Origin of the sequence: Streptomyces sp. NPDC002057, assembly GCF_040296665.1 — a bacterium.
Lineage (GTDB): Bacteria > Actinomycetota > Actinomycetes > Streptomycetales > Streptomycetaceae > Streptomyces.
Genome location: NZ_JBEOXR010000017.1, coordinates 1 through 54,645, shown reverse-complemented (window position 1 = coordinate 54,645; position 54,645 = coordinate 1). Strand labels below are relative to the sequence as shown.

The following is a 54,645-nucleotide window of genomic DNA, read 5'->3' as shown; positions in this document are numbered from 1 at the left end:
AGCCGACTTCGGCCAGCGCGTCGCGCAGGGAGCCGGTCCGGCAGATGGACTCGAACTTCTCGGTGGTCGCCACCCAGATGTCGGCGGTCCGGATCAGCTCGGCGTCGGTGGCGAACTCTCCGGTGAGACGGACCACGACCAGCCCGTTGTCGCGCCACCGGGCCAGGTCGCGGTCGAGTTCGTCGGTCAGGGAGCGTTGTGGGACGAGCCAGGCGGCCTTGCGTCCGGAGGCGTGGGCCTTGAGCGCGGCGACCATGCCGATGGGGGTCTTGCCCGCTCCGGTGGGCGCGACGACGACCAGCGGGGTGTCGTCGGCGAGGACGGCGGGCACCGCGTCGGCCTGTGCGGGGTTGAACCGGGGGTGGGGGAGCAGCCGGGCCCAGTCGGCGGGGACGAGGTCGGTGACGGGGATGTACCCGGCGTCGTCGTGCGTGTCCGGTGGCAGGGGCTCCAGGGTGTCCCACTGGCCCGCGAAGGAGTCCCGGGCGGCGTGGGAGCCGGGGCCGGTGACCGGTGTGGAGACGGTGCCGGTCGTGCGGACGGGGTGGGCGACCAGCTCGGTGGGGCCGCCGAGGTCGTTGAGCGTGCCGAGGTGCTCCGACTCGATCCAGTACCGCGCGGTGCGGAAGGGGACGGCCGCCTCGGTGAGGTGGGTGCGCAGGGCGCTGAAGCGCGGTCCCTCCGGGAGGATCACCCGTACGTCGTCGGCGGCCTCGACCGCGGTGGCGGACGGGCGCCACGCGGGGTCCGTCACCTTGTGCCACAGCAGGGCCCGTCGCTCGGGGGCGTCCGGCACGGGAAGGTCGTCCGGCCATCCGCCGTGGGGTGTGACCGCCGCTGTCGGCGGGGTCGCCCGCGGTGGCCTGGGGGCGGGCACGGTGTGGGTTGGTTTTCCCCGGTGGGGGCGGGGCACGGTGACGGCGCCGCCGGTGGCGGCCGGTGCGGCCCCGAGCTGGTCGTACGTCTTCAGCCCCAGGTCGGCGAGGGTGAGGGCCCGGGGGCAGGTGGGGCAGACGAGGGCGACGTAGCGGTAGATCCGGCCGCCCGACTCGTACGGTCTGCGGAGGGCGTGCAGCGGTCCGGCGCAGTCGGGGCACGGGTGCGGGACCTGTTCCTCGTAGCTCCAGCCGGGTTCGTCGAAGCGGGGCGGAAGCGGGCCGGCCGGTGTCGAGCCCCAGCGCTGCCGCATCAGCGCGGCGACGGACACGTCCTCGGTCTTCTCCTCAGCCATGCGCCGACTCTGGCAGGGCGCATGCGCCCGTGCCAGCGGTTTCGGGCAAGATCACTCGGCGCGCTTCCGCGCCACCACCAGCCTGCACCGGGGGCTTCCGTCCTCCCTGCGGCCGAGGGGTTCGACGGGGGTGAGGGAGACGTCGAAGCCCGTGTTCTCCAGGAGGGTGCGGACGTCCGTGAGGCGGAAGGTGCGGTAGTACATGACGAACGGGGGGCGCCAGAGTGCGTTGCGGGCGCGCATCGTCGCGTCGAAGGCCCAGAGGGTCCAGTAGAGGCGGGAGCCGACCGGGGGCGGGGCCGGGAGGGGGAAGGCGAAGGTGCCGCCGGGGCGCAGGGAGGCGTGGACCTGGGCGAACAGGGTGCGCTGCTGGTCCGGGAGGAAGTGGCCGAAGGCGCCGAAGCTGACCGCCAGGTCGAAGGCCGGGGCGAAGGGCAGGGCGAGGGCGTCGGCGCGGACCAGGTCGGCGGTGGGGTGGGCGGCGCGGGCCCGGGCCAGCATGCCCGTACTGAAGTCGACGCCCGTGACCCGGCCCGCGCAGACCGCGCGCAGGACGCCGAGCCCCGCGCCGGTGCCGCAGCAGACGTCGAGCCCGGTGTCGAAGGGGCCGAGGGGTTCCAGGGTGCGGGTGACCGCGGTCAGGAGGCGGTCGGAGGTGCGGAAGGGGGTCGCGTCGAAGGAGTCCGCGAGCAGGTCGTAGCCGTGCTCGACCGAGGAGAGGGCCTGGACGGTCAGCTCGCGGAGGCTGGGGCCCTGCGGGGTGAACATGCTCCTGACCCTATGCCGTCCCGGCCCGTGCGGTCAGAGCGCGCTGCGTACCGGGGGCGACGCCCAGGACGGTGCGATCCCCGTCAGCTGGCAGACGAGCAGGTACAGCGGGATCGGCGGCGTGTAGGGCGAGGTGCCGTCGGGGTGGTGGATGAGGCGTGGCCGGCGGTCCGGGATCTCGGCGCCCCGCGCGTAGCAGGCGGGCAGCGGCCAGGTCACGTCGTGGTCGGAGCCGGCCGGGACCAGCCACCACCACCAGTCGGAGTCGGCGTAGACGCAGCCCTTGGCGGGGAGGCGGGAGAGGATCTTGAATCCGAAGCGGGCGGGGACGCCGACGGCGTCGCAGCCGAGGCCGGTGTGGAGTCCGACGGGAACGGCGAGGCGGGTGGCGCCGAGCTCGCGGGGGCGGGCCGGGCCGGGGGTGCCCCGGTCGGCGGTGCGGAGGCCCGGTGCGTGCAGGTCGGCGGCGGGGATGCCGGTCGTGCGGAGGTCGGGGGTGTGGCCGGCGTCGGAGGCGCGGCGGGGTTCCGGCACGCGGCCGGCGGTGGGGGACCGGAGGGCCCCGGGAAGCAGGGGGATCATGCGGGTGGCCATCGACCTCAGCACGGTTCCCCCATGCCGTGGGCCAGTTCCGCCCAGACGATCTGTGCCGTGCCGTGTCCGGTGCGGTCGGCGCCCCAGGCGGTACAGAGCGCGTCGACGATGAGGAGGCCGCGGCCGCGTTCGTCCTCGCCGCAGTCGCGTATCCGGGGTCCCGCCGGTCCGCCCTCGTCCCGTACGGCGATCCGCAGCGTCTCCTCGTCCTCGCGCAGCTCGCATATGAACCGGTCGCTGGCGGTGTGCACCACGGCGTTGGTGACGAGCTCGGAGACGACGAGGGCCACCGTGTCGCGGATGTCGGGGCCGCAGCCCCAGAGAATGAGCCGTTCCTCGGCGAGCCGGCGGGCCCGGGCGACGGACTCGGTGCGGGCCGGGAGCTCGAAGGCGAAGCGGCGGACGGTATCGGGGTGCGGCTGTGGGCGCTGGGCCATGACCCGAGGGGCTCGGGGACTCAAGAGAGCTGAGGGCTGCGCGTTACCAGAAGCCACGACCGGTTCCTCACAACAGTGGGCAGGACTGCCGTACGGCGCTGTCGCCGTGGCGCGGTGGCGCACGGCGGCAGCGTGTACTGGTTCACCGGAACACTGTCCTCCTGACTCGGACACTTGGCAAGTGGCACTCTGAAAATTGCAGAGTGCTGTGTTCTCTCTGGCCCGGCTTCGTGTCACACTCGTCAAAACAGTGCGTCGGGGAGGTCTGAGAGTGAGCGAGCCGCGGTCCGCCCCCACGGTGGGACAGGTCGTTCTCGGCAGGCGCCTGCAGGATCTGCGGGAGCGGGCCGGCCTGAAGAGGGAAGAGGCCGCGAAGATCCTCCGGGTGGCCCCGGCCACCGTCCGGCGGATGGAGACCGCCGAGGTCGCACTGAAGATTCCGTACGTGCAGCTCCTGTTGAAGGAGTACGGGATCACGGATTCCGAGGCGGAGGGCTTCATCGCCCTCACCGAGGAGGCCAACCTTCCCGGCTGGTGGCAGCGGTTCCACGACGTGCTGCCCGGCTGGTTCTCCATGTACGTCAGCCTGGAGGGGGCCGCCAGCCTCATCCGGGCCTACGAGCCCCAGTTCGTCCCCGGTCTGCTCCAGACCGAGGACTACGCCCGCGCCATTCTGCGCAGCGGGGCGGTCGGCGGCGGCAGCGATGCCGCCAAGGACGAGGACGCCGAACGGCATGTAGCCCTACGGATGGAGCGTCAGTCCCTGCTGACCAGGGAGGACGCCCCGAAGTTCTGGGTGATCATGGATGAGACGGTGTTCCGCCGACCGGTCGGTGCCGGGCCCGAAGTGATGCGCGACCAGCTCGACCGGCTGCTCGAAGCGTCCGAGCTGCCGAACGTCACCCTGCAGATCGCGGAGTTCGCGTCCGGCCACCACCCCGGCACCTACGGACCGTTCGTCCTCTTCCGCTTCGCCATGCCCGAACTCCCGGACATGGTCTACAGCGAGTACCTGACCGGCGCCGTCTACCTCGACGCGCGCCCCGAGGTGGCATCCCACCTGGAGGTCATGGACCGCATGGCGGCTCAGGCCGCGACTGCACAACGCACGAAGGAGATCCTCAGGGATCTCCGCAAGGAGCTGTGAATGGATCGCATATACAACGGCATGCCCGCCGCGGAGCTCGGTGCCGAGGGCTGGCACAAGCCCTGGAGCGGTGGGAACGGGGGCAACTGCGTGGAGGCCATGAAGCTGGCCGACGGCAGAGTCGCCGTGCGACAGTCCGCAGACCCTGAAGGACCAGCGCTCATCTACACCCACGGGGAGATCGCCGCTTTCATCCAGGGCGCCAAATCCGGTCAGGCTGATTTTCTGCTCACCTGACCCCTTCCGTACCACCGGTACCGTCGCGTAACTCTTGTTGTAGCGCCACTCGTTCATCCCGACCAGGAGAGCCGATGACCCAGGACCCCGCATCCGTTCGGATCGACACCAGCACACCGCATCCGGCACGTATGTACGACTGGTTCCTGGGCGGCAAGGACAACTACCCGGTCGACGAGGCGATGGCTCGCCAGCTGCTCACCGTCGACGCCCGGGGCCGGGACATGGCCCGCGTCAACCGGGCCTTCATGCACCGCGCCATCCGTTGGCTCAGCGCCCACGGCGTCCGCCAGTACCTGGACGTCGGTACGGGCATCCCGACCGAGCCCAACCTGCACCAGATCGCGCAGCGGGCCGCGCCGGAGTCCCGCATCGTCTACTGCGACAACGACCCGATCGTGCTCGCGCACGCGGCCGCCCTGCTGCGCTCGACCCCGGAAGGGGCCACCGAGTACATCCAGGCGGACGCGCGTGACCCCGAGATCATCCTCGAAAGGGCCGGAAAGGTCCTTGACTTCGACCAGCCCATCGCGCTGTCGATGCTCGCCCTGCTGCACTTCGTCGGGGACGAGGACGGCGCCTACGACCTGGTCGGCAAGCTCGTCGACCAGCTGGCACCGGGGAGCTACCTGGTCCTCTCGCACGTCACCGGGGACTTCAACCCCGAGGGCGCGGCGGAGGCGGTCGCGATGTACAAGGCCCGCGGCCTGACCCTGCGGCCCCGCTCGCGCGACGAGCTGGCCGCGTTCTTCGACGGCATGGAGTTCGTCGAGCCCGGGGTCTCGCTCACCGCCGAATGGCACCCGGAGCTGGGCGAGCCGGTCCCGGTCCCGGGCGACGAGCCCATCCCGGGGTGGGCCGCGGTGGCCCGCAAGCTCTGACGGACCGCCGGCACGACAGACGAACAGCGCGCGGAGAGAAGGCCCGCGGACTCCGGTCCGCGGGCCTTCTCTCCTTCGCTCTGGGGCGAGTACCCCCGCTCTCTGGGGCGAGCTCCCTGCCCCGGGGCGAGTCCCCTGCCCCGGGGCGAGTCCCCCGCCCCGGGGCGAGTCCCGTGCTCTCAGCGGCGGGCCGGTGGTACCAGCGTCACCCGGAAGCTCCGTGACGGACCCACGTTGCCGGCCGCGTCGATCGTGCGGTACTCGATCGTGTGCGTGCCGTAGTCGGGGGTCGCGTCGTCCCACGGCACCGCCCGGCTCCGGCCCAGCTTCCCGTACACGAGGTCGTCGATCACCGTGCCGCCCGGCGAGAAGCGGAACGGCGCCTCCGCGTCCGTCGGCCAGCCGTAGTACGTGTACCAGCCGTCGCCGTCCACCCGGAACTGGCTCACCACCGCGCCCTCCTGGTCGTCCCGGGCGGTCAGCCGCATGGTGAACGGGCCGTCGTGGACGTACTCCACGGGACGCCCGGGGCGCCGCACCGTGCGCAGCGGCTCGGAGAGTTCGTACGAGGCCGTGGCCGGGCGGGCGTCCACCGTCCAGCTCAGCCTCGCGTCCGTTCCCGCGAGGTGAGCCGTGAGGGTGTGGGTTCCCGGGGTCAGCCGGAGCGGACGCAGGTCGAGGTCACGGTCGTTGGGGCCGGTCGGGACGGGGCGGCCGTCGAGGCGCCAGCGCACGGCCGGGGTGCGGTCGACCGGGTGCGTGGTGTCCGCGTGGACGACGGACCGCGCGCCGACGGGCGAAGCGGTGGGGGTGTGGCCGGTGAAAGCGGCCCGGGTGTCGTCGCGCGCGGTGGTGAGGGAGGGGTCCACCGTCCAGCTGACGGTCCGGGTCAGCGCGGCGGAGGCGCGGACCGCCGGGTCGCGGACGAAGGGCGTCGGGTCGGTGACGGTCGCCGTGAGGGTGTGCGGGCCGGGGGAGAGCCGCAGCTTCCGCAAGTCGACCGTGCGGGCCCCGCGCGTGGGCAGGGTCCGGCCGTCGAGGCGCCAGGCCACGCCGAGCGCGCCGCCCACCGGGTGCAGGGTGTCCACCCACACCGTCCGGTCCGCACCGACGGGCGCGGTGTTCGGCGTGTGCCCCTGGACCAGGTTCACCTTCGCGGAGATCGCCTCGACCATCACCTCGCGCTCCACCTGGTCGAAGGCGTAGCCGAGGGTCTTCATGAGGGAGTGGCGGCTCGGGCGCCAGACGCCCCCGGTGCTGTACAGGCCGCCCTCGTGGCGGCCGATGACACCGCCCGACTCGCTCTCCTCGCCGAGCCATCGCCACCACTTGGCCCGCCGCTCCCGTATCTGGGACTCCGTCAGGAGCGTGTGGTGGGCGGAGGAGGGCTCGGGGCCCGAGTACGCCCCGCCGGGCACGCCGCGCGCGTAATAGTCGTACTCGTCCTGGAGGCCGCCGAGCGAATGCCCGATCTCGTGCGGGGTGATGAGGGAGGAGAGCGCGTTGCCGCCGGAGGCGGTGGCGTAACTGCCGCCCGCGCCGCCGTAGGTGGAGCTGTGGGCGAGGGCCACGATCTGCCGGTTGGCGTGGCTGGTGCCGGGGACGAGATCGGCGAGCGCGGCGGCCTTCCCGCTGTCGACGGTCAGCAGCCGCTGCACGCTGCCCGCGTTGCAGCCGCCCCAGAACCCCATGTCGAGCACGGTGTCACGGGCGGGGGAGGCCAGGCCCGGATCGCAGTCCACGCCCGACTCGGCCGAAGGGGACTCCACCGCCCACACGTTGATGTACGAGCGGTAGGAGGCGAAGGGCTCGATGCTCCACAGGGTGTTCAGATGCCGTTCGAGGTCCGCGCGGAACACCGGCATCTCCGCCGCCGTGTAGCCGTCGCCCATGAACACCAGGTTGAACCGCCGGTCCGCGGGCCCGGTGGTCTGCACGGGGACGACAGCCGGGCCGTCACCGGTGGTCGGCGTCCCGGCCGCCGCCGGCACGGTTCCCACCAGGCCCGTGGCCAGCAGACACACCGTGACGAGGCGGGCCACCCCTCGTCGAACTCCACTGCGCTGTGAGGTCATGGGGCGCGAGCCTAGGCCGCGCCCCCGGCCTCGTAAAGATGTTCGTCGGCCGTACGGACGGGTGTCGCCTCAGTGCCGCAGGTACGCCAGCCCCGCGTGCTCCGCCGTGTAGCCGTCCACCAGCCGGCGGGCCACCGCCACCGAGTCGACCAGCGGATGCAGGGCGAAGGCCTTCACGGCGGTCGACCGCGAGCCGCTCTCCGCCGCCGCGAGGACCTCCCGCTCCACGGCCTTCACCGCCGTCACCAGACCCACCGCGTGGTACGGCAGCGGGGACACCGCCACCGGATGGGCGCCGTTCGCGTCCACCACGCAGGGCACCTCGATCACCGCGTCCACGTCGAGCGCGCCGAGCGTCGTGCCGTTGCGCACGTTGAGGATCAGCGTGGCCCGTTCGTCGCGCGCGATCGCCCGCATGAGGGCGAGCGCCACCTTCTCGTAGCCACCGGACTCCAGGTCCTCCTCGTCGCGCTCCCCGATCCCGGCGGCCTCCCGGTTGGCGGCCATGTAGGTGGCCTCGCGGTCGGCGAGCGTACGGTGCCAGGCGGCGAGGGCGGGCGTGTCCGGCTTGCCCATCTCCTCGTAGAAACCGGCCTGTTGGTCGCGGAGGTAGGCGCCGCGGGTCCGCTCCGCGGTGCGGTAGGCGTGCACGGCCTCCCGGTTGAAGTAGTAGTAGTGCAGGTACTCGTTGGGGATCGCGCCCAGCGAGCGCAGCCACTCGGGGCCGAACAGCCTGCCCTCCTCGAAGGAGCCGAGCGCCTCCTCGTCGGCGAGCAGCCGAGGCAGCTCGTCCCGGCCGCCGATCCGCAGTCCGCGCAGCCAGCCCAGGTGGTTGAGGCCCACGTAGTCGATCCAGGCCTCGTCCGGGTCGGCGCCCAGGACGCGCGCGACCCGCCGGCCCAGACCCACGGGGGAGTCGCAGATGCCGACGACCCGGTCGCCGAGGATCCGGGACATCGCCTCCGTGACCAGGCCGGCCGGGTTGGTGAAGTTGATGACCCAGGCGTCCGGGGCGAGTTCGGCGATCCGGTGGGCGACGCGCACCGCGACGGGCACGGTCCGCAGGCCGTAGGCGATGCCGCCCGCCCCCACCGTCTCCTGGCCGAGGACACCTTCGGCGAGCGCGATCCGCTCGTCGGCCGCCCTGCCTTCCAGACCGCCGACGCGGATCGCGGAGAACACGAAGTCCGCCCCGCGCAGCGCCTCGTCCAGGTCCGTCGTCGCCGTCACCCGCGGCGCGTCCGGGACCCCCGCGCCCTGTTCCGCGAGGACCCGGGCGATGGCCGAGAGCCGCCCCTCGTCGAGGTCGTACAGGGTGACATGGGTGACCCGCCCCTCGGCGTGGTCGCCGAGGAGAGCGCCGTACACCAGCGGCACCCGGAACCCGCCGCCTCCGAGAATCGTCAGTTTCATGCTCGTACGCTACTCGGGCGACCGCTCCGAGCAGCGGGAATCCGGCCCGGCGTCCACCCGGCCGTCCACATGCCGGGCGCCGTGCCGTGCGTCCGGTGGGGGACAATGGCGGCATGTCCCGACGCAAGACCCGCCCCCGTGCGACCGCCGCGCCCGCGCCCGCCGTCACCGCGGAATCGCCCTGTCCCTGCGGCCTCGACGCTCCGTACGGAGCGTGCTGCGGCCGGTTCCACACGGGCGCGGGCGGCACTGCTCCCACCGCCGAGCTGCTCATGCGCTCCCGCTACTGCGCGTTCGTCGTCCGCGACGAGGGCTATCTGCTGCGCACGTGGGCGCCGGAGACGAGGCCGGGCGAGGTCGACTTCGACCCCGGCATGCGCTGGGCGGGCCTGGAGATCGAGGGAGCCGCCGAGGGCACGGCCTTCCACCAGCGCGGCACCGTCACCTTCACCGCGCGCTACGTCCACGGCGGCGAGCCCGGCGCCATGCGCGAGCGGAGCCGCTTCGCCCGGCACGAGGGAGCGTGGGTGTACGTGGACGGGGACGTCACGGAGTAGGGGCGCCGCCCCGGGACCGGCGAGCCCCCGGGCCCCGAGACCGTCGGCCGGGCGGGGGTCTCAGCGCGCCCCCGCCGACGCCTTCGGCCTGTCGCGGGGCAGGCCGTGCGCGAGGTCCTCGGCGACCATCCGCTTCGCGATGGCGTCCGTCGCCACGCGCAGCTCGGGCCCGCTGGGCTTGCCGCGTTCCTGCTCGACGCGGCCGGAGAGCCAGTCGCCCCAGGCGTGGGTGATCACGTCCGCCTCGCGCCTGCCCGCCGGGGTGTGCGAGAGCAGGCTGCCGTCGCGGGTGAGGAAGCCCTCGTCGACCATGCGGTCGAAGACCGGCAGGAGCACCTCGGGCGGCACCCGCCGCCCGGCCGAGATCAGTCCCAGGCTGGCGTGTCCGACCGTGCGGGTGAACAGTTCGACCTGCATCACCGCCCAGGCCCCCGCCGTGTCGAGCCGGGTGTCGGAGTCGGTGACGATCCGCCGGGCCGTGTCCAGGTCGGTGCGGCGCAGGATCCGGCCGACGGACAGTTCGAGGAGTTTCGCCGAGTCGCCGGAGGTGGTGGGGGAGGCGAAGCCCTCGCCCATGTCGGGGGCGGCGGCGCGGGCCGAGTCGCGGAGGGTGACCTGCTTGAGGAAGAGCGCGACGACGAAGCCGACGGCGGCGACCGGCACGGTCCACAGGAAGACGGTGTGGAGGGTGTCGGCGTAGGCGTTGACGATCGGTTCGGCGACCTGGTCCGGCAGCCCGTGCACGCCGGCGGGGCTCTGGGCGGCCTGGGCGACGCCGGCCGGGTCCACACCGAGGCCCTGGGCGAGGGCCGCGGCCTCGCCGACGCCGGCCGCCAGGTTGGGCTGGAGGGAGTTGACGTAGATCGTGCCGAAGACGGCGGTGCCGAAGGAGCTGCCGAGCGTGCGGAAGAAGGTGACGCCGGAGGTGGCCGTGCCGAGGTCGGCGTAGTCGACGGTGTTCTGCACGGCGATGGTCAGGACCTGCATGCACAGACCGATGCCGACGCCGAGCACGAACATGTACAGCGACGCGAGCCAGGTGCTGGTCCCCGGTTCCATGAGCGACAGCAGATAGAGCCCGAGCCCCATCACCAGGCAGCCGACGATCGGGAAGATCCGGTAGTGGCCGGTCTTGCTGACCACGTTGCCGCTGAAGATGGAGGCGATGAGCAGACCGACCACCATGGGGAGGGTGCGGATGCCGGAGACGGTCGCCGAGTCCCCGTCGACGTACTGGAGGTACGTCGGCAGGAAGGTCATCGCGCCGAGCATGGCGAAGCCGACGACGAAGCTCAGCACGGAGCAGACGGTGAAGACCGGGTTGCCGAAGAGCCGCATGGGCAGCATCGGTTCGGCCGCCCGGGTCTCGACCCAGCAGAACAGGGCGAGGGCGATGATGCCCCCGGCGAAGAGGCCGATGATGACCCCGGAGCTCCAGGCGTACTCGTTGCCGCCCCAACTGGTCGCCAGGATCAGGGCGCTGGCTCCGGCGGCGACGAACGCGATGCCGGCGTAGTCGATGACCGGCCGGCTCGCGGAGCGTACGGAGGGGATGGTGCGGGCGGCGGCGATGACGACCAGGATCGCGATGGGCACGTTGACGTAGAAGGCCCAGCGCCAGCTCAGGTGGTCGGTGAACAGACCGCCGAGGAGCGGGCCGATGACGGTGGACACACCGAACACGGCCCCGATCGCGCCCTGGTACTTGCCGCGTTCGCGCAGCGGGATCACATCGGCGATGAGCGCCATCGAGGTGACCATGAGGCCGCCCGCGCCGATGCCCTGGAGACCGCGCCAGACGATGAGCAGCGTCATGTTGGTGGCGAGTCCGCAGAGGAACGAGCCCGTGATGAAGACGATCGCCGAGATCTGGAAGATCACCTTGCGGCCGAAGAGATCGCCGAACTTGCCGACGAGGACGGTCGCGACCGTCTCCGCGAGCAGGTACGCGGTGACCACCCACGACATGTGGGCGGCGCCCCCGAGGTCCGAGACGATCGTGGGCAGTGCCGTGCCCACGATGGTCTGGTCGAGGGCCGCGAGGAGGACACCCAGCATGATCGTGCCGAAGACGATGTTGCGGCGGCGGCGGTCGAGCACGGGTGGCTCGGTGGCGGCCGGGGGCGCGGGCGCTGCGTCGCTGGTCGTGGTCACTCTCGCAGCGTCACACCGGCCCCGTCCGGGTGCATGCGGGGGTCGGCCGAACGGGCGGACCCGTCAGGGGGTCGCCCGCGGCGTCTCCGGGGCGGGTGACCGGCCCCGGGGGCCGGTCGGTTCCGGGTGGGTGAGCGGCCCGGCGGACCGTCAGGGGGCGACGGGCAGCGTCGGGTGGTGCTTGGCGAGGATCTTGTTGGCGCGGGCGAGCGCGGCGAGCGCGTGCTCACGGTCGGCCCGGTCCTCCGCGCACAGCGGTCCCCGGAACCGGTACACCTCGCGTGCCGCGCAGTCCGCGTCGATCTCGGCCTGGAGGACGTGCAGGGGCAGGCAGGACCCGATCAGCGCGGCGACACGGTCGGGGATCGGAACGGGTACGAGGCGTGAGGGAGAGGTGATCACGGGTCAGTCCTAGCGGGTCCGGGGAGCGTACGGAAGTCTTCTCCCTCCCATACGTACCGGATCGCCGTACGGGTTCCGGTACGGCGCCGTCGCGGTGGGGCAACGACCGGGACGGCCCTCCGGGCGGTCCGGGGCCGATCAGGTCGGGCGACCCGCCGCGCACGTGATCCGGGGACGGGGGCGTTCTCGCAGGTACGGGGTCGGGTGACGGCGGCGGACATGCGTACCGTCCTTGCATATCGCCCGCCCGGGCAGCGAACACCTGGTCGATTCACGGGTGTTGCGCCCTGTCCGTCCGCCCGGGGAATGTGAAGGATCTCACGTCGCGGAATGGTGCATTCCGAAGAAGGGGTCCTAGTCGAGGATCTCGGACAGGTCGTACGACACGGGTTCGTCCAACTGCCCGTACCCGCAGGACTCCGGCGCGCGGTCCGGGCGCCACCGCTTGAACTGGGCCGTGTGCCGGAAGCGGTCGCCCTCCATGTGGTCGTATCCGACCTCGCAGACCCGCTCGGGCCGCAGCGCCACCCATGACAGGTCCTTCTTCCCCGACCAGCGGCTCGGCGCACCCGGCAGCCGGGCCCCCTCGTGCGCCGCCTCCTCCGCCCACGCCGCCCACGGGTGCCCGTCCGGCGGGTCCATCCGGAGCGGCGCCAGTTCCTCGATCAGCTCGGCCCGCCGCTGTGCGGTGAAGGCCGCGCACACGCCGACGTGCTGGAGGGCGCCCCGGTCGTCGTGGAGGCCGAGCAGCAGTGAACCGACCACCGGGCCGCTCTTGTGGAAGCGGTAGCCGGCCACCACGACATCGGCCGTCCGCTCGTGCTTGATCTTGTACATGAGGCGGGCGTCCGGACGGTAGGGCAGGTCCAGCGGCTTGGCGATCACCCCGTCGAGCCCCGCCCCCTCGTACTGCTCGAACCAGCGGGCGGCGAGCTCGGCGTCCCGGGTCGCCGGGGCCAGATGCACCGGCGCGTCGACCCCGGCGAGCACCCGCTCCAGGGCTTCCCGGCGCTCGCTCAGCGGGGTGTCGAGCAGCGCGTCGTCCCCGAGGGCGAGCAGGTCGAAGGCGACGAACCGCGCCGGAGTGGTCTCGGCCAGCATGCGGACCCGCGACTCGGCCGGGTGGATCCGCTCGCTGAGCCGGTCGAAGTCGAGATGGCCGCCGTGCTCGACGACGATCTCCCCGTCGACCACGCAGCGCTCCGGCAGCCGGGCGGCGAGCGCCTCGACCAGCTCGGGGAAGTACCGGGTGAGGGGCTTGCCGGTACGGCTGCCGATGACGAGCTCCGGTCCGTCCCGGTGCACGATCGCGCGGAAACCGTCCCACTTCGCCTCGTACTGCATCCCCGGGGGGATCCGCTTCACGGACTTGGCGAGCATCGGTTTCACGGGCGGCATCACCGGAAGATCCATGAGGCGATTGTCCGGTATGCGGGAGTTGTCGGCGAGCCCTAGGCTGACCGGCATGGCAGGCAAGGCGGCAGCGGTGGAACTCGAAGTCGGCGACCGGACCGTGCGCGTGTCCCATCCGGACAAGGTGTACTTCCCCGAACCCGGCTACACCAAGCTCGACATGGTCAGCTACTACCTGGCCGTGGGCGACGGCATCACCCGCGCCCTGCGGGACCGTCCCACCACCCTGGAGCGCTACCCCGACGGGGTGACCGGCGAGTCCTTCTTCCAGAAGCGCGCCCCGAAGTACATGCCCGACTGGATCCCCACCGCCCACATCACCTTCCCCAGCGGCCGGTCGGCCGACGAGATGTGCCCCACCGAACCGGCGGCCGTGGTCTGGGCCGCCAACCAGGGGGCCTTCACCTTCCACCCCTGGCCGGTGCGGCGGGACGACACCGACCACCCCGACGAACTCCGCATCGACCTCGACCCGCAGCCCGGCACCGACTACGCCGACGCGGTCCGCGCCGCCCACGAACTCCGTGCCGTCCTCGACGAACACGGACTGCGCGGCTGGCCGAAGACCTCCGGCGGGCGGGGCCTCCACGTCTTCGTGCCGATCACGCCCGACTGGACCTTCACGCAGGTCAGGCGGGCGGCCATCGCGTGTGGCCGGGAGCTGGAGCGACGGATGCCGGAGCGGGTCACCATCAAGTGGTGGAAGGAGGAGCGCGGCGAGCGGATCTTCGTCGACTACAACCAGACCGCCCGGGACCGCACGATCGCCTCCGCCTACTCCGTACGCCCGCGACCGCACGCCCCCGTGTCCGCGCCCCTGCGGTGGGAGGAGATCGACGACGCCGTGCCGCGGGACTTCGACATCAGGACGATGCCGGTGCGGTACGCCGAGCTCGGCGACGTCCACGCCGACATGGACGACGAGCGGTTCAGTCTGGAACCCCTGCTCGAACTGGCCCGGCGGGACGAGGCGGAGCACGGCCTCGGCGACCTGCCCTATCCGCCGGAGTACCCGAAGATGCCGGGCGAGCCGAAGCGGGTGCAGCCCAGCAGGGCGAAGAAGGCGAAGGGGGAGAAGGGGGAGGGGGAGTCGGAGCCGGAGTGAGGTGGATGGCGGAGGCGGGCCGGTGCTTCCGGGTGGGCGCCGGCCCGCCTCTCCCTGGACTCTAAAACAACACGAACGGTCGTGCTAGCATTTTTGCGTACCCAGGAAGACCGAGGAGATCCGGCATGTACCCGATGGCTCCGCTCATCCGCACCGCCCTGAACGCCACCGCCCGCGTCGCCCCCGGCCCCGCCGGCCGCTGGGCCTTCCACCTCTTCGTCCGCCCCCTCGGCAGGGCCCGGGTGAAACCCGGGGAACGGGCGCTGCTCGCCACCGCGCGCACCGGGCACCTCCGGGTCCGGGGCCAGGACGTCGTCACCTACGCCTGGGGCGACGGCAGCCGTCCCGTCCTCCTCGTCCACGGCTGGTCCTCACGCGCCTCGCGCCTCACCGCCTTCGCCGAGGCGCTGCTCGCCCGCGGCTACAGCCCGGTCGCCTTCGACGCGCCCGGCCACGGCGACTCCCCGGGGCGGGCGACCAACATCCTCGAATACCGGGAGATCATCCGGGAGTTGCACGCGCGCCACGGTGACTTCGACGCCGTCGTCGCCCACTCCTTCGGCGTCCTCGCCTCCCTCTTCGCCCTCCGCGACGGCGTGCGCACGGAACGGTTCGTCGGGCTCGGCGGCGTCGGCTCCTTCGACCTGCTGCTCGCCGGCTTCCAGGCCGGCCTCGGCCTCGACGACCGGGTCGTCCGGTGCATGCGTGACCACGTGGAGCGCCGGCTCGCGCCGGGAGAACCCGGCGTCTGGGACCGCTTCGGTGCCGACCGGGACCCCGGCGCACTCGGTGCTCCCGTCCTGCTGTTCCACGACGAGAACGACGACATGGTGCCGCCCGCACAGTCACGGCTCCTCGCCCGGGCCCACGGCGACAGGGCCCGGCTCGTCGCCACCCGGGGCCTCGGCCACCGCCGCGTCCTGCTGGACCCGGCGGTCGTGGCGGAGGCGATGGAATTCCTGACGGCCCCGGCTGTGGAGCCGTCTGCCGTGGAGCCGTCGGAGGGGCGGGTGACCGCGCGCTGAGTCGGTACTCTTCGGGCGTGTTCGTCGGCTTCGCCAGCTTCTCCGGCTTCGCCGCCTTCTCCACCGATGCGGCGAGTCAGCGCTCCCCGGCGTCGAGTCCGTCCCGGCCCCGGTTCGTGGCGGAGGCGCGCAGTCGGGCGGTGACTCCCCGTTCGGCACGGGCGTAGGCCCGGGTGTCGCCGAGGAGGACGGACTGCGCGTTGGCCGCCTCCATCAGGGCGATCACCTCGAACGCCAGCTGCTCCACATCGAGGTCCTCGGTGAAGTCGCCCACCGCCTGAGCCTCCGTCAGGGCCCGTTCCATGTACGTGTTCCAGTCGCGGCGGGTCCCGGCGACGGCGTCGTGGACCGGACCCGTACGGGCGTCGAACTCCGCCGAGACCGCGTAGAAGAAGCAGCCGCCCGCGAACACCCTGCCCGAGGAGTACGCGAGCCAGTTCCGGCACAGCTCGTGGACCCGCCGCGCACCCGGCGGCACGTCCTTGAGGGGCGTGACGACGTGCTCGGCGAAAACGGCCACGGCGGCCCTGATCGTGGCGAGCTGGAGCTCCTCCTTGGAGCCGAAGAGGGCGAAGACGCCACTCTTGCTCAGCTGCAGCTCGGTCGCGATCCGCCCCAGCGACAGGCCTTCGAGACCTTCGACCGAGGCGATGTCCATGGTCCGGCCGAGCACCAGGCGCCGGGTCTGGTTCCCGCGCTCGACGCGCCCGTCCGTCTTGGTCCCGGCGCCGCCGGTGCTGCCGCTCATGTGTCCATGATACTGAACGCACGACCGTGCGGAAATCTTCGGCGCGCAGGTCGGCGGGTGCGCGGTCGATCGGGTGATCAGGTGTGCGGCCCGGCGGGCAGACCCCTAGCCGGTCCGTTCTCCGGGGTCGCGCCGCTCCGACGGGGCCAGGAGGAGGACCTCAAGGGCGCGGGCGCAGGACCGTGCCTGTGCCAGGTACCAGTCGAGCCGCGCGTCGGTGATCAGCTCCGGCGTCGCCCGCACCGCGAGCGCGAACCGCGCGTGCCCCGTCCGTTCCAGGACCGGCACGGCGACCGTTCGCACCCCGTGGGCGGACTCACCGTCGTTGAGGGCGTAACCCGCCTCCCGTACCCGCGCCAACTCAGCGGTCAGAGCGGGCGGTTCGACGATCGTCCGCTCGGTGAACGCGTACAGCGGCGGCAGCGAACGCGGGCCCGCCTCGCCCGCGCGGGGCCAGGCGAGCAGCACCTTCCCGAGCGCCGTCGAGTGCAGCGGCCGACGCAGCCCCACCTTCGGCGTCACCGAGCCACCCGCCACGATCACCACGTGCGGTCCGCTGCGCAGGGCCAGATCGGCGGTGGCGCCCGTCCGTTCGGCGAGATCGGACAGCTCGGGGGCGGCCAGGTGGAGCCCCCGCTGGTGGTACGAGAGCCGGCCCAGCTCCGTCATCGCCGGGCCCAGTCGGTAGCGGGCGGTCCGGGCGTCCTGTTCGAGGAAGCCCGCGCCGAGCAGGGTCCGGGCGAGGCGGTGCGCGGTGGAGGTGGAGAGCCCGAGCCGCCGCGCCAGGTCGGAGGCGCTGAGGTCGGGCCCGTTGTCGTGGAAACAGTGCAGCACGTCCAGTGCGCGGCGGACCGCCTGGGCGCCCGCCGGGGGTCGGGCGATGCCGGCCTCGGTCGTCATAGGGTTCGCTCCCCGTGGGTGATCGGGCTCCCACGCTCCCACATGGCGGGAGCCGATTCAGGGCTCCGGGGAGGTCGGAAACACGCCGTTCATACGCAATCCCACATCGTGGGAGACGAGTTGTCGGAGGTCGAGCATCCGTGGCAGGGTTCCGGCCAAGCCACCACAGCGGCGCCGAACCGAAGGGAGCAGGGCCGGTCATGAACGGACGACGTACCGCACGAAGTGGCGCACGATGTGCGCCCACCGCCTCTCCCGCACCGCTCGGACTCACCCGGCGCCGCCACATCGACCTGGGGCGCGTCGCCGGGGCCGGCTGTCGCTGACACTGCTCGTCGCCTGCCGTCAGCGGCGCTGACGAAGCTCGTCGCGGACGAGGCCCGTCGCCGATGTCGTCCCAGGACGGCGGCCTTCGCCGGGGTCGCTTCTCGGCCTCGTGCGGTCAGCGGGCCGAGAGAGGCCGACGGGCCGACGACGGTCAGCTGGCGTTGGTGGCCAGAGGTCCGGTGACGTCGGCAGGTCGGTGACGGCCGACAGATCCGAAGACTGCCGACAGATCCGAAGACGGCCGGCGGGCCGAAGACGGTCGGCCGGGCTGAGCCGGTCCCTCTCTCCTCTCCGATCCCACCTTGTCCCACGCGGTTTCCAAACCCTTGGTCTCCCGGTTCCCCCGGTCCTCCAGTTCTCACGGTCTTCCGGTCCTCCGGTTCCGCGGCCCTCTCCGGACCCAACCGGTCCGGCGTGCTGCTCCTCCCGCGCTCCGTCGCTGTCGCGTGATCGCGTGACCTGCCGTCGCGCCCCACGCTCCCTCCCCGCTGCCCTCCGCCGTCCCACCACACCCCGGGAAGCCCTCCATGCCGCACGCCCGCGTTCCCGACACGCTCTGGTTCACCCGTTGCCCCGTTCCCACCGCCACCGGTGTCGCCGCCGATCGAGGCTGGCTGGCGGGGGAGTTCGCACCCGACGGCATCGCCGTCCGCTCGCTCCAGGACGCCGAACCCGGCGCCGACCGTGCCACCCACTTCACCCACGCCCTTCCCGGACTCCTCCGCGAGGGCGGCAACGTGCCCGCGCTGTGGGCCCGTTCGCGAGGTGAACGGACCCGGCTCATCGGCCTCACCTGGATCGAGGAGCGACAGGTGGTGCTCGTCGCCCCCGGCTCCCCGGTGCGCGGCGCCGCCGCGCTGCGCGGTCTCCGCCTGGCCCTGCCCCGGCACTCCGTCCCCATCGACTTCTGGCGGGCGATGGCCCTGCGCGGCTTCGAGGGTGTCCTCGCCTCCGCCGGGTACGGGCTCGGCGACGCGGTCCTCGTCGACGTACCCGCCGACGGTCACCAGGGTCAGTGGGCCGCCGAGCTGGACGCCCTGCGCCGGGGCGAGGTCGACGCCGTCTACGTGAAGGGTGCCCTCGCCGTCGAGGCGGCCCGGCGCGCCGGAGCCGAGGTCGCCGTGGAGCTCGACTCCCTCCCCGATCCCGCCCACCGCGTCAACAACGGCACCCCGCGCCCCCTCACCGTGCACCAGGACCTCCTGGACGAACACCCCGAGCTGGTCACCCGATTCCTGGCCGTCCTGCTCCGCGCCGCCGACTGGGCGGCCGGTGAGCCGGCCGAGGTCGCCCGCATCCTCGGCGCCGAGACGGGGGCGGGCGCCGAGGGGGTCGCGGGGGCCTACCGGCCCGGCACCCACCGCACCCTGCACCCGGATCTGTCCGGCACCCGGCTCGACCTGCTCGCCCGGCAGGAGGAGTCCCTGCGCGCCCACGGCTTCCTGCCCGAGGCCGTGGACGTACGGAGCTGGGCCGACCCGGAGCCGCTCCGGCTGGCCCGGCAGCTCACGGCCGCCGCCCCGTCGGCATCGACCCCGCCCGCGTCGTCACCGCAGCCGGTCCCGTAGCCGCGGACGCCGCAGCCCGCCCCCATCCCGACGCCTCATCCCCTGAAGCCTCACCCACCCTCCGGCACCCACCCGCCCCGCCCCCGGCACCCGCACCCGACATCCGAAGGACGACCGCCATGCGCTCCCTCACCCCGCTCGCCGTTCTGGCGGCCCTCGCCGCCCTTTCCACCCTCACCGCCTGCGGAGGCACCGCGGACCCGGCCGCCGCTCAGGGCGGCGGCGGGGCGAAGGGAGCGAAGGGCACGGTCACCATCCGCATCCCCGACCCCGGCAACGCCGGTGTCCTCGCCCGCGGCAAGAAGGACGGCAGCCTCGACAAGGCCCTCGCCGCGGTCGGCGCCAAGGTGGCGTGGACCGGCAGCGCCGGCCCCTTCGCGCCCGCCGCGCAGGCCATGAACGCCGACCAGCTCGACATCGCGACCGGTTCGATCACCTCCGGCATCACGTCCCTCTCCCAGAGCCCCGGCTTCGCCTTCTTCACGGCCACGGCCCCCGACCCCGTCGGCGAGGGCATCCTCGTCCGCGAGGGTTCGGACATCGACTCCGTGCAGGACCTCGTCGGCCGCAAGGTCGCCGTCAACAAGGGCGGCACCGGCGAGTACCTGCTCCTGAAGGCCCTCGCCAAGGCGGGCGTCCCCGCCGACAAGGTGGAGCGGGTCTATCTGCGCCCCGACCAGACGGCGGCCGTCTTCAACGCCGGCCAGGTCGACGCCTGGGCCGTCTGGTCCACCTACGCCGTCGCCGAGATCGGCTCGGGCAAGGCCCACTTCGTCGCCGACGGAACCGCCATCGGCTCCGACAACTACAGCCTCAACGCCGTCCGTTCCGGCTTCGTCAAGGAGCACCCCGAGGTCGTCAAGGCGCTCTACGCCTACCTCCACGAGAACAGCGCCAAGGAGAAGCGGGACCCGGCCGCCTACCTCAACGTCTTCACCGACGCGGGCCCCACCGCGGTCAACGGCAAGGCCAAGGACGTCCAGATCGCCTTCACCGGCAAGGGCGGCACCGTCGACCCGATCAGGCCCGAGGACATCAAGCGCTTCGAGACCGTCGCCGGGTTCTACGCCGACCAGAAGGTGACGCCGAACAAGGTCGACATCGCCGCCCATCTCCTCGACATCGAGAAGCTGTCATGACGGCCACCACCCCCGACCCCGCGACGGCAACGACGTCCACCCGCTCCGACTCCGTGACGGCAACGACGGCAACGACGGCAACGACGGCAACGACGGCCACCACCCCCGACCCCACGACGGGGACGACCGGCACGGCGGCGGAGGACGCCGCCGCCGGACTGGTCGCACCACGTCCGCAACTCCGCCGCCCCCGCTCCCGTACCTACTCCCTCACCGTCCGCGCCCTCGGCCCCGTCGCCCTCCTCGCCCTCTGGTGGTCCTCGTCCGCCACCGGCCTCCTCACCCCCGACGTCCTCGCGTCCCCCGTGCAGGTCATCGACGCGGTAGGGGAGTTGTGGGGCAACGGACAGTTGCCGGACGCGCTCGCCACGTCCCTCACCCGCTCGGGCATCGGGCTCGTCATCGGTCTCGCGGTCGGGCTCACCCTCGGCATCACCACCGGCTTCACCCGGCTCGGCGACGAGCTCCTCGACTCCTCGCTCCAGACCCTCCGCACCATCCCCTTCCTCTCCCTCGTCCCGCTCTTCATGGTCTGGTTCGGCATCAACGAGACCGCCAAGATCCTGCTCATCGCGGTCGCCACCACCTTCCCGATGTACGTCTCCACGGCCGGGGGCGTCCGCAACACCGACCCCAAGCTCGTCGAGGCCATGCGCAGCTTCGGCCTCGGCCGGCTCGCGATCGTCCGCCAGGTGGTCCTGCCCGGCGCGCTGCCCTCGCTCCTCGCCGGACTGCGGCTCTCCATGACGCTGAGCGTCATCGCGCTCATCGCCGCCGAGGAGATCAACGCCACCGAGGGCATCGGCTATCTGATGTCCCAGGCCCAGAGCTACGCCCGTACCGACATCCTCGCCGTCTGCATCCTCGTCTACGGCCTGCTCGGCCTCACCGCCGACGTCCTCGTCCGCGGTCTGGAGCGGGTCCTGATGCCCTGGCGGACGGCCGGCCCCGGGGGAGGAACCCGATGAGCGCGTCCACGACCACCCCGAGCACGGCGGTACGGGTACGGGGCCTGCGCCGGGTCTTCGGCACCCGCGCCGTCCTCGACGGCCTCGAACTCTCGATGGCACGAGGCGAGTTCCTCGCCCTGCTCGGTGCGAGCGGCAGCGGGAAGACCACCCTGCTCCGCATCCTCGGCGCCCTCGACGGCGCCGACGGGGGAGAGGCGCTCGTTCCCGAGGCGCGCACCATCGTCTTCCAGGAACCCCGCCTCATCCCCTCCAAGAGGGTCCTCGCCAATGTGACCGTCGGCCTCCCGCGCGGAGCGGCGACCCGGGCGACCGGGCTGCGGGCCCTCGCGGAGGTCGGCCTGGAGCGGCACGCCGACGCCTGGCCCGCCACCCTCTCCGGCGGCGAGGCCCAGCGGGTCGCGCTCGCCCGGGCGCTGGTGCGGGAGCCCGAACTCCTGCTCCTCGACGAGCCGTTCGCCGCACTCGACGCCCTGACCAGGCTCCGCATGCAGGACCTGGTCGGCGAGCTGCGCCGGATCCACCGTCCCGCCGTCCTGCTCGTCACGCACGACGTCGACGAGGCCGTGCGCCTCGCGGACCGGGTCGCCGTCCTCCGTGACGGCCGCCTCGTCACGGACGAGCCCGTCGCCGTCGCCCATCCCCGCGACCCCGGCGACCCGGCGTTCGTCGCGCTGCGCCGCCGTCTCCTCGCCGACCTGGGCGTCCACGCGCCCGAGGAGGCACCCCCCTCCGTACCCGCCCCCGTCCCGGCCCCCGCCCCCGTGCCCGTGTCTCTCGAAGGAGCGTCCGCATGACCGTCGTCATCGGTGTCCACCGCAGCAACCCCTCCCTCTACCACCTGTCCCGGCTCGGCTACGCGGAGGAGGAGCTCGCCGCGCTCGGCGAGACCGTGACCTGGCACCCGTACACCGACGGCGTCCGTACCGGCGCCCATCTCGCCGACGGCACCATCGACTTCGGCGGCACGGGCTCCACCCCGCCCGTCACCGCGCAGGCCGCGGGCCACGACATCGTCTACACGGCCGTCTCGGCGCCCCGTCCCGACCACGGCGCCCTCCTCGTCCCCGAGGACAGCCCGGTCCGCACGGTCGCCGACCTGAAGGGCGGCACCGTCCACCTCGCCGTCGGCTCCTGGCAGACCCACCTCGTGGCGAAGGCCCTGGACGACGCGGGGCTCTCGTACGCCACCGACATCACTCCCGTACGCGGCGACTCCGGCAGCGAGGAGAAGCTGCGTGCCGGTGGGATCACCGCCTGGGTCGCCCAGGGCGCCGAGCTCGCGGCCGCCCGCCGCACCGGCGGCCTGCGCACCCTGGTCCGTACCGGCGAGGTCATCAGCGACCGGTCCGTATTCTTCACCCGGCGCGATCTGGCCGAGCGGCGGCCCGAGGTCGTCGAGGCGCTGACCCGGGCGCTGCGGCGGGCCGACGAGTGGGCCGCCGCCCACCCCCGAGAGGCGGCCGAGATCGCCGCCGCGGACCAGGGCGGCGCGGTCGACGACTGGGAGACGGCGCTGCGCGCCCTGCCCTGGACGATCGAGGCGGTCAGCGAGGAGTTCGTCGCCGAGCAGCAGCAGGCGGCCGACATCTTCCACCGCACCGGCTTCATCGACCGCGCGGTCACCGTCGCGGACGCCCTGCCCCGGAAGGCCTGATCCCATGACCGCCCCGGCACCCGAAGTGCTCTGGTACATCATCCCGCGCGAAGGCGCCTACCCGTGGGAGCCGGCGGGCCGGCGCCCCGTCGACCTCGGCTACCTCACGCAGCTCGCCGGAACCGTCGAACGCCTCGGCTACACCGGCGCGTTGCTCGCCACCGACCTGTACGACGTGTGGCCGCTCGGTGCGGCGCTCGCGGCCTCCACGAGCACCCGGTTCAAGCCGCTCCTCGCCGTCCACCCCGGCCTGATCGCGCCCACCCTGCTCGCCAAGATGGCGCTGAGCTTCGACAACCTCTTCGGCGGACGGCTCCGCTTCAACGTCGTCAACGGCTCGACCGCCTCCCTCCGCGAGTACGGGCTCCACGTCGAGCACGACGAGCGGTACGAGCTGAGCGCCGAGTACTGGTCGATCGTGAAGCGGCTCACGGCGGGGGAGGTCTTCGACCACAAGGGGCGCTTCTACGACCTCAAGGGCGCGGGCGCCTCCTTCCGGGACCTGCGGCCGGTCCAGGAGCCGCACGTGCCGCTCTGGTTCGGAGGCTCCTCGGCGCCCGGCATCGAGATGGCCGCGGAGCACGTCGACGTCTACCTCACCTGGGGCGAGCCGCCGCACCTGCTGAAGGAGAAGCTCGACCACGTGCGGGCACGGGCCGCGGCCCACGGCCGCAGCCTCCGCGTCGGCCTGCGTCTCCACCTCATCGTCCGCGACACCGAGGACGAGGCCTGGGCCGCCGCGGACCGGCTCCTCGACGTCACCAGCGAGGCGACGTACGCGCGGCAGCTCGGGGAGCGCGCGGGGGAGGACGGCGTCGGCTGGCAGCGCCAGTTCCGCCAGCACGGCGGCAGGGTTCCCGCGCACGCCCGCGAACTGGAGACCCACCCCAACCTCTGGCCCGGCATGGGCCTCTTCCGCCCCGGCCCGGGGACGGCGGTCGTCGGTTCCACGGCCCAGGTCGTGGAACGCCTCAAGGAGTACCAGGACCTGGGCGTCGACACGTTCATCCTCTCCGGCAACCCCCTCCTGGAGGAGGCCTACCGGGTCGCGGAGACGGTCCTCCCGGCGCTGGGCGTCACCCGCTGAGATCGAAGACGCACCACTCGGTGTACGGCTCGACCTGGACGTAGATCCTGCTTCCCCGGCCGACGACCCGGCGGCGGCCGAGGGGAGCACCGTCGGGGAGGGTGAGCCGGCCGATGTCCGTGGGTTCGACGGAGGTCCCGGAGAGCTCTCCGCGGGCGAGCCGGTCGTGGTCCTCGCCGTAGCCGCCGAGGAAGGCGACCTCGCCCGCGTGGACGGCCACCGCCTTCGCACCCCGCACGGTGTTGGCCCGCACCCTCACCTCCCGGTCGGGCCGGATCTCCAGGAGCGGGAAGTCGGTGTACGGGCAGGCCCATGTGACGGAAGCGGAGACGTTCAGTGCGTAGCAGTCCATGATCCATCCGGCGCCGGAGACTTGGTGGGACGACCAGAGGAGCCGGCCCGTGGCGCTCCAGCGACGGATTCCCGCCGGGTTCTCGTCGAAGTGCCCGACCCAGAGGTCGCCGGTCGCGTCCACGAGCAGGTGCTCGATCGCGTCCCCGACGGAGAAGGTCCGGCTCTCGCGGCCGAGGGCGTCGAAGACCTGCACCTGGTCCCCGTCCTGGTACCGGCGGGCGCGGGAGGAGGCGACGACGAAACCGCCGTCCGGCAGGCGGTCCAGGTGCGGCCACCGGGCCCGGACCGCGCTCAGCTCCGTGACCTCGGCACCTCCGTCCTCGTGGACGGAGACGAACAGCGCGTCGTAGGGAGGGTGGTCGGTGCCCGGTTCCGGCGCGCGGTCGGCGAGCAGCCAGTGGGCGGCGCCGAAGGCGTCGACGGTACTGCCCAGGACATGGCGGGAGTGGTACGCGCGGGGCAGCCGGGCGTGGGGGACGAGGGCGGTCTTCTGCACGGGCGGGCTCTCCAGGGGTGGGCGGGGCGGTCGCGGGGTTCGGGCGCTCGGACGGCGGAACCCGGTGGTGCGCGACCCGCGGAGAGCGGAGCGGGGCGCCTACGCGGCATGGCCCTTTCTGATCGTCATGCGGCGATTCTCGCCCATGCCCGACGGGATGACCATCCCGTTCGGCGCGCCGCATTGATCGAACGTTGATGGCTCGTTTACGACGCTCCGGCAGCGTGTACGGCATGCAGACCTACACGAACGTACTGACCGCACCGGAGCCCGACATGACCTGGCAGGAGAACGCGCTGTGCGCCCAGGCCGGACCGGAGTTCTTCTTCCCGGCTCCCGGTTCCTCGACCCGCGAGGCGAAGCAGCTCTGCGGGGCCTGCGAGGGGCGCGTGGCCTGCCTGGAGTACGCGCTGAGCCACGACGAGCGCTTCGGCGTGTGGGGCGGGCTCTCGGAGAAGGAGCGGGGGCGGCTCAAGCGGCAGAGCCGCTGAACCGCCCCCGTGTCACCGGTGGATCAGCCCGCCTTGCGCGCGGCCATCCGCGCCTTGCGGGCCGCGAGCTTCTCGTCGAACTTGCTCGCCTCGGAGTCGAGGCCGTTCATGTACAGCCCCAGCTCCTCCTGGGCGCGCAGACCGTCCGGGCCGAGGCCCTCGATCTGGAGGACCTTGAGGAAGCGCAGGACGGGCTGGAGGACGTCGTCGTGGTGGATGCGCATGTTGTAGATCTCGCCGATCGCCATCTGCGCCGCCGCCCGCTCGAAGCCGGGCATGCCGTGTCCGGGCATCCGGAAGTCGACCACGACGTCCCGCACGGCCTGCATGGTGAGGTCGGGGGCGAGCTCGAAGGCCGCTCCCAGCAGGTTGCGGTAGAAGACCATGTGCAGGTTCTCGTCGGTGGCGATGCGGGCGAGCATCCGGTCGCACACCGGGTCGCCGGACTGGTGGCCGGTGTTGCGGTGCGAGATGCGGGTGGCGAGCTCCTGGAAGGCGACGTACGCCACGGAGTGCAGCATCGAGTGCCGGTTGTCGGACTCGAAGCCCTCGCTCATGTGCGCCATCCGGAACTGCTCCAGCTTGTCCGGGTCGACGGCGCGCGAGGCCAGCAGGTAGTCGCGCATCACGATGCCGTGCCGGCCCTCCTCGGCGGTCCAGCGGTGCACCCAGGTGCCCCAGGCGCCGTCGCGGCCGAAGAGGCTGGCGATCTCGTGGTGGTAGCTCGGGAGGTTGTCCTCGGTGAGCAGGTTGACGACGAGGGCGATCTTGCCGATCTCGGTCACCTTGGACTGCGCCGGGTCCCAGGCCTCGCCGTCCTCGAAGAAGCCGGGGAAGTTGCGGGCGTCGGACCAGGGCACGTACTCGTGCGGCATCCAGTCCTTGGTGACCTTGAGGTGCCGGTTGAGCTCCTTCTCCACGACCTCTTCCAGCGCATAGAGCAGCCGGGCGTCGGTCCACCCTGCCGAGCTGTCGAGGTGGGGAGAAGTGAGCGTCACGGGGACTCCTGGGGACGGAGAGGGGCGAACGGGCGTACCTACGGATTCGTAGGTTACGAGACCGTAGGTTAAGGCTCCGTAAGGCGTCGGCCAAGCCCGTCCCGACGATGTCCGGTTACGTTCCGTTATGCGCGCTGCTCGGACGGGGTGCTGGAGACGCAGGTCACGTCCCGGACGGCCCCTGGCGGCCGGCCTGCCGACTACGGAGTGCAGCCGTATGGAGGCTCAGAGCACCCGCCCGGCCCGGCGGTTCGAAGCGGCGTCCGGCGAGGATCCGGAGCCCGCGCCCGGCGGCGCGGAGCGCCCCCGCCCTCACCCCGCGAAGTCCCGCGCCCTGCGCCACCGCTGGTCCCGGGGGACCGCTACCGCCCGGGAACCGCCCCGCCGCCGACGGGACCCGACGCCGCCTCCCGTACCTCCTCCGCGGTCGTCGGCCGCAGCTCACCGTCGAGCAGCAGCCAGCGGGTGATGCCCAGCGACTCCAGGAACGTCACGTCGTGGCTCGCCACGACCAGCGCCCCCTCGTACGCGTCGAGGGCCGCCGTCAGCTTCCGGACCGACGCCATGTCCAGGTTGTTCGTCGGCTCGTCCAGCATCAGCAGCTGCGGGGCCGGCTCCGCGAGGAGCAGTGCCGCGAGCGTCGCCCTGAACCGCTCCCCGCCCGACAGGGTGCCCACGGCCTGATCGGCCCGCGCCCCCCGGAAGAGGAACCGTGCCAGCCGCGCCCTGATCGCGTTCCCCGTCGCCGTGGGCGCGAACCGGGCCACGTTCTCCACCACGCTCAGCCCGTCGTCGAGGACGTCGAGCCGCTGCGGCAGGAAGCGGAGCGGTACCCGCGCCTCCGCCTCGCCCGAGAGCGGCTCGACCTCCCCGGCGATCGTCCGCAGCAGCGTCGTCTTCCCGGCGCCGTTCCTGCCGACCAGTGCGATCCGCTCCGGCCCGCGCAGCTCGAACGCGCCGGCCACCCGGGCCCCGTACCGCAGCTCCAGATCCCGCAGGAACAGGACCTCGCGGCCCGGCGGCACCGAGGTCCGCGGCAGCTCGACCCGGATCTCGTCGTCGTCCCGCACCGCCTCCACCGCCGCGTCCAGCCGCTCCCGGGCCTCCGAGAGGCGCTCCGTGTGCAGCGCCCGGTGCTTGCCGGCCGAGACCTGGGCCTCGCTCCTGCGATTGTTCGCGACGATCTTCGGTACGACCTTGTTCTCGAAGCTCTTCTGCCCGAACCGTTTCCGGCGGGCCAACTTCACCTGGGCGTCGGAGAGTTCCCGCTTCTGCCGCTGGACGTCGGCCTCGGCGACGCGGACCATCCGCTCCGCCGCCTCCTGCTCGGCGGCGAGCGCCGCCTCGTAGTCGGAGTAGGCGCCGCCGTACCAGGCGACGGAGCCGTCCCGCAGATCGGCGATCTGGTCGACCCGCTCCAGGAGTTCGCGGTCGTGGCTGACCACGACCAGGACGCCGGACCAGTTCTCCACCGCCTCGTACAGCCGCGCGCGGGCGTGCCGGTCCAGGTTGTTGGTCGGCTCGTCGAGGAGCAGGACGTCGGGGCGGGCGAGCAGCAGCGCGGCGAGGCGCAGCAGCACGGACTCCCCGCCCGAGACCTCGCCGACGGTCCGGTCGAGGCCGACGGAGTCGAGCCCGAGCTGGTCGAGGGTGGCACGGGCCCGCTCCTCCACGTCCCAGTCGTCGGCGAGGGCGGTGAAGTGCTCCTCCGCCGGGTCGCCCGCCTCGATGGCGTGCAGGGCGGCACGCTTGGCCGCGATGCCGAGGATCTCGTCCACCCGGCGTGAGGTGTCCAGGACCAGGTTCTGGGGGAGATGGCCGAGTTCACCGGTGACCCGGACGGTGCCGGAGGCCGGTGCGAGCTCGCCCGCGATCAACTTCAGGAGGGTGGACTTGCCGGAGCCGTTGAGCCCGACGAGGCCCGTTCGGCCGGGGCCGACCGAGAGCCGGAAGTCGTCGAGGACCTCGGTGCCGTCGGGCCAGGAGAAGGAGAGGGACGTGCAGGTGATGAAGGTGGGGTGATGCGCCATGGGGGCCTCCCGGATGCGTGAGCGCGAGCGTGACGTGATGCGACGCGTGGAGACACCGGGGCGCGGGCAGTCGGAGGAACGGCTCGTACGCCGAGGTCGAGAACGGCACACGCGGCTCACAGGGCACGCGCGGCGCGGTGTCTCGCAACCTCAGACGAGCAACGTCCTTCTCCGATCTGATGACGACAGGTCGTTACGGACCGTACGCCGGGGCGCGAGAGGGCGGCAAACGATTTACGCGGCGACGCGCGTGAGGGAGGAAAGGAGGGAGGAGAGGAGGGATGGAGGGAGGAGGGGGAGGGAGCAGGCGGAGGAAGGGCCGGTGACGGCCCGGCCGCTACGGACGCTCGTCCAGCAGCTCCGTGAGGTCCTCGTCCCAGTCCAGGTACTGGTGCTCACGGCCCGCCGGCACCAGATGCTGCGAGGCCTCCAGGAAGCGACGCAGCTCCGAGGTCCGCACGTGGACCATGGCCACCCCCTCCGGAGCGTGGAACTCGACCACCGTCCGGTCGTACCCGTACGGGCGCAGCCGTACGTCCCCGACCCCGGCCGGCCGCTCGACGCCCTGCACCAGCAGCTCACGGGCGAAGGCCCACGAGACCTCGACGCCCTCCAGGGTCGCGGGGGGCGGGAAGGCCATGCTCACCGCGTACGGGTCCTCGCGGTCGTACCGCAGAGTGGCGGGGACGGTCTCCATCCGCGGAGCGGATGCGACCAGACGGGCCTGGACGGCCTGCTCGATGACGACGGCGGACAAGACCGGCTCCTCTCACACGGGCTTCGGATCCTGTGCGTCTCCCCGACACCAGGGCACCTGACACCTGGCTAGACGAGCGGAACGGCCGGAACGTGCACTCCGGGACCACGTGACCTGCGTCACCGAGCACGCTCCGGCGGCGGTCCGGGGCGCATCGGTGCAGGTCAGCGCTGTTCGCCCAGGTCGTCGCCGGGTTCGGCGCACGGACCGGAGTGATCGCAGTACGGCTGGTTTCCGGAGGCTCCACAGCCGCACAGGACCACCCGCGTCTCCTCCCGGTCGCCGAACGCGCCCGTCACGCGGAGGTCTCCGCGCAGGACGAGCCCGCCGGAGGGGGTGCGGCGCACGGTCGTGGGGGAGTCGGGGGGTTCGGCGGAGCCGTCGGCCGGGTGGTACCGGAGCGCGCCGGAGGGACAGCGGCGGACGACCTCCGCGACGAGACCGGTCTCGGCGGCGTCGGGCAGCACCCATGGGCGCCGGGACAGGTCGAAGACCTCGGGCAGGCCGTGCACGCACTCGGCCGCGTGCAGGCAGCGGCGCGGCTCGAAGGTGACGGTGATGCCCTCGCCCTCGTACTCCTTGAGCCTCGGCTTCTCGTCGGGCCCGCCCTCGCCCGTGCGGTCGGTCATGGCACCCAGCCTAGGAACGCCCCGCGGGGGACGCACCCTGGACGGGGAGCGGCCGGGGGTACTAGCTTCCGGCGCCATGACGTCCATGGGGAAGACGAGACGAATGATGTCGGTGGGGCTGATCGGGGCGGCGCTCGCGCTGACCCTGGCCGCCCCGGCGCGCGCCGGGGCGACCCCCGCGGCGGCGGCCGACGGGCGGACGGCGGAGACGGGGGCCGCCGCGACCGGCTGGCACCTGACGCCGACCGGTACCGACGCCCGGTTCCGCGGCCTCGCGGCGGTCGACCGCCGCACCGCCTGGGCCGCCGGCTCGAAGGGCACGGTGCTGCGGACCACCGACGGCGGCCGGAGCTGGCGGAACGTCTCGCCGCCCGGCGCCGCCGAGCTGGAGTTCCGTGACGTGGAGGCCTTCGACACCCGCCGCGCCGTCGTCCTCGCCATCGGGGAGGGCGAGGCCTCGCGCGTGCTGCGCACCGAGGACGGCGGCGCCACCTGGACCGAGGCGTTCCGCAACACCGATCCGCGTGCCTTCTACGACTGCATGACCTTCTTCGACCGCCGGCACGGACTCGCCATGAGCGACCCCGTCGACGGGAAGTACCGCATCCTCTCCACCCGGGACGGCGGCCGTTCCTGGAAGGTGCTCCCGAACGCCGGGATGCCCGACGCGCTGCCCGGCGAGGCCGGCTTCGCGGCGAGCGGCCAGTGCCTGGTGTCGGCCGGACCCCGGGACGTGTGGCTGGCGACGGGCGGCGGTGCCACCGCGCGCGTGCTCCACTCGGCGGACCGGGGCCTGACCTGGACCGCCACCGTCTCGCCGATCCCCGCGGGGGACCCGGCCCGGGGCGTCTTCGGGCTCGCCTTCCGCGACCGCGCGCACGGCATCGCCGTCGGCGGGGACTACCGCAAGGACCAGCCGTCCCCACGGGCGGCGGCGGTCACCGGTGACGGGGGCCGCACCTGGCGCGCCTCGGCGACACCCCCGCCCGCCTACCGCTCCGGCGTGGCCTGGCTCCCGCACAGCCGCAGCGCGGCGCTCGCGGTCGGACCGACGGGCACGGACCTCACCACGGACGGCGGCCGCACCTGGCGCACGGTCGACACCGGCTCGTACGACACGGTCGACTGCACCCGCGACGGCTCCTGCTGGGCCTCCGGCGAGAAGGGCAGGATCGCCCGCCTCACCGGCCGCTGACGGGCGCGGCCCGGAGCCGGACGGGCGCGGCCCGCAGCCGGACGGGCGCGGCCCGGAGCCGTACGAGCGGGGGCGGGGAGAGGGCGAGCGCGGGCCGGGATCAGGAGGGGAGCTGCTCCCGGTACGCGGCGAGGCCGTCGGCCGTCTTCGTCGCGTAGAACTCCGTGATCCGGTACGCGCACACGCCCTCGACGCTGAACGGGTCGGCCGCCGCGATCTTCTCGATCTCCGCGCGGTCGACCCCGGCGGCCAGGATCACCCCGCCGTCGCGCGGGTTCTTCCGCCCCGAGGCCAGGAACACCCCGGCGGCGTACTGCGCGTCGAGCCACTCGATGTGCGCGTCGAGCAGCGCGTCCGCCCGCTCGACGGGCGCGGTGTAGGTCAATTCCAGTACGAACATGATCGCCAGGCTACCCGCGCGGCCCGGACACCCGCGGACCGTCCCACCCCCCGGACCGCCCTCCGCGACGCCCCGGCCCCACGTTTCCCCGCCGGGGGCCCGGGAGCCGCCCGGCGGCCGACCATAGGGTGACCCGCATCATGACGATCATCGACATTCCGGCGGGCTGGCCCGCCGACGAGACCGCAGCCCTGGCCGTCCAGCAGGAGCTGCGCGGGCGCCTCGTACGCGACGAGGAGGGCCCGGAGGCCGGCCACGGGCACGTCACCGGGCTCGACGTGGCCTACGACGACGAGCGCGACCTGGTCGCCGCGGCGGCCGTCGTCCTCGACGGGCGGACCCTGGAGGTGGTGGAGGAGGCCACGGCCGTCGGCCGCGTCTCCTTCCCGTACGTCCCCGGGCTCCTCGCCTTCCGCGAGATCCCGACGGTCCTCGCCGCCCTCGACCGCCTCACCGCCGATCCCGGCCTCCTCGTCTGCGACGGCTACGGCCTCGCCCATCCCCGCCGCTTCGGCCTCGCCAGCCACCTCGGGGTGCTCACCGGCCGGCCGTCCATCGGCGTCGCGAAGAACCCCTTCACCTTCACGTACGGGCAACCCGGTTCGGCGCGCGGCGACTTCGCCCCGCTCCTGGCCGACGGCGAGGAGGTGGGGCGGGCCCTGCGGACCCGCGCCGGGGTGAAGCCCGTGTTCGTCTCCGTCGGCCACCGGGTCTCCCTGGCCAACGCCTGCGCCCACACCCTCCACCTCACCCCCCGCTACCGCATCCCCGAGACCACCCGCCACGCCGACTCCCTCTGCCGCCGCGCCCTGACGGAGGCACTCGGGGAGGCCTGAACCCGGGTGCGCCCGAGGGCCTGGACGCCTGGGGCCCTGGGGCTGCCTGGGCCCCTGAGGGTCCAGGGGCGTCTGAGGCGCCTGAGCGCGTCCGAGCGGCGAGAGGTGTGAGTCGCCTCCTGGGACGTCTGAGTATCTGTACGGATACCGAGCCGTGACACGGCCCCGGCAGAGTGGGGTTCATGACAACACCCCTTTCCGCTCCGCCGCGTTCCGCCGGGCGCGGCCTGAACCTGATCCTGGCCGGCTCCGCGCTCGTCGCGCTGGCCTGGGTCTGCGCCGTGCTGTACATCATCGTGGCCTGGGCCGTGGCGTGATCGGGCGCCTGAGGTGCCTCGTGCTCGACTGCCCGGACGCCCCGCGACTCGCCGATTTCTACCGGCGGTTGATCGGCGGGGAGGTGGAGAGACCCGATCCCCGGTGGGCCGTCGGCGAGGGCTCCGCCGTGCTGCGCGGCGACGCCGGTCCGGTGCTCGCCTTCCAGGGCGTGGCCGATCACCGGCCGCCCGTCTGGGGCGCGCCCGAGCAGCAGTTCCACCTCGACGTGCGGGTCGACGACCTGGGCGCCGCCCACGACGCGGTGCTCGCCCTCGGAGCCGTACCGCTCGACGACGGGGGTGACGGCCAGGCCTGGCGTGTCTACGCCGACCCGGCCGGCCACCCGTTCCGTCTCGTACGGCCCTGATCCCCCGCGTCCGTCCGGTCGTACGGCCCGGATCCCTCGTCCGTACCGCTCAGCCCCGGTGGGCCACCCGGAAGCGGATGCCCGCCGCCCTCAGCCGGGTGATGAGCGCGTCGCCCATCGCCGCCGCCGTCGTGACCTGGCCCGCCGTCTTCGGCAGCGGGTCGAAGGCGAGGCAGAGGGCCGACTCGGCGAGCATCTTCGCCGTCTCGTCGTACCCGGGGTCGCCGCCCGAGACCTCGGTGAAGACCCGGCGTCCGCCGCCCTCGCCGACGAAGCGCACCGAGAACCAGCTCCGGGCGCGCCGCTCGGCCGACGGCCCCCGGCCCGCCTGGTAACGCCCCATCAGCCACTGCCGCACGGACGGCAGTTGGGCCACGGCCACGCTCGCACCGACGGCGGCGGCGCCCCCGATCGCCACCGGGAGGTTCTTCACGGAGGCGTAGTGCCGGTAGCGGAAGTCCGGCCCGTACCGGTCGAGGGCCGCCGCCGAACGGGACACGACCTGCGGGTCGAGCGTCGGCAGCGGCAGCGCCCAGGTACCGGTCTCGCGGCTGAACCGCGGCCCGCTCAGCGGCGCGCGGGCCCGGCGGCCCACCAACCGCGGTTCGTGCAGGCGTCGTTCGCGCGCCGCCCGGAGCATCTCCGGACCCCGGCCGAGCGCGGTCAGCGCCGAGGCGAAGGTGCCGCCGGAGAAGGTCGCCCCGACCCTCACGAAGCCGTCCACCCGGAGCGGCACGTCCTTCGGGAGCTGCTGGACGGTGAAGTACGCGCCCAGATCGTGGGGGACGGAGTCGAAGCCGCAGGCGTGCACGATCCGGGCACCGGTCTCCCGGGCGCGGGCGTCGTGCCGCACGTACGTCAGGTCGACGAACTCCGCCTCGCCGGTGAGGTCCACGCAGTCCGTGCCGGCCTCGGCACAGGCGGCGACGAGCCCGTCGCCGTACCAGACGTACGGACCGACCGTGGTGGCCACCACCCGGGTGGACTCGGCGAGTTCGCGCAGGGAGTCGGGGTCGGCGGCGTCGGCGACGACGAGCGGCAGTTCGGCGTGGTGCGGCCACCGGGCGGCGAGCCGCTCGCGCAGGGCCGTGAGCCCCGCGAGGTTGCGGCCCGCGAGTGCCCAGCGGCACTCCGCCGGGGCGTGTTCGGCCAGGTAGGCGGCGGTGAGTTCGCCCACGAACCCGGTCGCCCCGAACAGGACGACGTCGTAGGGCCTGCCCCCGTGGTCCCGCGAGGCCTCCCGCCCGGCCTCGGGCGCCGCCCCGCTCCCGCTGTCCGGCGCGCCTTCGCGCCCGGCCGCAGCCCCCGCCCCGGCTTTGGCCACCGCCCCGCTCCCGCTGTCCGGCGTGGCTCCGTGGTCCGGTGCGCCTCCGCTCTCGCCGCCGGCCCCCGCCCCGCTCCCCACGCCCGTCCCTGTTCCCATCCAGCCCCTCATTTCGGCCGTGCCGCGCCGCCGCGCGCGGCTCTCGTCGTCGGCGGAGGATAGCGGGTCCGGCAGCCTGCTCCGTTGCCGCCCTACCCCCGGTTACCCCACCTGCCCCCGTCCGGTAATTTCCAAGCGCTTGCTCGGCCGGGGGGCTTGTGCCGAGTGGAACACGTTCCTAGCATCTCTGGTGTTACATCATTGGTGTCACACACGCCTGGGGGCTCGATGAGCAGGACGCACTCCGCCGGGAACGGCCCGCTGACCGGGGTCCGCGTGGTCGAACTCGCCGGCATCGGCCCCGGCCCCTTCGCCGCCATGCTCCTCGCCGACCTCGGGGCCGACGTCGTCCGCGTCGACCGCCCGGGCGGTCCCGGCCTCGGCATCGACCCGGCCCGTGACCTCACCAACCGCAACAAGCGCTCCGTCCTCGTCGACCTCAAGGCCGAGGACGGCCCCGCCACCGTCCTCGACCTCGTGGCCCGCGCCGACATCCTGATCGAGGGGTACCGGCCCGGCGTCGCCGAACGGCTCGGCGTCGGCCCCGACGTCTGCCTCGCCCGCAACCCGCGTCTCGTCTACGGACGGATGACCGGCTGGGGACAGGACGGGCCGCTCGCCACGACCGCCGGACACGACATCGGCTACATCGCGATCACCGGCGCCCTCGGCATGATCGGCCCCGACCCGGACGGCCCGCCCACCGTCCCCGCCAACCTCGTCGGCGACTACGCGGGCGGCTCCCTCTACCTCGTCATCGGCGTCCTCGCCGCCCTCCAGCACGCCCGCGCCCACGGCGAGGGCCAGGTCGTCGACGCGGCGATCGTCGACGGCACCGCCCACCTCACCACCATGATCCACGGCATGCTCGCCGCCGGCGGCTGGCAGGACCGCCGGGGCGTCAACCTCCTCGACGGCGGCTGCCCGTTCTACGGCGTGTACGAGACCTCCGACGGCGGCCACATGGCGGTCGGCGCCCTGGAGGAGCGGTTCTACGCGGAGTTCGTCCGCCTCCTCGGCGTCGAGGACGTCGCACCCGCCCGCCGGGACCTCGCCCGCTGGCCCGAACTGCGCAAGGCCGTCGCCGACCGCTTCCGGAGCCGTACCCGCGAGGAGTGGACGGCCGTCTTCGACGGCGGCGACGCCTGCGTCGCTCCCGTGCTCTCCCTGCGCGAGGCCCCGTCCCACCCCCACCTCGCCGCGCGCGCCACCTTCACCGAACACGGCGGCATCGCCCAGCCCGCCCCCGCCCCCCGCTTCTCGGCCACCCCCGGCACCCTGCGCACGGGCCCCGCCCTGCCCGGAGCCGACACCGCGGAGGTCGCCCGCGACTGGGCCGTACCCGCCCTCGACCGTCCGATCCAGACCCAGGAGACCGACGCATGAAGCGCCAGCTGTACACCGCCGACCACGAGGCCTTCCGGGCCACCGTCCGCACCTTCCTGGAGAAGGAGGTGCTGCCCCACTACGCGCAGTGGGAGAAGGACGGCATCGTCGCCCGGGAGGCCTGGCTCGCCGCCGGCCGGCAGGGGCTGCTCGGCCTCGCCGTCGACGAGGAGTACGGAGGCGGCGGCAACCCCGACTTCCGCTACGGAGCCGTCCTCGCCGAGGAGTTCACCCGCGCCGGCGCCCCCGGACTCGCCATCGGCCTGCACAACGACATCATCGGCCCGTACCTCACCTCGCTCGGCACCGAGGAGCAGAAGCGGCGCTGGCTGCCCGGCTTCTGCTCCGGCGAGACCGTCACGGCGATCGCCATGACGGAACCCGGCGCCGGTTCGGACCTCCAGGGCATCCGTACGACCGCCGAGGACCACGGCGACCACTGGATCCTCAACGGCTCCAAGACCTTCATCTCCAACGGCATCCTCGCCGACCTGGTCGTCGTCGTCGCCCGCACCACCCCCGAGGGCGGCGCGCACGGCCTCTCCCTCCTCGTCGTCGAGCGCGGCGCCGAGGGCTTCGAGCGCGGCCGCAACCTCGACAAGATCGGCCAGAAGTCCCAGGACACCGCCGAACTCTTCTTCCGCGACGTCCGCGTCCCCAAGGAGAACCTGCTCGGCGAGCTCAACGGTGCCTTCCTGCACCTCATGACCAACCTCGCCCAGGAGCGCCTCGCCATCGCCGTCGCCGGCATCGCGGGCGCCGAGCACCTCCTGGAGACCACCACCCGGTACGTCAAGGAGCGCGAGGCCTTCGGCCGCCCGCTCGCCCGGCTCCAGCACATCCGCTTCGAGATCGCCGAGATGGCCACCGAGTGCGCCGTCACCCGGACCTTCGTCGACCGGTGCATCGAGGAGCACACCGAGGGAGGACTCGACGCCGTCCACGCCTCCATGGCCAAGTGGTGGGCGACCGAACTCCAGAAGCGGGTCGCCGACCGCTGCCTGCAACTCCACGGCGGATACGGCTACATGAGCGAATTCCCGGTCGCCCGCGCCTACACCGACGGCCGGATCCAGACCATCTACGGCGGCACCACCGAGATCATGAAGGAGATCATCGGCCGGTCCCTCCTCGGCTGACCTCCCGCCGCCCGTCTTCCCCAACCCTCATCGCGAAAGGCTTTCCGTGAGCACCGAAGCGTACGTGTACGACGCGATCCGCACCCCGCGCGGACGCGGCAAGGCCAACGGCTCCCTGCACGGCACCAAGCCCATCGACCTGGTCGTCGGCCTCATCCGGGAGATCCAGACCCGCAACCCCGGCCTCGACCCGGCCGCCATCGACGACATCGTCCTCGGCGTCGTCGGCCCCGTCGGCGACCAGGGCTCCGACATCGCCCGGATCGCCGCCATCGCCGCCGGTCTCCCCGACACCGTCGCCGGTGTCCAGGAGAACCGCTTCTGCGCCTCCGGCCTCGAAGCCGTCAACATGGCCGCGATGAAGGTCCGCTCCGGCTGGGAGGACCTCGTCCTCGCCGGCGGCGTCGAGTCGATGTCCCGGGTGCCGATGGCCTCCGACGGCGGTGCCTGGTTCTCCGACCCGATGACCAACCTGGAGACCAACTTCGTCCCGCAGGGCATCGGCGCCGACCTCATCGCCACCATCGAGGGCTTCTCCCGCCGCGACGTGGACGAGTACGCCGCGCTCTCCCAGGAGCGGGCCGCGGCCGCCGTCAAGGACGGCCGCTTCGCCCGGTCGATCGTCCCCGTGAAGGACCGCGCGGGACTCACCGTCCTCGACCACGACGAGTTCCTGCGCCCCGGCACGACCGCCGACTCGCTCGCTCGGCTCAAGCCCTCCTTCGCCGACATCGGCGAGCTCGGCGGCTTCGACGCCGTCGCGCTGCAGAAGTACCACTGGATCGAGGAGATCGACCACGTCCACCACGCCGGCAACTCCTCCGGCATCGTCGACGGCGCCTCCCTCGTCGCCATCGGCTCGAAGGAGGTCGGCGAGCGGTACGGACTCGCCCCGCGCGCCCGGATCGTCTCGGTCGCCGTCTCCGGCTCCGAGCCGACCATCATGCTGACCGGCCCCGCCCCGGCCACCCGCAAGGCCCTCGCCAAGGCCGGACTCACCATCGACGACATCGACCTCATCGAGATCAACGAGGCCTTCGCCGCCGTCGTCCTGCGCTTCGTCAAGGACATGGGCACCACCCTGGACAAGGTCAACGTCAACGGCGGCGCCATCGCGCTCGGCCACCCGCTCGGCGCCACCGGCGCGATGATCCTCGGCACCCTCGTCGACGAGCTGGAGCGGCAGGACAAGCGCTACGGCCTGGCCACCCTCTGCGTGGGCGGCGGCATGGGCATCGCCACCGTCGTCGAGCGCGTCTGACCGTCCCGTCCGAACCCCTCATACGGAGAAGCAGAGCCATGAGCGAGAGCACCACCATCCGCTGGGAGCAGGACGCGACCGGGATCGTCACCCTCGTCCTCGACGACCCGAACCAGTCCGCCAACACCATGAACCAGGCCTTCCGGGCCTCGATCATCGCGATCGCCGACCGCGTGGAGGCCGAGAAGGACTCCATCCGCGGCATCATCTACACCTCCGCGAAGAAGACCTTCTTCGCCGGCGGCGACCTCAAGGACATGGTCCAGGCGGGCCCCGAGCACGCCCAGGACATCTTCGAGGGCGCCCTGGAGATGAAGCGCGCGCTGCGCCGCATCGAGACCCTCGGCAAGCCCGTCGTCGCCGCGATCAACGGCGCCGCGCTCGGCGGCGGCTACGAGATCGCCCTCGCCTCGCACCACCGCGTCGCCCTCGACGCCTCCGGCTCCAAGATCGGCCTGCCCGAGGTCACCCTCGGTCTGCTGCCGGGCGGTGGCGGCGTCACCCGCACCGTGCGCCTCATGGGCATCACCGACGCCCTGCTCAAGGTGCTGCTCCAGGGCACCCAGTACACCCCGAGGCGGGCCCTCGACAGCGGCCTCGTCCACGAGGTGGCCGCCACGCCCCAGGAGATGATGGACAAGGCCATCGCCTTCATCGACGCGCACCCCGAGTCCCGGCAGCCCTGGGACGTCCCCGGCCACCGGATCCCCGGCGGCACGCCCTCGAACCCCAAGTTCGCGGCCAACCTGCCCGCCTTCCCCGCCAACCTGCGCAAGCAGCTGAACGGCGCTCCCTACCCGGCGCCGCGCGCCATCATGGCCGCCGCCGTCGAGGGCTCCCAGGTCGACTTCGAGACCGCGCTCACCATCGAGAGCCGCTACTTCACCGAGCTGGTCGTCGGGCAGACGGCGAAGAACATGATCCAGGCGTTCTTCTTCGACCTCCAGGCCGTCAACTCCGGTGCCAGCCGCCCCAAGGGCGTCGAGCCCCGCCCGGTCCGCAAGGTCGCCGTCCTCGGCGCCGGCATGATGGGCGCGGGCATCGCGTACTCCTGCGCCCGCGCCGGCATCCAGGTCGTCCTCAAGGACGTCTCCGCCGAGTCCGCCGCGAAGGGCAAGGCCTACTCGGAGGCGCTCTGCGCCAAGGCCGTCTCCCGGGGCCGCACCACCCAGGAGAAGGCCGACGCGCTCCTCGCCCGGATCACCCCGACCGCCGAGGTCCGGGACCTGGCGGGCTGTGACGCCGTCATCGAGGCGGTCTTCGAGGACACGTCGCTCAAGCACAAGGTCTTCCAGGAGATCCAGGCCGTCGTCGAGCCCGACGCGCTGCTCTGCTCCAACACCTCGACCCTGCCGATCTCGGTCCTCGCCGAGGGCGTGGAGCGGCAGAGCGACTTCATCGGCCTGCACTTCTTCTCCCCGGTCGACAAGATGCCGCTGGTCGAGATCATCAGGGGCGAGCGCACCGGCGACGAGGCGCTGGCCCGCGCGTTCGACCTGGTCCGCCAGATCAACAAGACGCCGATCGTCGTCAACGACTCGCGAGGCTTCTTCACCTCCCGGGTGATCGGCCACTTCATCAACGAGGGCGTCGCCATGGTCGGCGAGGGCATCGAGCCCGCCTCCGTCGAGCAGGCCGCCGCACAGGCCGGCTACCCGGCGAAGGTCCTCTCCCTGATGGACGAGCTGACCCTGACCCTGCCCCGCAAGATCCGCAACGAGACGAAGCGGGCGATCGAGGAGGCCGGCGGGGTCTGGGTGACCCACCCGGGCGAGGCCGTCATCGACCGCATGGTCGACGAGTTCGGACGGCCCGGACGCAGCGGCGGCGCGGGCTTCTACGAGTACGGGGAGGACGGCAGGCGCGGGAAGCTCTGGCCCGGCCTGCGCGAGCACTTCGCCAAGCCCGGGTACGAGATCCCCTTCCGCGACATGCAGGAGCGGATGCTCTTCGCCGAGGCCCTGGACACCGTACGGCTCCTGGAGGAGGGCGTCCTGACCTCGGTCGCCGACGCCAACATCGGCTCCATCATGGGCATCGGCTTCCCCGCCTGGACCGGTGGCGTGCTCCAGTACGTCAACGGGTACGAGGGCGGTGTCGCGGGCTTCGTCGCCCGCGCCCGCGAGCTGGCGGAGACGTACGGCGAGCGGTTCACCCCGCCCGCCCTCCTGGTGGAGAAGGCCGAGCGGGGCGAGGTCTTCACCGACTGACGGTCACGGAGCCCGGAACGCCGTCCTCAGCTCCTCGCTCAGCGAGCGCTGGAAGGCCGTGAGGAGGGCCTGGACCACCATCGGCTGCATGTGCGCCGAGAGCGACCTCATCGCGCTCAGGTGGTCCGGGTCCTCCCCGCTCTCCCGGTACGGGCTCCACACCTCGTCCCGGAAGAGCCGGGAGAGCTCCTGGGCGGCGGCGCGCGCGTGCTCCAGGAGCACGGTGCGGGAGGCGAGGATGGTCTCATGCTCGATCGGCACGTCGAGCAGTTCGACGCCGAGCCGGAGCAGCGCGCCGTCGAGCCGGAACGTGTCCTCCTCCCCGGTCCGGTCGAGCACCCCCATCGCGGCCAGCCGGTCCACGTCCCGCTCCGTCAGCGCCCGCCCGGCCCGCCGCTCCAGCTCCCGCCGGGTGATGGACTCGGCGGACTCCGGGGCCCAGGAGGCCACCAGGGCCCGGTGGATGGCCAGGTCCTGCGCGCTGAGGTCGGGCGGCAGCTGCTCCAGGTACCGCTCGATCGCGGCCAGGGTCATGCCCTGCCGGCGCAGCTCCTCGATGAGCGCGAGCCGCGACAGGTGCCCCGGCCCGTAGTGCCCGACCCGCCGCGCCCCGATGACGGGCGGCGGCAGGAGCCCCCGCGTCCCGTAGAACCGCACGGTCCGCACCGTGACCCCGGCCCGCGCGGCCAGCTCGTCGACGGTGTAGCTCGGCCCGTCGTCCCCGTCGCTCCCGACGCCCATCCGAGGTGCCCCGCTTCCCCTCCAGGCGACCCGCCGGCCGGGATCGCTTGAACAGTATTGCTGTCTCACCAGGACTGTAAAAGACCGTGGACCGGTGTTCCCGGGTCGCGCGCCCGGGCGCGGCGGTAGCCTCGCGGGATGACAGCGACCTTCGGCGAAGCCGTCCGCGCGCGGCTGCGCGCGCCCCTCGTCTGGTACGTCGGCACCGTCTTCCCCGACGGAGCGCCTCAGGTCAGCCCGATGTGGGTGGACCTGGAGGGCGAGGGGGAGCTGATGTTCAACACCTCGGTGGGCCGGGTGAAGGAGGAGAACCTGCGCCGCGACCCCCGGGTCTACCTCTCGCACGCGGACGCCGACGACCCCTTCGACCGGGTCCAGATCAGCGGCGAGGTGGCCCGCTTCATCGAGGGCGACGAGGCCCACGAGCGCATGGACCGCCTGGCCCGGAAGTACCTCGGCTCGGCGGGCTACGAGTGGCTGATGCCGGGCGAACGGCGCGTCGCGGTGATCGTCCGCCCCCTCAAGGTCCGCCACATCGTCGGCGTCGAACGCTTCCGCCCCGGAGGCCCGGTTCCCGCCTAGGCCCGGTGTCAGTGCGGCGCCGTACCGTGATCACCATGAACGGGATCACGTACGTCCGGGGGGACGCGACCGCGCCGCAGGCCAAGGGTGTCAAGATCGTCGCGCACGTCTGCAACGATCTCGGGGGCTGGGGCAAGGGCTTCGTCCTGGCGGTCTCACGCCGGTGGAGCGAGCCGGAGGCGGCCTACCGGCGGTGGCACCGCGACCGCGCGCGGAACGACTTCGGTCTGGGCGCCGCCCAGTTCGTCCAGGTCGAGCCGTACGTCTGGGTGGCCAACCTGGTGGGTCAGCGGGGGATGCGCACCGGGCGGAGCAGCGGCGTGCCCGTGCGGTACGAGGCGATCGACGCCGCGCTCGGGCTGCTCGCCGACCGGGCGGGCGAGCTGGGGGCGTCGGTGCACATGCCGCGCATCGGATGCGGCCTCGCGGGTGGGTCCTGGGAGCGGGTCGAGCCCCTGGTCGTGGGGCGGCTGGTGGAGCGGGGGATACCGGTCACCGTGTACGACTTCGGCGGGTGAGGGGCGCGGGCGGTGGTGGGGGTGTGGGCTCGTGGGGGCTAGAGTCTGCGGCTGTTCGAACCGGGGGAACGGAACAGGGGAGTGGGATGTACGCGCAACTCAGGGAGACTGCGGCGGAGTTGGCCCGGGTCCTGTGGCGGGAGCACACCGTCTACCGGGAGCGGGGCGGTGGTGTGGTGATCCGGGGCGAGCACGTGGGCCGCTGGATAAGTCTCGGTCCGACCGGGGGCAAGGACCAGGCGCTGCTGCGCGCCGGGCGGCTGCTCGACGGGGGGACCACCGCCCCGGCCCGCACCGAGGTGGTCGTCGACCTGACGGCCGGGACGGCGGAGCTGGCGGCGGTCTGCCGCAGCCTGCTCGCCGATGTCGCGGCGGTCGCCGAGCCGGCCCCCGTCGCGTCGGGCCGGTCCGGTCGGTCCGGTCGTGCGGGAGCGTCCGGGAGACAGGCGAAGCCGGGGCGGGCGGCGCGTGCCGCCCGCCCCGGCCGGCCCCGCAAGGGACGGCACACGAGCCTGGGTTCCTTCGTCGTGCTGCTCTGTGTCGCCGGTGTGCTCGGTGCCTGGCTCTACAGCCTCTTCGGTGGACCCGGCTACTGAGCCGCGTCCGCCGCCGGCCCGGTCCCGGTCAGAAGCCGGTGACCGGGTAGTGGTCGCTCAGGTTGGTGTACGTGTAGCTCGTGCCCCAGCTGGAGACCGTCCACGGGGCGCTCCGCTCCAGGATCACGTGGTTGGTCCAGCCGGCGGGGCGGGCGTTCCCGGCGCGGAAGAGGACGTAGTCGAGGTCCTCGCGCGGGTCGTCCGGGTAGCGCTCGGAGGCGATCGAGTTCAGGTCGGTGTCGAAGGAGTAGGGGTGGCCGGTGCGGGCGTCGGCCCCCACGAGGCCGGCGTCGGCGAGCATGGTGGCGTGCTCGGGCGTGTGCGAGTCGACGTTCATGTCACCGGCGACGATCACCTGCTCGTTCGCCGGGATGTTCTTGGCGTCGAGGAAGGCGTCGATCGCCTTGAACTGGCGGCTGCGCATCTGGGCCGCCTCGCCCGCCGAGCAGCCCGGGTCGGTGGACTGGGCGTGGGTGCCGAGGACGTGGACCCTGCTGCCGTTCACGTTGAGCACGGCGTAGGCGAATCCCTTGTTCGACCACCAGTCGGCGCCGCACGCGTCCTTGTAGACGTGCTGCTCCTTGCGGACGATCGGCCACTTGCTGAGGATCGTCACCCCGCCGTCCTCGGGGGTGGTCGCGGAGTAGGCGCCGCCGGTGGCGTCCCAGCCGCTCTTGCTGCGGCCCACGACGGGCGTCTGGTGCGGGTACTGCGCGGCGGCGTTCGCCTTGAGCGCGTCCGAGGCCCCGTTGTCGAAGGCCTCCTGGAGGACGACGACGTCCTGCCCCTGGAAGAAGGAGGCGGCGGGGATCGCCTTGGCGCGGTGGTCCTGGCCCCAGTTCGGGTAGAGGGACTTGGAGAACAGGAACGCGTTGTACGTGAGCACCTTGAGCCGGGGGGTCTCGGCGGCCGTGGCGGAGGCGGCGGTCGCGCCCGGCGCGGTCGCGGCCAGGGCGGCGGCGGCGAGCGCGAGGGAAAGGGCGGCGCCGGGGGCGCGGCGGAGCGCGGCGAGCGTCACGGTAACTCCCATGAGGGTGTGGGGGGTTGAGCTGGCGCGGCACATACAATCAGTCGGAGTTACCTTCCGGTAGCCTCTGGATGCCGGGAATCTTGCCGATCTCGCAAGATCACGCCAACTCTCGTTCCGGTTTCCGATTTGTACCTTTTTGAACCAGGTAGAATGCGCCCATGACCCTCGCGAACTCCACTGTCTTCAAGATGGACCTCGGTCCGCTCAACCCCGTCTGGGCCGAGCTCATCATCGGCGCCGTGTTGTTCGGGCTCACCTTCCTGATCATGGCCAAGGCCGTCCTGCCGAAGATCAAGCGCACCATCGAGGAGCGTGAGGACGCCATCGACGGCGGCACCGAGCGCGCCGACGACCTGCGCGCCGAGGCCACGCAGATCCGTGAGCAGTACGAGGCCGAGCTGGCCGAGGCCCGCCACGAGGCCGCCCGTATCCGCTCCAAGGCCGTCGAGGAGGGCTCGGTCGCCATCGCCGCCGCCCGCGCCGAGGGCAACGCCGAGCGCGAGGCCATCCTCGCCGCCGGTACCGAGAAGATCGCCGCCGAGCGCACCGCCGCCGAGCGCGAGCTCTCCGCCGACGTCGACGCCTGGGCCCACGCCCTCGCCGCCCGCATCGTCGGCGAGCCGGTCGGCGCCGACCGCGCCTGACCCGTACTCCCCGGAAGGGGCCGTCACCAGGGGCCGCAGCGCCCGGGTGACGGCCCCTTCGTCGTGGGTGCAGCCTTGGAGTGTGAGGAGAAGCCCCATGGAACGCGCGCATCCCGTCGACGCGGGCCGTCCCGTCGACCCCACCGACCCCGCCGCCCCCGGCCGGCCGGCGGACGGGGCCGGTGACCCGGCGCCGCCGCCCGTCGGCGGGGTGCTGTGGACCGTCGCCGGTGACATCCGGGCGCTCCTGATGCTCCCCGCCGCCCTCACGATGCAGGTCGCCCACCCCGCCATCGGCGCCGGCGTGGACGCCCACTCGGTCTTCCGCACCGACCCCTGGGGCCGCGGGGAACGCTCCCTGCGCTCGGTCCAGCTGTGGATCTACGGCGGTGAGGACGCCGCACGGGAGGGCCGCCGCCTCCGGAAGCTGCACCGCGACATCCAGGGCACCGACGCCCACGGGCGCCGCTACCACGCGCTCACCCCCGCCTACTACTCCTGGGTGCACGCGACCGGCTTCCCCGTCTACGCGCACGGCCTCCGCCTCCTCGTCCGCCCCCTCACCCAGGCGCAGGAACGGCAGCTGTACGCCGAGTGGCTCCAGGTCGGCCGCGTTCTCGGCATCCACGACCGGGACATGCCGCAGACGATCGAGGAGTTCTGGCCGTACTACCGGAAGGTCCTCGCGGAGGAGCTGGAGGCGACCGTCGTCGTCCGGGAGCTGCTCGACCCCGGCCAGCCGGTGCCCGCCCCCGACCGGGGGCCGCTCCCGGCCCGGCTCGCCCTCCGGCTGCTCTGGCCGGTCCTGCGCCGTCCGTTCCTGCGACTGCGCGCCTTCCTCACCGTGGGCATGATGCCGCCGGACGCCCGCGAGGCCATCGGCCTGGAGTGGACGCCGGCGCAGGAGCGGGCCCTGCGCCGGTTCGCCCGGGTGGTCCGCCTGGTGGTCCCCGTCCTGCCGGAGCGGCTGCGCTATCTGCCGATGGCCCGGAAAGCCCGCGAGGCCGCCCGCCGCGCGAAGCGCTGACGGACGGCCCCGGTGGGCGTACGGCTCGGACGACCCCGAGCGGGTGCGGCTCATGCGGCCCCGGTGGGCGTACGGCCGGGGTGCCCCGAGCGCGTGCGGCTCAGGCAGCCGCGGGCCCGTACGGCCCGGGTGGCCCCAGGGGACCGCTCGGCTCAGTGCCCGCCGTGCCCCGCGGCGCCGTGCTCACCGGTCTCGTGGACCGTGTTCGTCGCCGCGATCTTCTTCCACGACTTCGGCTGGGCCGGCTTCACCGGCTTGGCCTGCGGAGCCGCCGAGCGCGCGGACGGGGCGCCGGACGCGGTCGCCGCGGCAGGCGCGGACAGACCGACCGCCGCCGCGGTCGACGCGGACGGCTTCGAGGGCTGGTACAGCCAGGTGTCGAAGAGCTCGGCCAGCGGCTTGCCGGAGACCTTCTCCGCGTACTTCACGAAGTCGGCCACGCGCGCGTTGCCGTGGGCGAACTTCTGCGGCCAGCCCTTCAGGATCGCGAAGAAGTCCTCGTCGCCGATCTCGTTGCGCAGCGCCTGGAGCGCCAGCGCGCCCCGGTCGTACACGGCGATGTGGAACTGGTTCTCGGGGCCCGGGTCACCCGGCTTCACCGTCCAGAACGGGTCCTCGGCAGTCCGGATGGCGTACACGTAGTCCGCCAGCTCCTGGGCGGTGCCCTCGCCCTCCTTCTCCGACCACAGCCACTGGCTGTAGCGGGCGAAGCCCTCGTTGACCCAGATGTCCTTCCAGTCGCGGACGGAGACGCTGTCGCCGTACCACTGGTGCGCCAGCTCGTGGACGACCACCGACACGTTGGCGCCGTTGGCGAACTGCCGCGGGCTGTAGAACGGGCGGGTCTGCGTCTCCAGGGCGAAGCCGCTCGTCACGTTCGGCACGTACCCGCCGAGGGCGTTGAAGGGGTACGGTCCGAAGACCCCCTCCAGCCACTCCGCGACCTCGGTGGTGCGCTCGATCGAGGCGCGCGCGGCGCCGTCGTTGTCGCCGAGGTCCTTGCTGTACGCGTTGAGGACGGGCAGCCCGTTCGCCGTCCGGTCCGTCGTGATGTCGAACTTGCCGACGGCGAGCGTGGCCAGATAGGTCGCCTGCGGCTTGTTGGAGCGCCAGTTGAAGCGGGTCCAGCCCAGCCGGGAGGACTGCGACTGCAGGACGCCGTTGCTGATGGCCTGGGTGCCGTCCGGCACCGAGACGGAGACGTCGAAGGTGGCCTTGTCCAGCGGGTGGTCGTTGGACGGGAACCACCAGGCGGCCGAGTCCGGCTCCTGCGCGGCGACTCCGCCGTCCGGGGTACGGGCCCAGGCCGTCCAGCCGTCGATCTTGACCTCGGAGGGCTTGCCCGCGTAGCGGACGACGATCGAGATCGACTTGTTCTTCTCCAGCGGGACGGCCGGGGTGACCTCCAGCTCGTGGGACCCGGAGGTGGCGAACTTCGCCACCCGGCCGTTGACCCGGACCTCACTGACCTTCAGGCCGAGGTCGAGGTTGAACCGGGACAGGTTCTGCTTGGTGGTGGCGACGATCGTCGCCGTGCCCTCCAGGAGGTCGGTGGCGGGCTGGTACGTCAGACGCAGGTCGTAGTGCGAGACGTCGTAGCCGCCGTTGCCGCTGGTGGGGTAGTAGGAGTCGCCGATGCCCGGGGCCCCAGGGGTGAAATCGGCCGCCGATGCCGGGATCGCCAGCAGCAGGGAGGCCGCGAGGGCGCTCGGAACGATGATTCTGCGGTGCACAGGTGCTCCCCAAGTCATAAGAAACGTAAGACGCGCGGGTGGTCGTCGGTCCTTAGTCCGGACACTATTCAGTGCCCCGACGGACCGTCACGTCCAGAGGACCCGCTGTCACACGATCGCCATTCGGCCGACATGAACCCATCCGCCCCCGGAATCACCCTGAATCCCCCCTGATTGGCTACGGCACTCTTTTGCACGGGAGTTGACCGGGGTACGTTCCCGCCCATGCCGATGCGAAAGCGGAGAACCCGCGGAGCCCGACTGCCGTACGGAACCCTGGTGGCCGCCGCCACCGCCGCCCTGCTCGCGACCATGGTCGCGCCCGCGAGCGCGCGGCCGGAGCCCGCCACGCCGTCCGGGAGCACGGCGTCCTCCGGGACCGCCGCGGCGTCACGAGCCGCGCTCTCCCCGCCCGTCGCGTCCTCCGTCCGGGAGTCCCGGCCCGTCCACTCCTACGCCGACGCCATCCGCGAGTCCGTCTGGGTCGACACCGGGCTCGACGGCGACGGCGACGGGCGCGCGGACCGGGTCGCCGTCGACATCGTCCGCCCCCGGGAGACCGCCGCGGCCGGCCGGAGGATCCCGGTCATCATGGACGCCAGCCCGTACTACGCCTGCTGCGGACGCGGCAACGAGAGCCAGAGGAAGACCTACGACGCCGACGGCGATCCCGTCGGGTTCCCGCTCTTCTACGACAACTTCTTCGTCCCGCGCGGCTACGCCTTCGTCGCCGTCGACCTCGCCGGCACCAACCGCTCCGACGGCTGCGACGACGTCGGCGGACGCTCCGACGTCCAGTCGGCCAAGGCCGTCGTCGACTGGCTGAACGGCCGCGCCCGCGGCTACACCTCCCGTACGGGGGAGGCCAGGGCCCGCGCCACCACCTGGAGCACCGGGAACGTCGGCATGATCGGCAAGAGCTGGGACGGCACCATCGCCAACGGCGTCGCCGCCACCGGTGTCGAAGGGCTGAGAACCATCGTCCCGATCGGCGCCATCTCCTCCTGGTACGACTACTTCCACTCCCAGGGCGCCCCGCTCTACGACGCCAACCCGAGCTGGCTCTCCGAGTACGTCAACAGCCCCGAGGCGCGGGCCCGCTGCGGCGCCGTCCAGGACCGCGTCACCGCCGGCACCCCGTACAGCGGTGACCGCACGGCCGCCTGGACAGAGCGCGACCACGTACGGAACGCGGCCAAGGTCAGGGCCAGCGTCTTCGTCGTGCACGGCCAGCAGGACCTCAACGTGCGCGCGAACCAGTTCGGCCAGTGGTGGGACGCGCTCGCCGCCCACGGCGTCGAGCGGAAGATCTGGCTCTCCCAGACCGGCCACGTCGACCCCTTCGACTTCCGGCGCGCCGACTGGGTCCGCACCCTGCACCGCTGGTTCGACCACTACCTCCTGGGCTACGAGAACGGCATCGACCGCGAACCGGTCGCCGACATCGAGCGCGCCCCGGACCGCTGGACCACCGACCGGCAGTGGCCGCCGCGCGCCACCGCGACCACCACCCTGCGCCCCGCCCCCGGCGCGGCCTCCGGCCCCGGCGTCCTCGGCCGCGCCCCCGCGGCCCCCGGCTCCACCGCGACCTTCACCGACGACCCGGGCCTCGGCGAGCTCGACTGGGCGGCCCGGATCGACGGCGCGACCCCCGAGAAGGCCGGGTTCGTCACCCGCCCGCTCTCCCGCGACCTGCGGATCTCCGGCCCCTCGGAGGTGACGGTCACCGCCACCCCGACCACCGCCACCGCGCACCTCTCCGCCGTCCTCGTCGACCTCGGCCCCGACACGATCCGCGACTACGCGGCGGCCGGTGAGGGCATCACCACCCTCGCCGACCGCACCTGCTGGGGCGCGAGCACCCCCGGGGACAGTGCCTGCTTCAAGGAGACCGAGGCCCGCACGGCGGACGTCGGGTACACGGTCGTCAGCCGGGGCTGGGCCGACCTCGGCACCTGGGCCGACCCGCGCGAGGAGCGCCCGCTGACCCCCGGCAGGGCGTACACGATGACCCTGGACCTCGCCTCCACCGACCACGTCGTCCCGGCCGGCCACCGGCTCGCCCTGATCGTCGGCGGCACCGACAGGGACCTCCTCGACCCCCCGTCGACCACGCCGACCCTGACCCTCGACCTCGCCCGCACCCGGGCGAAGGTGCCGCTGGTCGGCGGCGCCGCGGCCTTCGTCCGCGCCACGTCCGGGCCGTACCCGGTCCTGCCGTCGCCCCTCACCGCCGCCCCGTCCCTCAGCGGCGCCCTCCCGCCGGCCGGGGTCACCGGTCCGCGCCTCCCCGGATTCGGAGCGACCCGATGACACCCCGTACCGCACGCCGGAGCGCACGGCGCCTCTCCCTGGTGGCGGGCGCCGCGGCCCTCGCCCTGCCGCTCGTCGGCCTCCCCGCCGAGGCGGCGGACAGCGCGCCGGTGAAGCCGCTCCCGCGCACCGGCTTCGAGCTCAGCGGGGGAGCCCGGTGGACCGGCGAGACCGAGGAGCGCGACTTCCTCGCCGCCGTCGACCGGGCGAGCGCGCGGGTGTCGCTGCGGGTGATCGGCGCCACCGCGCAGGGCCGTCCGATCCGGCTCGCCACCCTCGGTACGGGCCGCACCACCGTGCTGCTCGTCTGCAGCCAGCACGGCGACGAGCCCGCCGGCCGCGAGGCCTGTCTGAGCACGGTGCGCGACCTCGCCCACGCCCGGGACCGGGAGACCCGGGAGTTCCTCGCCCGCACCACGCTCCTCGTCGTGCCCACCGCCAACCCCGACGGCCGGGAGGCCGACACCCGGGGCAACGCCGCCGGCGTCGACGTCAACCGCGACCACATCGCGCTGCGGACCGCCGAGGCGCGCGCGGTCGCCGCCGTCATCCGCGACCACCGTCCCGAACTCGTCTACGACCTGCACGAGTACGGGGCCACCCCCCGGTTCTACGACAAGGACCTGCTCGCCCTCTGGCCGCGCAGCCTCGACACCGACCCGCACGTCCACGACGAGTCCCAGAAGCTCTCCGAGCGCTACGTGCGGCCCGCCGCCGGCCTCGCCGGGTACACCAGCGGCATCTACGGCATCTGGACCGACCCCCTCACCGGGAAGCCGCTCAAGCAGGTCGCCGGCGACGGCCAGGAGCGGATCCTGCGCAACACGGCCGGCATCAAGCACTCCGCCGGCCTGCTCGTCGAGACCCGGGTGGACGCGCTCGACGAGGCCGAGCGGGACGACCCCGCGCTCAACCACCGGCGCCGTGTCGCCACCCAGCACGCGGCCCTGGAAGGTGCCTTCGCCTACGTGAAGGAGCGGCGCGTACCGCTCACGGTGGCCACCGCGGTCGCCCGGCGTGCCGGGTTCGCCGACCGCGGCCCGGTCCACCTCGGCGGCGCGGACAACGACCCGCCGGAGCCCGGGGAGATCCTCGCCGACCCGCCGTGCGGCTACCGGCTGGACTCCGCGCGGTACGCCGAGGTGGGAGACGAACTCGCCCTGCACGGCATCACCGTCCGGCGGGAGGGCGCGGGGGTGTTCGTCCCGATGGGCCAGTCCCGCAGGGCGCTCGTCGCCCTTCTCCTGGACGGTCGGGCCACCTATCACCTCGTCAGTGGCAGTCCTGTGGAGGAGTGTTGACGATCATGTGACACGGAGGCGCGATGGCGTGAATCCGACGTTTGCCGAGGTAAAGTTACCGACCGGTACTGACCATGCCTCATGGGGGCACCCCCGGCCGAAGGCCGGGGGAGGGTCCCCGCGGCCCCGAAGTTGGAGAAACACCATGCGCGCCACCATGACCGTCCGTCGTGTCCTCACGTCCCTGCTCGCCACGACGCTGCTCGCCGGGGGCGTGCTGCTCGGCCAGACGGTGACCGCCGAGCCCGCGGCCGCCGCCAAGATCACCTGCAACATCGGCCAGCTGAAGGCCGACGCCCGCAAGGAGCGCGACCGCGCCGCCCAGCTCCAGCGCCTCGGCGCCACGACGGAGGCCCGCAAGGCCCTCGCCAAGGCCGACGCCCTGGAGAAGCGCGCCCGCCAGTGCGCCGACGCGGAGAACAACAGCAAGCCGCCGCTCTGGAAGTAGCGACACGGGCGGGGCGGGCGCGGCCCGAACGGGCGGCACCCGCCCCGCTGTCGTGCGCACACGGCGCCGCGTCGCCCGCCCAGGGCCTGCCCTCCGGGCCGGGCCGGACTCGCGGGACCCGACCGGGAGGACCCGCCCTAGGCGCCCTCCACCAGCTCCGCCGCCCGCTCCGCGCAGCCCCAGGCCACCGTCACCCCCGCGCCCCCGTGCCCGTAGTGGTGCACCAGGCGCCCGCCGCCCGGCAGCGACACCGCCTCGATCCGCACCCCGCCCAGCCGCGCGGGCCGCAGCCCCACCCGGTGGCCGAGCACCCGGGCCCCCGCGATCTCCGGCCGCACCCGCGCACACCGCGCCACGATCGCCGCCGCCGTCGCGGGATCGGGCGTCAGCCGCTCGTCGTCCTCCTCGGCCGTCCCGCCCAGCACCAGCCGCCCCGGCTGCGGGAAGAAGTACGTCGACCGCCCCGAACCGGAGTCCGGCGAGGTGAACCACTCCTCGACCCCCGGGTTCTCCACCAGGACCAACTGGCCCCGCACCGGCCGCATTCCGGGATCCGGTACGAGCTCCCGCGCCGCCGCCCCGGTGCAGTCGACGACCACCCGTGCCCGGGCCGACGCCTCCTCGAAGCCGGTCACCGCCCGCCGCTCGAAGACACCGCCCGCCGCCTCGAACCGGCCCCGCAGCCAGGCCAGATGGACCGGCATGTCGATCAGCGGCAGACGCGCCGCCAGGCCCACGTCGTACGGCCCCGGCACCTCCTCCGGCGCCAACTGCCGGAGCTCCGGCACCTCCCCGGCCCAGGCGCCGAGCCGATCGAGCACGGTGTCCGCGTGGACCCCGGACACCCACCGCACCCCCGTCCGCCCCGGGTCGGCGGCCAACTCCCCGTACACACGCAGGGATGCCAGCGCCCAGGCGCCGACCTCGGCCGCCGGCTCGATCCGGTACGGCCACCACAGCGCGCCCGCCACCGCCGACGTCGTCGCCGTCACGTCGTCCCGCGACCAGATCCGTACGCCGAGCCCGCGTTCCGCGAGCGTCACCGCGGTCGTCAGGCCGACGACCCCGCCACCCACCACGATCACGTCGTTCTCCATGGGCGGACCGTACCGGGACCGGGACATTTCCGGGACGGCCCGGCCACGGAAGAGCGGAAGACTCGATGTCATGCGCGGCGCCTACACGACCCTCGACCTCGCCCCCGCCGACCGTGCGGACGGCGTCCTCCCCGGGAGCCCCACCGGCCACCGGCCCGACCCCCTCGACCTCGTGGTCGACGGCAGGCCGCTGCTCCGGCTGCTCGACGAGGTCGACGGCGCCGACACGGTCTCGCCCCTCGCCTCCGACCTCCCGCCCGTCCTGCGCGCCGACCACGTCGAGCGGCTCCTGGGCGAGGGCCACGGCGCCGGCGACGGCCGCCGGGTGATCTACTCCTGCCCCGACTGCGACGACCCCGGCTGCGGAGCGGTCACCGCACACGTCGGACGCGACGGCGACGACGTCGTCTGGCGCGACTTCGCCTGGCAGACCGGCCCCACCGCCGACCTCGCCCGCGAGGGCTACCCCGGCGTCGGCCCGTACCGCTTCCACGGCGCCGCCTACCGGTCCGTGCTGCTGCGGCTCCTCGACGCCCGGGCGTGTCGTTCCGTCGCCTAGGATTCGTTCCCTGATGACTGCAACCCTCGTCGCCAAGGACCTCGCCGCCGGCCACGGCGAACGCACCCTCTTCGCCGGGCTCGACCTCGTGGTCGCCCCCGGCGACGTGATCGGCCTCGTCGGCGTCAACGGCGCCGGCAAGTCGACCCTGCTGCGGCTGCTCGCCGGGCTCGACGCCCCCGAGGAGGGCGAGCTCCGGCTCTCCCCGCCCACCGCCGCCGTCGGCCACCTCCCGCAGGAGCCGGAGCGGCGCACGGGGGAGACCGTGCGCGAGTTCCTCGCCCGGCGGACCGGCGTCGCCGCCGCCCAGACCGCCATGGACGAGGCCACCCAGGGCCTCGTCGACGGAACGCCCGGCGCCGACGACGCGTACTCCGTCACGCTGGAGCGCTGGCTGAGCCTCGGCGGGGCCGACCTCGACGAGCGCGCGGAGGAGGTCGCCGACTCCCTCGGCCTCACCGTCGGCCTCGACCAGCCGATGACCGCGCTCTCCGGCGGCCAGGCCGCCCGCGCCGGCCTCGCCTCGCTGCTCCTGTCCCGCTACGACGTCTTCCTGCTCGACGAGCCCACCAACGATCTCGACCTCGAAGGTCTGGAGCGCCTGGAGGGCTTCGTGAAGGGGCTGCGCGCCGGGACGGTCGTCATCAGCCACGACCGCGAGTTCCTCACCCGCACGTGCACCAAGGTCCTGGAGCTCGACCTCGCCCAGCAGCAGATCACCCTGTACGGCGGCGGCTACGAGGCCTACCTGGAGGAGCGGGACACCGCCCGGCGCCACGCCCGCGAGGACTTCGAGGAGTACGCCGGCAAGAAGGCGGCCCTCGAAGCGCGCGGCCACATGCAGCGGTCCTGGATGGACAAGGGCGTCAGGAACGCCCGCCGCAAGGCCACCGACGGCGACAAGCTCGGGCGCAACGCGCGCAGCGAGGCCAGCGAGAAGCAGGCCGCTAAGGCCCGTCAGACCCAGCGCATGATCGAACGCCTCGACGTCGTCGACGAGCCCCGCAAGGAGTGGGAGCTGCGCATGGAGATCGCGGCCGCGCCGCGCTCCGGCTCGGTCGTCGCGACCCTGCGCGAGGCCGAGGTGCGCCGCGGCGACTTCTCCTTCGGCCCCGTCACGCTGCAGATCGACTGGGCCGACCGGGTCGCCGTCACCGGCGCCAACGGTGCCGGGAAGTCGACCCTGCTCGCCGCCCTCCTCGGGCGGCTGCCGCTGGACTCCGGCGACACCGTCCTCGGCTCGGGCGTCGTCGTCGGCGAGGTCGACCAGGCCCGCAAGCTCTTCCACGGCACGGAGACCCTCCTGGAGGCGTTCTGCGCGGCCGTGCCCGAGACCGAGCCCGCCGAGGTCCGAACGCTGCTCGCCAAGTTCGGCCTCAAGGCCGTCCACGTGATGCGCCCGGCCACCACCCTCTCCCCGGGCGAGCGGACCCGCGCCGCACTCGCCCTGCTCCAGGGCCGGGGCGTGAACCTGCTCGTCCTGGACGAGCCGACCAACCACCTGGACCTCCCGGCCATCGAACAGCTGGAGTCCGCCCTCGACTCGTACACGGGCACGCTGCTGCTCGTCACCCACGACCGGCGGATGCTCGACGCCGTCCGCACCACCCGGCGCGTCGAGGTCGCCGACGGCAAGGTGACCGAGCTCCGATGACGTTCCCGTGCGGCCGGGGCCGGCGATGACGGTCTCCTTCGGCTGGGGCCCCGTCGAGGCGCGGGTCCTGGCCCCCTCGGCCGCCTGCGTGGTCGTCGTCGACGTCCTGTCCTTCACCACGTCGGTCGGAGTCGCCGTCGAGGGCGGCGCGGCCGTGCACCCGTACCGGTGGCGGGACGCGACGGCTGCCTCCAGGACCTCGGCGGGGATGGTCTGGAGCGCGCTGTAGATGATGATCATGTTGTAGCCGGTCCAGCTCCACGTGACGATGTTCGCCAC

Annotated in this window: 55 protein-coding genes and 1 pseudogene (1 of these 56 only partly in view); 33 read left to right on the top strand and 23 right to left on the bottom strand. The window is 73.1% G+C overall.

All coding sequences use genetic code 11. The features are described 5' to 3' along the window. From ABT129_RS16100 to ABT129_RS16085, 4 genes are all read right to left on the bottom strand, one after another. Nucleotides 1-1,231: the beginning of a DEAD/DEAH box helicase gene (locus ABT129_RS16100; protein WP_351901223.1), read on the bottom strand. Its footprint begins 1,793 nt before the window's first position; the window shows 1,231 of its 3,024 coding nt (coding positions 1-1,231); it begins with the start codon at nt 1,229-1,231; its stop codon lies off the left edge, out of view. Between the two features lie 51 nt (nt 1,232-1,282). Next, nucleotides 1,283-1,999, bottom strand: coding sequence for a class I SAM-dependent methyltransferase (locus ABT129_RS16095; protein WP_351901221.1), 717 nt, complete (start codon nt 1,997-1,999; stop codon nt 1,283-1,285). Nucleotides 2,000-2,032: 33 nt separating this feature from the next. Continuing rightward, nucleotides 2,033-2,458, bottom strand: coding sequence for a hypothetical protein (locus ABT129_RS16090; protein WP_351901360.1), 426 nt, complete (start codon nt 2,456-2,458; stop codon nt 2,033-2,035). A 140-nt stretch (nt 2,459-2,598) separates the two neighbouring features. Continuing rightward, nucleotides 2,599-3,030 (bottom strand): ATP-binding protein, encoded by a 432-nt coding sequence (locus tag ABT129_RS16085; protein WP_351901219.1) that lies wholly within the window; start codon nt 3,028-3,030, stop codon nt 2,599-2,601. A gap of 271 nt (nt 3,031-3,301) precedes the next feature. Between ABT129_RS16085 and ABT129_RS16080 the strand changes: the two genes are divergently transcribed. The 3 genes from ABT129_RS16080 to ABT129_RS16070 all read left to right on the top strand — a co-directional run bounded on the left by ABT129_RS16080 (nt 3,302) and on the right by ABT129_RS16070 (nt 5,295). Continuing rightward, on the top strand, nt 3,302-4,177 hold the full coding sequence (locus ABT129_RS16080; RefSeq protein ID WP_351901217.1) for a Sco1979 family transcriptional regulator: 876 nt from the start codon (nt 3,302-3,304) through the stop codon (nt 4,175-4,177). Further along, complete coding sequence (locus tag ABT129_RS16075) at nt 4,178-4,414, top strand: DUF397 domain-containing protein (protein WP_015037566.1); 237 nt, start codon at nt 4,178-4,180, stop codon at nt 4,412-4,414. It begins immediately after the preceding gene. A gap of 74 nt (nt 4,415-4,488) precedes the next feature. Continuing rightward, nucleotides 4,489-5,295 carry an SAM-dependent methyltransferase gene (locus tag ABT129_RS16070; protein ID WP_351901215.1) on the top strand — a complete coding sequence of 269 codons (807 nt, stop codon included), beginning with the start codon at nt 4,489-4,491 and terminating at the stop codon, nt 5,293-5,295. Nucleotides 5,296-5,474: 179 nt separating this feature from the next. Here the strand turns inward: ABT129_RS16070 and ABT129_RS16065 are convergent, their stop codons facing one another. Next, the gene (locus ABT129_RS16065; protein WP_351901213.1) at nt 5,475-7,370 is read right to left on the bottom strand and encodes a M64 family metallopeptidase; all 1,896 of its coding nucleotides are present in this window, start codon (nt 7,368-7,370) and stop codon (nt 5,475-5,477) included. A 69-nt stretch (nt 7,371-7,439) separates the two neighbouring features. Next, entirely contained in the window at nt 7,440-8,783 is a 1,344-nt protein-coding gene (locus ABT129_RS16060; RefSeq protein WP_351901211.1) for a 6-phospho-beta-glucosidase, read from the bottom strand. Between the two features lie 113 nt (nt 8,784-8,896). Here ABT129_RS16060 and ABT129_RS16055 point away from each other — a divergent pair, with 113 nt between their 5' ends. After that, entirely contained in the window at nt 8,897-9,340 is a 444-nt protein-coding gene (locus ABT129_RS16055) for a YchJ family protein (RefSeq protein ID WP_351901209.1), read from the top strand. 60 nt (nt 9,341-9,400) lie between these two features. Here the strand turns inward: ABT129_RS16055 and ABT129_RS16050 are convergent, their stop codons facing one another. The 3 genes from ABT129_RS16050 to ABT129_RS16040 form a co-directional block, all read right to left on the bottom strand. Next, nucleotides 9,401-11,494: an MDR family MFS transporter gene (locus ABT129_RS16050; RefSeq protein ID WP_351901207.1), complete on the bottom strand. Its 2,094-nt coding sequence runs from the start codon at nt 11,492-11,494 to the stop codon at nt 9,401-9,403. A gap of 150 nt (nt 11,495-11,644) precedes the next feature. Beyond that, nucleotides 11,645-11,896 (bottom strand): hypothetical protein, encoded by a 252-nt coding sequence (locus tag ABT129_RS16045; RefSeq protein WP_502981781.1) that lies wholly within the window; start codon nt 11,894-11,896, stop codon nt 11,645-11,647. Between the two features lie 354 nt (nt 11,897-12,250). Beyond that, the gene (locus ABT129_RS16040; protein ID WP_351901205.1) at nt 12,251-13,309 is read right to left on the bottom strand and encodes an ATP-dependent DNA ligase; all 1,059 of its coding nucleotides are present in this window, start codon (nt 13,307-13,309) and stop codon (nt 12,251-12,253) included. A 52-nt stretch (nt 13,310-13,361) separates the two neighbouring features. On the opposite strand from ABT129_RS16040, the gene ligD reads away from it, so the two are divergent. Continuing rightward, on the top strand, nt 13,362-14,414 hold the full coding sequence (gene ligD / locus ABT129_RS16035; RefSeq protein WP_351901203.1) for a non-homologous end-joining DNA ligase: 1,053 nt from the start codon (nt 13,362-13,364) through the stop codon (nt 14,412-14,414). A 125-nt stretch (nt 14,415-14,539) separates the two neighbouring features. Beyond that, entirely contained in the window at nt 14,540-15,439 is a 900-nt protein-coding gene (locus ABT129_RS16030) for an alpha/beta hydrolase (protein WP_351901201.1), read from the top strand. A gap of 76 nt (nt 15,440-15,515) precedes the next feature. Here the strand turns inward: ABT129_RS16030 and ABT129_RS16025 are convergent, their stop codons facing one another. Together ABT129_RS16025 and ABT129_RS16020 are read right to left on the bottom strand one after the other, a co-directional pair. Beyond that, nucleotides 15,516-16,187, bottom strand: a complete 672-nt coding sequence (locus ABT129_RS16025) for a TetR/AcrR family transcriptional regulator (RefSeq protein WP_351901199.1) — start codon at nt 16,185-16,187, stop codon at nt 15,516-15,518. A 105-nt stretch (nt 16,188-16,292) separates the two neighbouring features. Continuing rightward, complete coding sequence (locus tag ABT129_RS16020) at nt 16,293-17,087, bottom strand: IclR family transcriptional regulator (RefSeq protein WP_351901197.1); 795 nt, start codon at nt 17,085-17,087, stop codon at nt 16,293-16,295. Between the two features lie 200 nt (nt 17,088-17,287). Here ABT129_RS16020 and ABT129_RS16015 point away from each other — a divergent pair, with 200 nt between their 5' ends. From ABT129_RS16015 to ABT129_RS15985, 7 genes are all read left to right on the top strand, one after another. Next, the gene (locus ABT129_RS16015; protein ID WP_351901195.1) at nt 17,288-17,413 is read left to right on the top strand and encodes a putative leader peptide; all 126 of its coding nucleotides are present in this window, start codon (nt 17,288-17,290) and stop codon (nt 17,411-17,413) included. A gap of 528 nt (nt 17,414-17,941) precedes the next feature. After that, a complete protein-coding gene (locus ABT129_RS16010) occupies nt 17,942-18,982 on the top strand; it encodes an ABC transporter substrate-binding protein (protein WP_351901193.1) in 1,041 nt (346 codons plus the stop codon). A gap of 119 nt (nt 18,983-19,101) precedes the next feature. Further along, a complete protein-coding gene (locus ABT129_RS16005) occupies nt 19,102-20,121 on the top strand; it encodes an ABC transporter substrate-binding protein (RefSeq protein ID WP_351901191.1) in 1,020 nt (339 codons plus the stop codon). Then, nucleotides 20,118-21,089, top strand: coding sequence for an ABC transporter permease (locus ABT129_RS16000; RefSeq protein WP_351901189.1), 972 nt, complete (start codon nt 20,118-20,120; stop codon nt 21,087-21,089). The genes ABT129_RS16005 and ABT129_RS16000 overlap by 4 nt, the downstream gene beginning before the upstream one ends. Next, on the top strand, nt 21,086-21,886 hold the full coding sequence (locus tag ABT129_RS15995; protein WP_351901187.1) for an ABC transporter ATP-binding protein: 801 nt from the start codon (nt 21,086-21,088) through the stop codon (nt 21,884-21,886). The genes ABT129_RS16000 and ABT129_RS15995 overlap by 4 nt, the downstream gene beginning before the upstream one ends. Continuing rightward, nucleotides 21,883-22,746, top strand: a complete 864-nt coding sequence (locus ABT129_RS15990) for an ABC transporter substrate-binding protein (RefSeq protein ID WP_351901185.1) — start codon at nt 21,883-21,885, stop codon at nt 22,744-22,746. The genes ABT129_RS15995 and ABT129_RS15990 overlap by 4 nt, the downstream gene beginning before the upstream one ends. A 4-nt stretch (nt 22,747-22,750) precedes the next feature. Then, entirely contained in the window at nt 22,751-23,833 is a 1,083-nt protein-coding gene (locus ABT129_RS15985; protein WP_351901183.1) for an LLM class flavin-dependent oxidoreductase, read from the top strand. On the opposite strand, the gene ABT129_RS15980 is transcribed toward ABT129_RS15985, so the two are convergent. Further along, nucleotides 23,823-24,683, bottom strand: a complete 861-nt coding sequence (locus ABT129_RS15980) for a hypothetical protein (protein ID WP_351901181.1) — start codon at nt 24,681-24,683, stop codon at nt 23,823-23,825. The genes ABT129_RS15985 and ABT129_RS15980 overlap by 11 nt on opposite strands. A gap of 233 nt (nt 24,684-24,916) precedes the next feature. On the opposite strand from ABT129_RS15980, the gene ABT129_RS15975 reads away from it, so the two are divergent. Beyond that, the gene (locus ABT129_RS15975) at nt 24,917-25,174 is read left to right on the top strand and encodes a WhiB family transcriptional regulator (protein WP_351901179.1); all 258 of its coding nucleotides are present in this window, start codon (nt 24,917-24,919) and stop codon (nt 25,172-25,174) included. A gap of 23 nt (nt 25,175-25,197) precedes the next feature. Here ABT129_RS15975 and ABT129_RS15970 read toward each other — a convergent pair whose 3' ends face one another. From ABT129_RS15970 to ABT129_RS15955, 4 genes are all read right to left on the bottom strand, one after another. Further along, a complete protein-coding gene (locus ABT129_RS15970; RefSeq protein ID WP_351901177.1) occupies nt 25,198-26,172 on the bottom strand; it encodes an acyl-ACP desaturase in 975 nt (324 codons plus the stop codon). Nucleotides 26,173-26,534: 362 nt separating this feature from the next. After that, nucleotides 26,535-28,202: an ABC-F family ATP-binding cassette domain-containing protein gene (locus ABT129_RS15965; protein ID WP_351901175.1), complete on the bottom strand. Its 1,668-nt coding sequence runs from the start codon at nt 28,200-28,202 to the stop codon at nt 26,535-26,537. 337 nt (nt 28,203-28,539) lie between these two features. After that, nucleotides 28,540-28,899, bottom strand: a complete 360-nt coding sequence (ssgD, locus tag ABT129_RS15960; protein ID WP_351901356.1) for a spore wall synthesis regulator SsgD — start codon at nt 28,897-28,899, stop codon at nt 28,540-28,542. A 224-nt stretch (nt 28,900-29,123) separates the two neighbouring features. Next, the gene (locus tag ABT129_RS15955) at nt 29,124-29,588 is read right to left on the bottom strand and encodes a (4Fe-4S)-binding protein (protein WP_351901172.1); all 465 of its coding nucleotides are present in this window, start codon (nt 29,586-29,588) and stop codon (nt 29,124-29,126) included. 76 nt (nt 29,589-29,664) lie between these two features. Here ABT129_RS15955 and ABT129_RS15950 point away from each other — a divergent pair, with 76 nt between their 5' ends. Beyond that, entirely contained in the window at nt 29,665-30,783 is a 1,119-nt protein-coding gene (locus ABT129_RS15950; RefSeq protein ID WP_351901170.1) for a WD40/YVTN/BNR-like repeat-containing protein, read from the top strand. A gap of 100 nt (nt 30,784-30,883) precedes the next feature. Here the strand turns inward: ABT129_RS15950 and ABT129_RS15945 are convergent, their stop codons facing one another. Further along, entirely contained in the window at nt 30,884-31,183 is a 300-nt protein-coding gene (locus tag ABT129_RS15945; RefSeq protein WP_351901168.1) for a YciI family protein, read from the bottom strand. Nucleotides 31,184-31,323: 140 nt separating this feature from the next. On the opposite strand from ABT129_RS15945, the gene ABT129_RS15940 reads away from it, so the two are divergent. The 3 genes from ABT129_RS15940 (at nt 31,324) to ABT129_RS15930 (ending at nt 32,704) form a co-directional block, all read left to right on the top strand. Further along, on the top strand, nt 31,324-32,019 hold the full coding sequence (locus tag ABT129_RS15940) for an endonuclease V (RefSeq protein ID WP_351901167.1): 696 nt from the start codon (nt 31,324-31,326) through the stop codon (nt 32,017-32,019). A 182-nt stretch (nt 32,020-32,201) separates the two neighbouring features. Further along, entirely contained in the window at nt 32,202-32,336 is a 135-nt protein-coding gene (mmpA, locus tag ABT129_RS15935; RefSeq protein ID WP_351901165.1) for a morphogenic membrane protein MmpA, read from the top strand. Next, complete coding sequence (locus ABT129_RS15930) at nt 32,333-32,704, top strand: VOC family protein (protein WP_351901163.1); 372 nt, start codon at nt 32,333-32,335, stop codon at nt 32,702-32,704. Before mmpA ends, ABT129_RS15930 begins: the two co-directional genes overlap by 4 nt. Before the next feature lie 49 nt (nt 32,705-32,753). Here the strand turns inward: ABT129_RS15930 and ABT129_RS15925 are convergent, their stop codons facing one another. Then, on the bottom strand, nt 32,754-33,902 hold the full coding sequence (locus ABT129_RS15925) for a saccharopine dehydrogenase family protein (RefSeq protein ID WP_351901354.1): 1,149 nt from the start codon (nt 33,900-33,902) through the stop codon (nt 32,754-32,756). Nucleotides 33,903-34,355: 453 nt separating this feature from the next. Between ABT129_RS15925 and ABT129_RS15920 the strand changes: the two genes are divergently transcribed. The 4 genes from ABT129_RS15920 to ABT129_RS15905 are packed head-to-tail and all read left to right on the top strand — an operon-like array spanning nt 34,356 to nt 40,123. After that, nucleotides 34,356-35,513 (top strand): CaiB/BaiF CoA transferase family protein, encoded by a 1,158-nt coding sequence (locus ABT129_RS15920; RefSeq protein WP_351901161.1) that lies wholly within the window; start codon nt 34,356-34,358, stop codon nt 35,511-35,513. Further along, on the top strand, nt 35,510-36,652 hold the full coding sequence (locus ABT129_RS15915; RefSeq protein ID WP_351901159.1) for an acyl-CoA dehydrogenase family protein: 1,143 nt from the start codon (nt 35,510-35,512) through the stop codon (nt 36,650-36,652). The genes ABT129_RS15920 and ABT129_RS15915 overlap by 4 nt, the downstream gene beginning before the upstream one ends. Nucleotides 36,653-36,698: 46 nt before the next feature. Beyond that, on the top strand, nt 36,699-37,913 hold the full coding sequence (locus ABT129_RS15910) for an acetyl-CoA C-acetyltransferase (RefSeq protein WP_351901157.1): 1,215 nt from the start codon (nt 36,699-36,701) through the stop codon (nt 37,911-37,913). 38 nt (nt 37,914-37,951) lie between these two features. Further along, entirely contained in the window at nt 37,952-40,123 is a 2,172-nt protein-coding gene (locus ABT129_RS15905; protein ID WP_351901155.1) for a 3-hydroxyacyl-CoA dehydrogenase NAD-binding domain-containing protein, read from the top strand. Between the two features lie 3 nt (nt 40,124-40,126). On the opposite strand, the gene ABT129_RS15900 is transcribed toward ABT129_RS15905, so the two are convergent. After that, the gene (locus tag ABT129_RS15900) at nt 40,127-40,864 is read right to left on the bottom strand and encodes a MerR family transcriptional regulator (protein ID WP_351901153.1); all 738 of its coding nucleotides are present in this window, start codon (nt 40,862-40,864) and stop codon (nt 40,127-40,129) included. Nucleotides 40,865-41,002: 138 nt separating this feature from the next. Between ABT129_RS15900 and ABT129_RS15895 the strand changes: the two genes are divergently transcribed. The 3 genes from ABT129_RS15895 to ABT129_RS15885 all read left to right on the top strand — a co-directional run bounded on the left by ABT129_RS15895 (nt 41,003) and on the right by ABT129_RS15885 (nt 42,560). Further along, nucleotides 41,003-41,446 (top strand): PPOX class F420-dependent oxidoreductase, encoded by a 444-nt coding sequence (locus ABT129_RS15895; protein ID WP_351901151.1) that lies wholly within the window; start codon nt 41,003-41,005, stop codon nt 41,444-41,446. Between the two features lie 35 nt (nt 41,447-41,481). After that, nucleotides 41,482-41,964, top strand: coding sequence for a macro domain-containing protein (locus tag ABT129_RS15890; protein WP_351901149.1), 483 nt, complete (start codon nt 41,482-41,484; stop codon nt 41,962-41,964). An 86-nt stretch (nt 41,965-42,050) separates the two neighbouring features. Continuing rightward, nucleotides 42,051-42,560 (top strand): hypothetical protein, encoded by a 510-nt coding sequence (locus tag ABT129_RS15885; RefSeq protein ID WP_351901147.1) that lies wholly within the window; start codon nt 42,051-42,053, stop codon nt 42,558-42,560. A 28-nt stretch (nt 42,561-42,588) separates the two neighbouring features. On the opposite strand, the gene sph is transcribed toward ABT129_RS15885, so the two are convergent. Continuing rightward, complete coding sequence (gene sph, locus ABT129_RS15880; protein WP_351901145.1) at nt 42,589-43,590, bottom strand: sphingomyelin phosphodiesterase; 1,002 nt, start codon at nt 43,588-43,590, stop codon at nt 42,589-42,591. 158 nt (nt 43,591-43,748) lie between these two features. On the opposite strand from sph, the gene ABT129_RS15875 reads away from it, so the two are divergent. Both ABT129_RS15875 and ABT129_RS15870 read left to right on the top strand, forming a co-directional pair. Further along, complete coding sequence (locus tag ABT129_RS15875) at nt 43,749-44,234, top strand: F0F1 ATP synthase subunit B family protein (RefSeq protein ID WP_351901143.1); 486 nt, start codon at nt 43,749-43,751, stop codon at nt 44,232-44,234. A 97-nt stretch (nt 44,235-44,331) separates the two neighbouring features. Further along, nucleotides 44,332-45,261 (top strand): oxygenase MpaB family protein, encoded by a 930-nt coding sequence (locus ABT129_RS15870; protein ID WP_351901141.1) that lies wholly within the window; start codon nt 44,332-44,334, stop codon nt 45,259-45,261. Between the two features lie 152 nt (nt 45,262-45,413). Here ABT129_RS15870 and ABT129_RS15865 read toward each other — a convergent pair whose 3' ends face one another. Continuing rightward, a complete protein-coding gene (locus ABT129_RS15865) occupies nt 45,414-46,994 on the bottom strand; it encodes a M1 family metallopeptidase (protein WP_351901139.1) in 1,581 nt (526 codons plus the stop codon). A gap of 225 nt (nt 46,995-47,219) precedes the next feature. Between ABT129_RS15865 and ABT129_RS15860 the strand changes: the two genes are divergently transcribed. From ABT129_RS15860 to ABT129_RS15850, 3 genes are all read left to right on the top strand, one after another. Beyond that, nucleotides 47,220-49,307, top strand: a complete 2,088-nt coding sequence (locus tag ABT129_RS15860; RefSeq protein ID WP_502981779.1) for a Xaa-Pro dipeptidyl-peptidase — start codon at nt 47,220-47,222, stop codon at nt 49,305-49,307. Further along, nucleotides 49,304-50,608 carry a M14 family metallopeptidase gene (locus ABT129_RS15855; RefSeq protein ID WP_351901137.1) on the top strand — a complete coding sequence of 435 codons (1,305 nt, stop codon included), beginning with the start codon at nt 49,304-49,306 and terminating at the stop codon, nt 50,606-50,608. Before ABT129_RS15860 ends, ABT129_RS15855 begins: the two co-directional genes overlap by 4 nt. A gap of 145 nt (nt 50,609-50,753) precedes the next feature. After that, complete coding sequence (locus ABT129_RS15850) at nt 50,754-51,056, top strand: hypothetical protein (protein WP_351901135.1); 303 nt, start codon at nt 50,754-50,756, stop codon at nt 51,054-51,056. A gap of 137 nt (nt 51,057-51,193) precedes the next feature. Here the strand turns inward: ABT129_RS15850 and ABT129_RS15845 are convergent, their stop codons facing one another. Beyond that, nucleotides 51,194-52,153 carry an FAD-dependent oxidoreductase gene (locus tag ABT129_RS15845; protein ID WP_351901133.1) on the bottom strand — a complete coding sequence of 320 codons (960 nt, stop codon included), beginning with the start codon at nt 52,151-52,153 and terminating at the stop codon, nt 51,194-51,196. Between the two features lie 70 nt (nt 52,154-52,223). Here ABT129_RS15845 and ABT129_RS15840 point away from each other — a divergent pair, with 70 nt between their 5' ends. From ABT129_RS15840 to ABT129_RS15830, 3 genes are read left to right on the top strand one after another with little or no spacing between them, the layout of a single operon-like run. After that, nucleotides 52,224-52,712 (top strand): hypothetical protein, encoded by a 489-nt coding sequence (locus ABT129_RS15840; protein ID WP_351901131.1) that lies wholly within the window; start codon nt 52,224-52,226, stop codon nt 52,710-52,712. Between the two features lie 13 nt (nt 52,713-52,725). Continuing rightward, on the top strand, nt 52,726-54,366 hold the full coding sequence (locus ABT129_RS15835; protein ID WP_351901129.1) for an ABC-F family ATP-binding cassette domain-containing protein: 1,641 nt from the start codon (nt 52,726-52,728) through the stop codon (nt 54,364-54,366). A gap of 25 nt (nt 54,367-54,391) precedes the next feature. Next, nucleotides 54,392-54,595: a hypothetical protein gene (locus ABT129_RS15830; RefSeq protein WP_351901127.1), complete on the top strand. Its 204-nt coding sequence runs from the start codon at nt 54,392-54,394 to the stop codon at nt 54,593-54,595. Here ABT129_RS15830 and ABT129_RS15825 read toward each other — a convergent pair. Continuing rightward, nucleotides 54,550-54,645: pseudogene (locus ABT129_RS15825) on the bottom strand (sugar ABC transporter permease); the annotation flags it as partial. The gene ABT129_RS15830 and the pseudogene ABT129_RS15825 overlap by 46 nt on opposite strands.

Excerpts from the sequence above, each read along its gene's own strand:
- ABT129_RS16095 (WP_351901221.1), bottom strand. The coding sequence starts at position 1,999 with ATGTTCACCCCGCAGGGCCCCAGCCTCCGCGAGCTGACCGTCCAGGCC.
- ABT129_RS16085 (WP_351901219.1), bottom strand. The coding sequence starts at position 3,030 with ATGGCCCAGCGCCCACAGCCGCACCCCGATACCGTCCGCCGCTTCGCC.
- ABT129_RS16075 (WP_015037566.1), top strand. The coding sequence starts at position 4,178 with ATGGATCGCATATACAACGGCATGCCCGCCGCGGAGCTCGGTGCCGAG.
- ABT129_RS16070 (WP_351901215.1), top strand. The coding sequence starts at position 4,489 with ATGACCCAGGACCCCGCATCCGTTCGGATCGACACCAGCACACCGCAT.
- ABT129_RS16065 (WP_351901213.1), bottom strand. The coding sequence starts at position 7,370 with ATGACCTCACAGCGCAGTGGAGTTCGACGAGGGGTGGCCCGCCTCGTC.
- ABT129_RS16060 (WP_351901211.1), bottom strand. The coding sequence starts at position 8,783 with ATGAAACTGACGATTCTCGGAGGCGGCGGGTTCCGGGTGCCGCTGGTG.
- ABT129_RS16055 (WP_351901209.1), top strand. The coding sequence starts at position 8,897 with ATGTCCCGACGCAAGACCCGCCCCCGTGCGACCGCCGCGCCCGCGCCC.
- ABT129_RS16040 (WP_351901205.1), bottom strand. The coding sequence starts at position 13,309 with ATGGATCTTCCGGTGATGCCGCCCGTGAAACCGATGCTCGCCAAGTCC.
- ligD (WP_351901203.1), top strand. The coding sequence starts at position 13,362 with ATGGCAGGCAAGGCGGCAGCGGTGGAACTCGAAGTCGGCGACCGGACC.
- ABT129_RS16030 (WP_351901201.1), top strand. The coding sequence starts at position 14,540 with ATGTACCCGATGGCTCCGCTCATCCGCACCGCCCTGAACGCCACCGCC.
- ABT129_RS16025 (WP_351901199.1), bottom strand. The coding sequence starts at position 16,187 with ATGAGCGGCAGCACCGGCGGCGCCGGGACCAAGACGGACGGGCGCGTC.
- ABT129_RS16020 (WP_351901197.1), bottom strand. The coding sequence starts at position 17,087 with ATGACGACCGAGGCCGGCATCGCCCGACCCCCGGCGGGCGCCCAGGCG.
- ABT129_RS16015 (WP_351901195.1), top strand. The coding sequence starts at position 17,288 with ATGAACGGACGACGTACCGCACGAAGTGGCGCACGATGTGCGCCCACC.
- ABT129_RS16010 (WP_351901193.1), top strand. The coding sequence starts at position 17,942 with ATGCCGCACGCCCGCGTTCCCGACACGCTCTGGTTCACCCGTTGCCCC.
- ABT129_RS16005 (WP_351901191.1), top strand. The coding sequence starts at position 19,102 with ATGCGCTCCCTCACCCCGCTCGCCGTTCTGGCGGCCCTCGCCGCCCTT.
- ABT129_RS16000 (WP_351901189.1), top strand. The coding sequence starts at position 20,118 with ATGACGGCCACCACCCCCGACCCCGCGACGGCAACGACGTCCACCCGC.
- ABT129_RS15995 (WP_351901187.1), top strand. The coding sequence starts at position 21,086 with ATGAGCGCGTCCACGACCACCCCGAGCACGGCGGTACGGGTACGGGGC.
- ABT129_RS15990 (WP_351901185.1), top strand. The coding sequence starts at position 21,883 with ATGACCGTCGTCATCGGTGTCCACCGCAGCAACCCCTCCCTCTACCAC.
- ABT129_RS15985 (WP_351901183.1), top strand. The coding sequence starts at position 22,751 with ATGACCGCCCCGGCACCCGAAGTGCTCTGGTACATCATCCCGCGCGAA.
- ABT129_RS15975 (WP_351901179.1), top strand. The coding sequence starts at position 24,917 with ATGCAGACCTACACGAACGTACTGACCGCACCGGAGCCCGACATGACC.
- ABT129_RS15965 (WP_351901175.1), bottom strand. The coding sequence starts at position 28,202 with ATGGCGCATCACCCCACCTTCATCACCTGCACGTCCCTCTCCTTCTCC.
- ssgD (WP_351901356.1), bottom strand. The coding sequence starts at position 28,899 with ATGGAGACCGTCCCCGCCACTCTGCGGTACGACCGCGAGGACCCGTAC.
- ABT129_RS15955 (WP_351901172.1), bottom strand. The coding sequence starts at position 29,588 with ATGACCGACCGCACGGGCGAGGGCGGGCCCGACGAGAAGCCGAGGCTC.
- ABT129_RS15950 (WP_351901170.1), top strand. The coding sequence starts at position 29,665 with ATGACGTCCATGGGGAAGACGAGACGAATGATGTCGGTGGGGCTGATC.
- ABT129_RS15945 (WP_351901168.1), bottom strand. The coding sequence starts at position 31,183 with ATGTTCGTACTGGAATTGACCTACACCGCGCCCGTCGAGCGGGCGGAC.
- ABT129_RS15940 (WP_351901167.1), top strand. The coding sequence starts at position 31,324 with ATGACGATCATCGACATTCCGGCGGGCTGGCCCGCCGACGAGACCGCA.
- mmpA (WP_351901165.1), top strand. The coding sequence starts at position 32,202 with ATGACAACACCCCTTTCCGCTCCGCCGCGTTCCGCCGGGCGCGGCCTG.
- ABT129_RS15920 (WP_351901161.1), top strand. The coding sequence starts at position 34,356 with ATGAGCAGGACGCACTCCGCCGGGAACGGCCCGCTGACCGGGGTCCGC.
- ABT129_RS15915 (WP_351901159.1), top strand. The coding sequence starts at position 35,510 with ATGAAGCGCCAGCTGTACACCGCCGACCACGAGGCCTTCCGGGCCACC.
- ABT129_RS15905 (WP_351901155.1), top strand. The coding sequence starts at position 37,952 with ATGAGCGAGAGCACCACCATCCGCTGGGAGCAGGACGCGACCGGGATC.
- ABT129_RS15900 (WP_351901153.1), bottom strand. The coding sequence starts at position 40,864 with ATGGGCGTCGGGAGCGACGGGGACGACGGGCCGAGCTACACCGTCGAC.
- ABT129_RS15895 (WP_351901151.1), top strand. The coding sequence starts at position 41,003 with ATGACAGCGACCTTCGGCGAAGCCGTCCGCGCGCGGCTGCGCGCGCCC.
- ABT129_RS15890 (WP_351901149.1), top strand. The coding sequence starts at position 41,482 with ATGAACGGGATCACGTACGTCCGGGGGGACGCGACCGCGCCGCAGGCC.
- ABT129_RS15885 (WP_351901147.1), top strand. The coding sequence starts at position 42,051 with ATGTACGCGCAACTCAGGGAGACTGCGGCGGAGTTGGCCCGGGTCCTG.
- sph (WP_351901145.1), bottom strand. The coding sequence starts at position 43,590 with ATGGGAGTTACCGTGACGCTCGCCGCGCTCCGCCGCGCCCCCGGCGCC.
- ABT129_RS15875 (WP_351901143.1), top strand. The coding sequence starts at position 43,749 with ATGACCCTCGCGAACTCCACTGTCTTCAAGATGGACCTCGGTCCGCTC.
- ABT129_RS15870 (WP_351901141.1), top strand. The coding sequence starts at position 44,332 with ATGGAACGCGCGCATCCCGTCGACGCGGGCCGTCCCGTCGACCCCACC.
- ABT129_RS15860 (WP_502981779.1), top strand. The coding sequence starts at position 47,220 with ATGCCGATGCGAAAGCGGAGAACCCGCGGAGCCCGACTGCCGTACGGA.
- ABT129_RS15855 (WP_351901137.1), top strand. The coding sequence starts at position 49,304 with ATGACACCCCGTACCGCACGCCGGAGCGCACGGCGCCTCTCCCTGGTG.
- ABT129_RS15850 (WP_351901135.1), top strand. The coding sequence starts at position 50,754 with ATGCGCGCCACCATGACCGTCCGTCGTGTCCTCACGTCCCTGCTCGCC.
- ABT129_RS15845 (WP_351901133.1), bottom strand. The coding sequence starts at position 52,153 with ATGGAGAACGACGTGATCGTGGTGGGTGGCGGGGTCGTCGGCCTGACG.
- ABT129_RS15840 (WP_351901131.1), top strand. The coding sequence starts at position 52,224 with ATGCGCGGCGCCTACACGACCCTCGACCTCGCCCCCGCCGACCGTGCG.
- ABT129_RS15835 (WP_351901129.1), top strand. The coding sequence starts at position 52,726 with ATGACTGCAACCCTCGTCGCCAAGGACCTCGCCGCCGGCCACGGCGAA.
- ABT129_RS15830 (WP_351901127.1), top strand. The coding sequence starts at position 54,392 with ATGACGGTCTCCTTCGGCTGGGGCCCCGTCGAGGCGCGGGTCCTGGCC.